A 56,339-nucleotide genomic window follows, 5' to 3' on the forward strand; every position below is an offset into this window, starting at 1 on the left:
GCAGCGATGCGCAGGCGCAACGCGACGCGCTCGCCGGGGCGACCGCAACGCAGGTCCGGCTGCAAGGCGAGGAGCGCGCGGCGCTCCAGCGGCTCGACGATCTCGCGAAACAACAGGCGCGGCTCGCCGACGACCGCAACCACGAAGGCGAGCTTGCACGCGAAGCCCACGCCGCCCTCTCCGCGCTCGATGCCGAAACGAAATCGCTCGCGCAGGACATCGCCGGACACGACGCCGGCAAGACCGCGCTCGCAGAGGCCAACCTCGCGGCACAGGCTCTGCTCCGCGATGCCGAGGTTGCGTTGGCGCAAGCGCGCGCCAAGGCCGCGAGCGAAGCCGCCGACCGGCGCATCGCCGTGTCCGCGCGCGACAGCGCCGAAGCGGCCGTGCGCCGTGTCGCAAATGACAAGGCCCGCGTAGACGCCGAGATCGCCGCGCTCGGCGACAGCGCCGCGCTCACCGCCAAACATGCCGAAAGCGTAAAAACCGCCGAAGCCGCCGAAGCGGCGATCGCCGCCGCCGAAACCGCATTGCACGAAGCCGAGGCGGATCGCGAAGCGACGGCTGCGGACCTCGCCGGCATAGAAGCAGGCCTTGCCGAAGCCCGCGCCGCGCTCGCCGCGCTCGAGGGCGAGGCAACGACGCTCGAACGCGCACTGGCTGCAGCGCGCAGCGACGAAGATCGTGTCCTCGACCAGCTCCGCGTCGCCCCGGGTTACGAGGCCGCACTCGCAGCCGCGCTCGGTGACGACCTCGACGCCGGCACCGACCAGGACGCGGCACGCAGCTGGGGCGGCGCCGCTGTTGTGGCGAAGGGCGATCCCGCGTTGCCCGCCGGCGCCACACCGCTTGCCGAATATGTGAAGGCGCCCGTCGCGCTTGCCCGTCGTCTGGGACAGGTCGCGGTCGTGACGACCGATGCCGGCCAGCCGCTCGCGGTCGGTCAGCGCCTTGTCACCACCGATGGCGTGATGCGCCGCTGGGACGGCTTCGTCACGCGCGGCGACGGCGCGACCGCGACCGAACGGCTACAACGGCAAAACCGTCTCGACGAACTCGCGGCGCAGCGCCCACAGGTCGAACTTGGGGTGCAGGAACTGCGCGACCGCCGCGATGTCGCCGCCGCCAAGGCGTCGGAGCTGACCCAGGCTGCGGCAGGCGCGCGCAAAGCCCTTGGCGAAGCCGATGAAAGCCGCCGAACCGCGCTGCGTGCCGCCGATCAGGCGCAAGCCGCGCTCGATCGCCACCGCGACGCCGCAGCGCTGTTCGATCGCCGACTTGCCGAGATCGCCGAAGCAGCAAAGGAAGCCGCCGACACGCTCGCGGTGCAGGAAGCGGCGCTCGCGGCCCTGCCCGACGACAGTATCGCCCGCGCCGCACTCGACGCCGGGGAACAGACGGCCGAACGCGCACGCGCCGACGCCAATGCCGCGCGCGATGCCCTTGCCGCGCATGAGCGCACGCTCGCGTCGCTCAGCGAACGGCAGGCGGTGGTGAGCGCCGAGATCAAGAGTTGGAAGGCCCGCGCGGGCGAGGCGGCACGCCGCGTGACCGAGATGGACAAGCGCGCCGAGGCGCTGGCGGCCGAAGCCGCCAAGCTGGCCGACGTCCCCGCCAAGCTCGCCGAACAGCGCATCGCCGCCGAGGCCGAGCAGGCGGCGCTCCGCGAAAAGGTCGCCGCCGCCGAGGCGCAGGAACGCGCGGCCGAAGCCGCGCTACGCGAAGCCGAGACCGCCCTCAATGCGATCCGCGAGCGCGTCGCCGCCGCGCGCGAAACCCGTGCGGGCGCCGTGGCCCGATCAGAAAATGCCGAGCTTCGCCGCATCGAGATGGGCCGCCTGTCGGGCGAACGTTTCGAATGCCCACCGCCGCTGCTGCCGCAAAAGGCGGGATTCGAATCTGGCAGTGTTGGCGACGCGAATGCCGAATCGGCACAGCACGACCGGCTGGTTTCGGATCGCGAGCGGCTAGGTCCGGTCAACCTCGTCGCCGCCGACGAGCTGGTCGAACTCGACACCGAGCGCGAGAAGAACGCCGCCGAGATCGAGGAACTGACGCAGGCCGTGAACCGTCTGCGCGGATCGATCGGCAGCCTCAACCGCGAGGGCCGCGCCCGACTGCTCGCCGCGTTCGAGGCAGTCAACGGGCATTTCCAGCGGCTGTTCACGACCCTGTTCAACGGCGGGCAGGCGCACCTTGAGCTCGTCGATTCGGACGATCCGCTCGAGGCCGGCCTTGAAATCATGGCGCAGCCGCCGGGCAAGCGCCTTGGCACGCTGACATTGCTCTCGGGCGGCGAGCAGGCGCTTACCGCGGTTGCTCTCATCTTCGGGCTTTTCCTCACCAACCCCGCGCCGATCTGTGTCCTCGACGAGGTCGACGCGCCGCTCGACGACGCGAATATCGAGCGCTTCTGCGACCTGCTCGACCGGATGAGCCGCGAAACCAACACGCGTTATCTGATCGTCACCCACAATGCGGTGACGATGGCGCGCATGCACCGCCTGTTCGGGGTGACGATGATCGAACGTGGTGTGTCGCGGCTCGTCTCGGTCGACCTCGGCGGCGCCGAGGAACTGCTCGCCGCGGAGTAACCCTAGGGCGCCATTCCCACCACGAGCATCGCCGCAAAGACCAGCAGGCCCGCAAAACGGTTGGCGCGAAACTTCGCCAGCGCGTCCTCACCGTTCGCCGGGTCGAGCGTAACGACCTGGCCCGTCAGATGCAGCGCGGCGGGCACCAGCGCGATCAGCACCAGCGGATCGGGGCGCACCGCCCACAACGCACCGCCCCAGCAGGCGAGCGCCAGCGCGTAGCATATCGAAACGCCCCCCTTCACATGGCGCCCCATCGCCCGCGCGCTCGATTTTACGCCGATCAGCATATCGTCCTCGATGTCCTGAAGCGCATAGATGGTGTCGTACCCGATCACCCAGGCGATGCAGCCCGCATAGAGCAATGGCAGCGCAAGGCCGTCCGGCCCGCCGACCGCGACCCACGCGACGAGCGCGCCCCAACTGAACACCAGCCCCAGCCACGCCTGCGGCCACCAGGTGATCCGTTTCATAAAGGGATAGCCGGCGACGAGAATCAGGCTGCCGAGCGCGACGATCTGCGCCGGGCGTGGCAGTTGGAGCAGCACGAGCAAGCCGATGAGCGACAGGAACAATGTCCACAGCAAAGCATTGCGTACCGACACCGCGCCGCTCGCGACCGGCCGCGATGCCGTGCGGGCCACGCGGGCATCGAGGTCGCGATCGACGATGTCATTATAGACGCAGCCCGCGCCGCGCATCGCAATGGCGCCGATCAGCAGCCACAGGAACAGCGGCCAATGGCTAACCGCGCCGCCGCCCAGGGCAAGCGCCCAGGCGCAAGGCCAATAGAGCAGCCACCAACCGATCGGGCGGTCGAACCGAGCGAGCAACGCATAAGGGCGCGCCGCGGACGGCAGCAAGGCGAGGAAGCCGCGTAGCTGGCTATCAGGAGGATGGGTGGCAGTCATCGATGCGCGGGCGATAGCAGTCGCCGCGTCCAGGATAAATGCCCGATCGCTAAGAAGCGTCGACCGACGCCGGTCAGGTGCAGCTAGCCTTTGTGCCCGGTGACTTGACGCCCGACAGGTCGCGTGCCTCGCGAATGTTGAAAGCGGCGGCCGACCGGATCGTGCGCGGCCCTAGCCATTTTCCATACAGCAGCGGATCATATTGATAGATGACCTCGACGAACATCACGGCGGTACCCGACGCCGCCGTGACCTCGCGATCCTTCGGCCCCATGCCCTTGAAGCTGGTTCCCGTCGCGCCCGTTCCTTCGGGGCCATAGGCGGAAGGAACCTTCATATTGCCGTAGCAGCGCTGCCAGTGAATCCACTGCCCGTCATCCTTGTTCCGCTCGAGGCTCGAGAGGATGATCCGGCCGCGGCCGTTGAGGTCGAGTCCCTTGGCCTGTTTTTCGGCACCGACGAACACTTCGTTGATATCCACCTCGCGGACTTGCGGCTGCGCAAGGTTGCTGCCAGCCGCAATACGCGAGGCATTATCGGCAGTATTCAGCCCAATCTGGCTGACGCGCGTATTGATCAGCGCGAGATTCGCCATCTCCAGCCCGCCGAAACCCAGAAGCACCAGGAGCGGGATGCAGAAGGCCATCTCGATAAGCACGGTCGCACGAGCGTTCCGTACAAGGCGCCGCGCGACGACGCGAAAGCGTCGGAGGAAAGAAATGTTCATCCGCAAGTCTCCGGAACGACCTGGGCGCCATTGGCGAACGGCTGGTTGCGAAGCACGGTCGTCGACGTCAGGGTCGTACTCTGGGGTTGGCCCAACATTCGCCAGACAGGCAGGATCCGGTCGAACTTCATGCTCGCCGTATAGAGAACGACGTCGTCGGCGCCGCCGTTGCCCGCCTTGCCGCCATCCTCCCAGCAATCCGGCACGCCGTCGCGGTCATAGTCGACCGAACGCGGCGGCTTCATGCTGCTGAAGTCGTCATAGGCGCGGCGGTTGAAGCTGACCTGGGCGCCCTTGAATACTTTCTGCACCTGCAGCCGCACGCGCTTGTCGAGGTTCGACTGATCGATGGCATAGGTTTCGATCGTCGCGTCGCGCCCGGCCTTGGCGACCGCGCCCTGCAACACCTGCTGAGCGTACATCTGCCAGCAATAGTCGAAGATGCCCATCAGAAGCAGCAGGAAGACCGGCGCGGTAAGCGCGAATTCGACCAACGCTACGCCGCGCTGATGGCGGCGAAGACGGCGAAGCAGGTTGGAAAGGCGGCTCATTTCGACAGCCTCAGCTTGGAGATCTGGCGGGCGATCGCCTGGAATTGGCTGTTGAGCTGCGCGGCGTTGGCAGCTTCAAAGGCCTGTCCCGACGACGCGCAACTGTTGAGGTTGGCGTTGCTGCCGACGCCGAACGAGACCACCCAGACGGTAATGCCCCGCTCGCGCGCCGCGCGGCAAAGCTGGACGAAACGATTGTTATGACGCTTCGTCAGCTCGGCATCATCCGTTGCCCCGATGCGCTGCGCCGTCCATTCATAACCCTGGAAGGAAAAGTTCCCCATATTGGGCGCCATGTCACCGTCAGTCATAAAGACGATATGCCGACTGACCGGCCGATCCCTGTACGGGCCATTCTCGTCAGCGAGAATGCCGGTCGGCGAAATGAGGCGAGCCCCCCAGACCATGCCGGCATCGTGATAGGTTCCGCCAAGCGGCTGCAGCGCGTTGATATAGTTGCTGAAGCTGGTCTTGTCGGTCTTGGTCATGGTCGTGAGCTTCATCGCGGCCGCGGGGCAGACGCCCCAGCCGTTCGACCAATATTTGGAATAGCGCTGCCAACTGCCGTTGGTCGTGCTGTCGCTGCTCACATCACTGCTGTTGACGACAATACCGTTGGTCGACGACGGCTTGCTGCCGGGCCCGCTTGCGCGCGGAAAGGCGTGTTCGGGGACCAGGATTTGCCATTGCGTCTTGGGGTCGGACGTCGGAGCCGAGTCGATGTCCATGTCAAACGCGTCACTGGGAGCAGTTTCATTCGATGCGAATGGCACTGTGTGGCGTTCCCTCACGCACCCGCCCCATGTCACCGAATAGTTGGTGCCGCTATCGCCCGTATCCAAGACGATCGGGTTACCCAATTTCGCGGGCCCGACAGGAATGGTGCGGTTTTCATAGGTATATTTATTGTCGAACACCAAGGTTGGCGTTTCGGTCACCGTCGTCGTGTGCGTCCGCGTGAAGGTCGCTGTGCTGCGCTGAAGTTCGCAATAGGCAGCGACCTTCCCATTCTTGGGAATCCAGCGGTAGCGGTGAGTATAATAGCGATAGACCTGGCTATTATCGTATGTCGTGATTCGATTGCCGTCACTATTTACATATTGCCCGGTCTGATTCAGCGAAGGCTGCCCCGACGCGGTCGGCGTCGTATCCGCCGGCGGAGTTTGATTACCGCACTGCGTCTGGTTGTAGCTGGTGCTGTTGACCGCGGTCCAGGTGCCAAATGTCGTTGTGCCGTTGGTAAAATTGGTATCGTCCACCGTCTGTGGGTTCGAATAGACAGGTTTCAACTTCGGCGACCGCGAAGGAATCTGGCTTTCGTCGGCCAGCCATGCGGGATTCTTCGCCAACAGAATCCGCCCGACGTTCGCCGTCGAACTATAAGGAACCACACCGAAGCGAAGTCGTCCATCGCCAACGTCGGCATTGGTCAGCGTATCGAAAAAGGCGATCGCCGATTTCCGCAACGCCACGATCTTGGTGTCGGTATCGGACGAGGTGGCCTTGTCCTTCATCGACCCCGTCACGTCGAGAACCATCATGACATCGACGTTGGAGATTTCCAGCTTCGCGGTGCAGGCGACGGCCAGGTTGAACTGGGTCTTGCCGAAAATATACATCATCGCAGTCGGCAGGATCGCGCTGGCGGTACCGTTGACGTCGGATTTCTCGGCCACGGAAACAAAGGCAACGTTGCGGCTGCCATAGATGCCCGTGGGGAAGTTGAAGCTGAACATCTTGGTCGCTTCGGCCTTATCGGCGTCGTCATAAAGGCCCGCCGCCATCGCTCGCCGCCCGGCCAGCACGCCGGCGTCGCACGCCTGCTGCAGTCGAAGCTGCGTCATATAGGCGCGGCCGATATCGATGGCCGATCCCACGATGCCGATTACCGGCACGATCGCGGCCGCGGTCAGCATCATCGCGTTGCCGCGTTGATCGCCCAAAAGTTTCGAGGTGGCCGTCCTTAGACAGCCGAAAAAGGTCCCTCGCATGGTCAAAACCCCTCAATCCAGAGGCGCCACCCACCCAGATGCGCGACTGGTAATCTCGCACCTAGAGGGGAACTGCTTACCAAAACGCTAATCGGGGATCGGCAAACCGACCTGGATTCGGGCTTTTGACCCGGATCGGGACAAAGCCGATCGCCTCACGGCAAAGGATGCACAAAATATCGCCTTCTGTTATCGGCCGCACATGCCCGCGACTCCAGCCTGGCCGCCCGCCAGCACCCCCCGCCTGTTCGTCGATCTGCCGCTGGGAGAGGGTGCCGCCCCCGTCATCGACGGCCCAGCAGCGCATTATCTGCTCAACGTCATGCGGATGAAGGTGGGCGATCCGATCCTGCTTTTCGACAATGTCAGCGGCGAATGGCTCGCGATCGTCGCCGATGCGGCGAAACGGGCGCTCACGCTGCGTATCGAACGACAGACGAAGGCGATCGAGCAGGTCCCCGATCTGTGGCTGTGCTTTGCGCCGGTGAAGAAGGCGCGGCTCGACTGGATCATCGAAAAGGCGACCGAGCTTGGCATCGGCCGTCTGCAGCCGGTGATTACCGAACGCACGATCGTCGAACGCGTCAAGCGCGAGCGGCTCGAGGCGCAGATCGTCGAAGCCTGCGAGCAATGCGGGCGCACCGCGCTGCCGATGCTGGCCGAACCCGTCAAACTGCCCCAGTTGCTGAAGGAATGGCCCGCGGACCGTGCGCTTCTATTCGCCGATGAGGCCGGCGGGGTTCCGCTGGCAAAGGTCGAAGCGCCCGCGCCCTCCGCGATCCTGACCGGGCCCGAGGGCGGCTTCACCGATAAGGAGCGCGCCATGCTGACGGCTCACGCAGCCGTGCGCCGCATCGCGCTCGGCCCCCGCATCCTGCGGGCCGAAACCGCAGCCATCGCGGCAATCGGCGTGTGGATGGCGCAACATGGCGACTGGTCAGGGGACTAGCCGGGCCGGATATTCTGTCCCGTCACCGAACAGAATCGCCGCCAAGTCACCGATTTTAACCGGATATTAGCTATGCACGGGGCATAGCGGCGCCATGCAACGGCGGGACCAGAGCCGATACCGCTGGCGTGGGGGCCAGTGTTTGCAGTCTGTGCGAGTATGTCTCATGCTCGTTTGGCTGGCGTTGACGCTTGCCAGCAATCCCGCCGCCGCACAGACCACCACAAGCTACAGCAACACGACGACCGGCACGATCAGCGAAACCGCGACGACGTGCACCAGCCCGATGGTGCGAAATTTCACGGTCGCCGCGAATGCGCAGGTCACCGACGTGAACATCGGCGTCCAGTTCACGCACACCTACCGAGGAGATGTCCGCGCGACTTTGGTGTCGCCAGCCGGCACGGTGGTCAATTTGATCACCAATGTCGGCACGTCGGCAGACAATCTGAACGTCCTGTTCGACGACAGCGCGGCGGCGAGCATCTCGACGCACACGACGAACGACAACACGGCCGCGGCGCCGCCCTACCAACGCACATTCCGTCCCGAAGGCTCGCTCGCCAGTTTCAACGGACAGGGTTCGGCAGGAACCTGGCAGCTCACAATCTGCGACTCGCTCAATGGTGACAACGGCAATTTTACGCGCACCGACCTGACGCTCGTGACCGTGCCGATCGCACCGTCCGCCGATCTGTCGCTGACCAAGTCGGTGAGCAATGCATCGCCCGCGTCGGGAACCAGCATCAACTATATATTGAGCGTGACAAACGCGAGCGGCTCGGCGCTTACCGCGACCGGCGTGACGGTACAGGATGTATTGCCTGCGGGATTCGCTTTCACCGGCGCTTCGGGTTTCGGCAGCTATAGCAGTACGACAGGCGTGTGGGCAGTCGGCAGCATCCCGCCCGGGACGACGCGGACGCTGACGATCACCGGCACCGTCACCGCCACCGCGGGAGCAAGCGTGACCAATAGCGCCGAGGTCAGCGCGTCGTCGGCCTTCGATTTCGATTCGACGCCCGGCAACGGCGCTGCCGGTGAGGATGATTATGACAGCGCGACCTTTACCGTGTCGGGCACCCGCGTCGCGGGAACGCCACCGACGCTTGTCTGCCCGGTGGGGACGACGGTACACGACTGGGACGGCGTCAGCTGGGCGGCGGGGACGACCAGCGGCAATTACGCGCTGACCGCAATCGGCACGATGAATGTGGGCATCGCCATCAGCGGCGGAAGCTTCCTGAACAACGCGACCTATGGCGGCCAGTCGCCGACGCGCCAGAATGTCGTCACCGGGGGGTTCAGCCCGGCGCAGTTTTCGATCTTTGAAATTGCCGATTTCACCAGCCAGGCCGGCGCCATCACCTCTACGATCACGCTGCCGACTGCGGTTCCCGGCGCACAGTTTCGCGTGTTCGACATCGACTATGCGGCGGGACAATTCGCCGACCGTCTGACCGTCACGGGCAGCTTCAACGGGGCATCGGTGATGCCGACCTTGACCAACGGAATCAGCAATTATGTCATCGGCAACAGCGCCTATGGCGACGTCACCTCAGCCGATAACAGCGCCAACGGCAATGTCGTCGTGACCTTTTCCGCGCCCGTCGATACCATCACGATCACCTATGGCAGCCACAGCCTCGCTCCGGCCGATCCCGGACAACAGGGCGCCGCGATCCATGACATCACTTTCTGCCGCCCGACCACCAATTTGACGATCGCCAAGACCAGCAGCGTCGTCAGCGACCCGACCAATGGCACGACCGATCCAAAGGCGATCCCGGGCGCGACGATGCGCTATTGCATCCTCGTCACCAACAATGGCAGCGGCACCGCGACCGGTATCAACGTTGGCGACCCTCTGCCTGCGACCACGACCTTCATCCCGGGCTCGCTGCGCAGCGGCACAAGCTGCGCGGGCGCCACGACGGTCGAAGACGATAACGCGAGCGGCGCCGACGAGAGCGACCCCTTCGGAGCATCGATCGCCGGCACCACCGTGGCCGCGACCACGCCGACGCTGGCGCCAACGGGCACCATGGCGGTTACGTTCGACGTGACCGTCAACTGATGCACGGTCGCCAAGGCTCTCTCGCTCGACTTTGTGCGATCGCCATCGCCGCCGCGCTGACGATCGCGCCGCCGGCCGCGGCGCAGCGCGTGATCGTGAACCCGTCCTTCGAAGCGAACGACCCGCAGGGGCCCGGCGCGGCGAACTACGAAATCTATTCGAACGGGTCCGTCACTGGCTGGGATTCGGCGTCGGGAGAGATCGAACTCTGGGACAGCAACTTCCAGGGCGTCCCCGCCTATGACGGGTCGGTCTTTGCCGAGATGAACGCGAATGTTCCCGGCGCGCTCTATCAGAATATCTGCATGGTCAATGGCGAGTCGATCGGTTGGACCTTTGCCCATCGCGCGCGCTCGGGCGGCCCGGCGACCCAGACCGCGCGCTTCCAGATCGCCAGCAGCACCGGCACGCAAATCCAGTTGCTGGCGACCCAGTCGTCGACGATCAACAATGTGTGGAACGTCAACACGGGGTCGACCACCTACAGCGGCGCATCGGGGGTACAACGCGTCCAGTTCATCACCACCGACGCGGGCAGCTACGGCAACTTCCTCGATGACATCCGCATCACGCTCAACCCCTTCGTCGAACTGTCGACCGCGGCATCGTCAGGGGTCGAATCGATCCCCTCGGCGAACCTCCCCGGCCTGATCGTCAGTGGCACGCTGTTCAGCGCGCGCACGGTCAATGTCAGCATCACAGGGGGCACCGCGACGCGCGGCACCGACTATACGACGCCAGGCGGCGGCGCGAATTTCACCGTCACCATTCCCGCGGGCACCTATCAGAACGTCACCGTCCCGCTCGGCATCCAGATTATCGACGAAACCGCGACCGAGGGTAGCGAGACCATCCAGATCGCGCTGAATACCGGAACCGGCTACACCGTATCGAGCACGTCGAGCTGCGGCGGCGCAGCGCGGACCGCCAGCACCTATACGATCACCGACAATGACTCGCCCGTCGTCCTTGCCAAGAACTGGACGAACGGGATCGCGGGCGACGCGGTCGGCCTGTCGATTGCGGGCGGCCTGCTACCGACCGCTGGCAATTCGACCGTCGGCGGCACCACGACCAACGCAACCGCCATCGCGACCCCGGGCAGCACGCTGACGCTGACCGAAGCCTATACGACCGGCGCGGCCGCCAACTACAACAGCAGCCTCGAATGCCGGCGCAACAGCGACAATGCCATCGTCGCGACATCGGGCAGCGGTCTCAGCCGCACTGTCGTCATGCCATCGGGCACCTCGCTCACGTGTAGCTGGACGAACAGCCGCAAGTCGGCGACGCTCGTCGTTCGCAAGACCTGGGCGAACGCGCAAATCGCCAACGCCGTCACCGTCGCGACGAGCGGGTTGATCAACAACGCTAGCCTCTCGTCGGTCGCGAACAGCGCGAACGAGACCGATACCAATGCCGCGGTCACCGTGTACGCGGCCGAGAGCGCCACCCTCAGCGAAACCTTTACCGTGGGCAATGGCGCCAATTATGCGCAGGCGCTCGCCTGCACCGGCAATGCAACCGCGCTCGCCGGCAATGTGCTGGTGGTGAACGCCGCCGACACGGCCATCATCTGCACTTTCACAAATACGTATATCGTGCCGCTTTCGATCGCAAAGACCTCACTCGCCTACAGCGATCCGGTGAACGGCCTGACCAACGCCAAATTGATCCCCGGCGGCTTTGCCAATTACAGCCTGACCGTCACCGCACCGTCGGGTACGGCGCCGACGGCGGGCAGCGTGATCGTCACCGATGTGATTCCCTCGGATCTCAGCCTGTTCGTCGGCACTTATGCGCCGGGACCAGGCCCGATCCTGTTCGCGGCGGGCAGCAGCGGGCTCACCTATGGCTTCACCAGCCTGTCGAACAATGCCGATGATCTTGAATTTTCGAACAATGGCGGCGCCAGCTGGACTTATGCGCCTGCCGCCGATGCCAACGGCGTCGATGACAGCATCACCCATGTCCGCATCCGTCCCAAGGGCGCGATGGCGCCGGGATCGAGCTTCACGATCAACCTCCGCGCCCGTGTGAAATAGGGCGCAGGCAACAGCCGATTGCATTCTGTACCGAACCGTATAATGGCGCGATATGAGCACGCGCACCGCCTCGGACAGCAACGATCCCATCGTCGAAAATCGCGACCAGCTCGCGGTCCCCATGATCAAGGGCGAAAAGCCCAAGGACCGCTGGCGCATCGGCACCGAGCACGAGAAATTCGTCTATCGCACCGCCGATCATCGTGCACCCTCCTATGACGAACCCGGCGGCATCCACGACCTGTTGATGGCACTCACCCGCTTCGGCTGGGAACCGGTGATCGAGGGCGGCAAGGTTATTGCGCTCGCGGGCAGCGACGGCACCGTCAGCCTCGAACCCGCGGGTCAATTGGAACTGTCGGGCGCGCCGCTCGAAAATCTGCACCAGACCTGCGCCGAAACCGGCCGCCATCTGAAACAGGTGAAAGAGGTCGGCGCCGAACTCGGCCTCGGCTTCCTCGGGCTCGGCATGTGGCCCGACAAGACGCGCGCCGAACTGCCGATCATGCCCAAGGGCCGTTACAAGATCATGCTTGACCATATGCCGCGCGTCGGCACGATGGGCCTCGACATGATGCTGCGCACCTGCACCATCCAGACCAACCTCGACTATTCGTCCGAGGCCGACATGGTGCAGAAATTCCGCGTGTCGCTGGCGCTCCAGCCGCTCGCGACCGCGCTCTTCGCCAGCTCGCCCTTCACGGAAGGGCGGCCCAATGGCTATATGTCGTACCGCAGCCACATCTGGACCGACACCGATCCCGCGCGCACCGGCATGCTGCCGTTCGTGTTCGAGGATGGGTTCGGCTACGAGCGCTATGTCGACTATATGCTCGACGTGCCGATGTATTTCGTCTTCCGCGACGGCAAATATATCGACGCCGCGGGGCAGAGCTTCCGCGATTTCCTGAAGGGCGATCTGCCCGCGTTGCCGGGCGAAAAGCCGCGCCTCTCCGACTGGAACGACCATCTGTCGACCGCCTTTCCCGAAGTGCGGCTCAAAAGCTTTCTCGAAATGCGCGGCGCCGATGGCGGTCCGTGGAACCGCATCTGCGCGCTTCCGGCACTGTGGGTCGGTCTGCTCTATGATCAGAGCGCGCTCGATGCCGCCTGGGATCTGGTCAAGGGCTGGAGCATTGAGGAGCAGCAGACGCTGCGCGATGCCGTGCCGAGCGAAGGGCTCGACGCGCCGGCGCCGGGCGGCGGCACCGTAGGGCAACTCGCCCACCGCGTTCTCGACATCGCGGCGGCGGGCCTCGCCGCACGCGGCGAGGTCAATTCGATGGGCGACAATGAGGTTGGCTTCCTCGAACCGCTGCGCCGCATCGCCAAGAGCGGCAAGTCGCCTGCGCATGACCTGCTCGATCGCTATGAGGGCCCGTGGAACCAGGATTTGTCGAAGATCTACGACGAATTGAGCTTCTAAGAGACAACAGCGCCGCAAAAGTGCAGCAAATGCGCAACACTGCTGACACGAACGTCAGCGGTGCGCGCTTCCGCGATTGATTGCCGGCGCACGGAAAGCCAAAGAGCCTTTGGTTTTTCCACTCTCCCACCGTCAACTCTGTTTCAGGAAGCTCGCCATGCGCCACTTTCCTTCCACTATCGCTATAAGCATTGCTCTCGCCACGTCGGCGTGGGCGGCCCCCGCCGCTGCGCAGGACGCAGCTCCCGTCGCTGAAGACAGCGGCCTTGGCGACATCGTCGTCACCGCGCAGCGCCGCGAGGAAAGCCTGCAGGATGTGCCGGTGGCCGTCTCGGTGCTGTCGGGCAATACGCTCGATGCGATCACTTCGACCGGTTCGGACGTCCGCGTCCTCGCGGGCCGCGTCCCCAGCCTGAATATCGAAAGCTCGTTCGGCCGCACCTTCCCGCGCTTTTATATCCGCGGCCTCGGCAACACCGATTTCGACCTCAACGCGTCGCAGCCGGTCAGCGTCGTCTATGACGATGTCGTGCTCGAAAACCCGATCCTCAAGGGTTTCCCGATCTTCGACCTCGACCGCGTCGAAGTCCTCCGCGGGCCGCAGGGCACGCTGTTCGGCCGCAACACCCCCGCGGGCATCGTCAAGTTCGACACCGTCAAGCCCGGCAAGACCGGCGGCTATGCGCGCGCCAGCTATGGCCGCTATGGCACCACGCAGGTCGAAGTCGCGGCGGGCGCCGCCGACGACAACGGCTTTTCGGTGCGCCTGTCGACGCTGTTCCAGCATCGTGACAATTGGGTCGACAATGTCGCGACGACCAAGAGCAAGGATCTTGGCGGTTATGACGACATCGCCGCGCGCCTTCAGCTCCAATATGAAAACGGTCCCTTCACCGGCCGCGTGACCGGTCAGGTCCGCATCTATGACGGATCGGCGATCATTTTCCGCGCCAACACGCAGCTTCCGGGCAGCAACAAGCTCGTCGGTCTTGGCGGAGCGGGCACCGAATTCAAGCGCGACGAAGTCTATCAGGACGGGCTGAATTTCCAGAAGCTCAACACCTATAATGCCGGGCTGAACCTTGAATATGATTTCGGGCCGGTGACCGCCTATTCGATCACCTCCTACTGGAACGGCAATTTCCGCAGCCGCGGCGATATCGACGGCGGTTTTGGCGCGGTGTTCCTGCCCGTGTCGGGTCCGGGGCTTATTCCGTTCCAGGCGCAGAGCCAGGACAATGTGCCGAGCCTCGACCAGTTCACACAGGAAATCCGCATTGCCTCGAACAACAACGGCGGACTCGGTTACCAGTTCGGCGCCTTCTATTTCGACGAAAAGCTCGACATTTCGAGCTTCGAGTTCGGCGGCCCGACCGACGCCACCCCGTCGGCGATCGCGATCCAGCGGCAGGACAGCGAAGCCTATGGCCTCTTCGGCTCGGTCAACTACGAGTTCGACAATGGCTTCAAGCTGCAGGCCGGCGCGCGTTATAATCACGACACGCGCGATTTCGTCGCGTCGCGTCCGGTCGAAACGCGCCCCGACTTCGTCGTCAACCCGAACACCCCGGTCCCGCCGCAGGCCGCGCGCGTCAAGGGCAAGCTGCTGACGTGGGACGCCAGTGCGACCTATGAAGCGTCGGACGCCGTCACCCTCTACGCCCGCGTCGCGCGCGGCTATCGCGCACCGTCGGTGCAGGGCCGCCTGACCTTCTCGCGCGTCATCTCGACCGCCGATCAAGAAGAGACGATGTCGTATGAAGCGGGGATCAAGACCAACTTCCTCGACAACCGCGTCCGCTTCAACCTGACCGGCTATTATTTCGACACCAAGGACCTGCAACTCACCGCGGTCGGCGGCACGTCGAACGTCGCGAGCTTGCTCAACGTCGACGCCAAGGGGCATGGCATCGAAGCCGAACTCCAGGCGGCTCCAGCGAAGGGCCTGACCTTCTCGATCGGCGGCGCGTGGAACATCGCCGAGATCGACGATGCCAACGCCTTCGTCGCGGGTTGCGGCTCGGCGACGCCGTGCACCGTGCTCGATCCGCCGCGCGCAGGCAGCCCGGGCATCTTCTCGATCGACGGCAACCAGTTGCCGCAGTCGCCGAAGTTCACGCTCAACTGGACTGCGGGCTATGAAATCCCCGTCGGCGACGGCGCCATCTATGCCTTCACCGACTGGTATTATCGCTCGAAAGTGCAGTTCTTCCTCTATCGCTCGGTCGAATTCTCGGACGACAAGCTGCTCGAGGGTGGCGTGCGCGTCGGCTACAAGACCGATCGCTTCGACATCGCGGGCTTCGTGCGCAACATCACCAACGATGAATCGCCGACCGGCGGCATCGATTTCAACAACCTGACGAGCTACGTCAACGAACCCCGCATTTACGGGCTCGAGGCAAGCTTCAAATTCTGACCCTGACGCCCCTCCCCGTCGCGCCGCGATGGGGAGGGAGCCGGTATGGGGTTGGTAAGCGGACGTTACTTGATCTTCCTTCGTCATCCCGGACTTGATCCGGGATCCCGCTTGTCGAAATCATCTATACAGTTCGCGGAGCAGCGGGACCCCGGATCAAGTCCGGGGTGACGAGAAGAGGGACCGCAACCGCCGGTCGCCAGCTACCGCTTCAGATGAAATAGAACCGGCACGGCGGTAAAGTGCTTTCCTACAATATCGCCCTATGATTGACCCTGTGCGGTTATCAGCCGCAGGGCCATGTCATGGCGATCGAGGACCGCCGCGGCGGGATCGCGCTAAGCCACCGGCCCGACGCGCTCGTCGGGCTCCAGCCGGATCAGCGGGCGTGCCCGCCCCGTCAGCTTCGCAAAGAAGCGCGGGACGAGCGCATGTTCCTGCGCCCAGTTCCAATATCGCGCATAAGCGGGATCGGCGAGGAGATGCTTCTCTTCGGTCTTCGCGCGCCAGTAATAGACGCCGCTGACCAGCCCGAGCAGAATGACGTTGCGCGCGCCCTCGACCCAGCCGCCGGCGGTGACGAGGAAGGGCAGCGAGCCGACCCACCAGCTAAGATTCTTCGAAATATAGGCCGGGTGGCGCGTGAAGGCATAAGGGCCATGCGTGATGACGCCGCGGTGCGTCAGGTTCGAAAAGCGGATGCCGAACGCCATCGTCGCCCAGCTGTAGATCGCGGTGAGCAGCACAAGCGCGATGCCCCAGACGATCAGCAGATTTTCATGCCCCGCCAGCCAATACCCCCAGTCGGAGCCATTGACCTGATAGTCGAGCGGGCCGCCGTTCATCAGGATGAAGGGCGGATAGCAGACGAGCGCCGCGACCCACGCCATGCCATAGGGGTTGGCGGTGCGGATATGCGCGTCGAGCGGTTTCAGCGTCAGTATATAGCCGACGGTCGCGATATGGACGTCGACCAGATAGAGGAAATTGATCGCCCAAAGGCCGGTCATATAGGGGTTGGCGAGCACCTCGCTCATCGGAACCGTGACCAGCGCGGAAAAATTCCCGGGCACGATCGATAGCATGAAGGCAGTGAAAAACCCCTTCACCGCCCAAGCTCGCAGATGATGACCGATCGCGCGGCCGTCGACGGGCTTGCCCGGCGCGATCAGCCAGCGCCCGAATTGCCAGCAGCCGTCACGCGGTTCGACCATCCGGCGGTCGAGCCACAGCATATAGGGCACCGACACAAGCAGCAGCCATGGCGCAACCGTCTCGAGCAGGTTCATCGAAAAGGCGTAATTGCCCTCCCAATAATAGCGCATCGTTGCATAGATCAGCGCGATCAGCCCCCAGGTCGCCCACATTCCGGCAAGCTTGGTCAGGCTGATGTCGAGTGTCTCGCGCCACGGGCGGCGCTGGCTCCAGTCGATCCCGGTCGACGGATTGCGGTGCACCTTGTCGACAAACACCGACCACAAAACCATCGGCAGGCCGCAGGCGAGCACGCTCGCGATCGCCGAGTTGGGGCCGTTCATCGCGCCGCGATTTCCCCAGTCGATGCCAAGGAAAGCCGCGATGTCCGGGGCGAAGCGCGCGATAAGCAAATAGCTAACCAGACCGGCGAGTCCGACGATGCCCACGCCCGCGCTGACCGCAGAACGCGGACGGGCGGTTACGCGCGCGTCGGCGCCGATTGCCGATTCGCAGGGCTCGGAAGAAGCTGATTTCGCCATGATATTCACCCGCTTAGCGCTACCCGAAAATGGTAAGCAAGCCGTCAATATCATTTACCGATTCGCGCGCGTTTTCCTGCCAAAATGGCGGCGTTCCGACAGTTTGACACCGTTCACCGCGCGATGGTTTCGACTCGGCCCGAGTCGCCCTCCAAAGATTCGCACCACGGTAAAGGGCCTGATAAAGGGCGCATCAATCGGGGCGGAGGGCTCCAATAAAACACAAGATGGGGTCGCCACTTGTCATCGAAAACAACGGGTCTGCGCGAATTGCGCCAGCGGTTTTCTGCGCTGTTTCAGGACCATGAAATCTTTGTTCGCACGCACGGTCACGTTCGATTCCTGCGCGTCAGCGCGGTCTGGCAAAAGCGCGTCGCGCTGATCGCCGGCGCGGTGCTGCTGGCATGGGCGGCGGTCACGCTTGCCGTCCTGATCAACCAGTTGCTCAAGTCCGACGAACGCGCTGCTGTTGCCGCGCAGCAGGCCGAAGCGAGCGCCGCCGAAGCCCGCATCGCCAAATATCGCGACAATGTCGCCGAAACGGCCGCCGATCTCGAAGACCGGCAGGAACAGCTCGAGGAATGGTCGAAAGTCCATTTCGGTGTCGAGCCTGCCGCAGTGACGCCCGAAGCCCATGGTGAAGGCGCTGCGCCGGCTGCCGAGCAGGCGCCGCTGAAGACCTCCCGGCTTGAAACTGGCGCCGTGATCGACCCGAACCTGCCGCCCGAAGCGCAAATTCTCGCCCGCCTCGAAGCGCGGCAAGAGGATTTCGCCAACCGTCTGTTGACTGCCGTCAACGAACGCGCCGCGAAGGCCGAGGGCGCCGTCGCCAAGCTTGGCATGAACCCCGCCGCTTTGATCCGCAACGCCGCGGCCGGACGCGGTGGTCCGTTCATCCCCTATCGCGGCCGCACCGGCCGCGCGAGTTCGCTCGGCAAATCCTTCGCCGCGCTCGAAAGCGCACTGTTCCGTATGGAAGTGCTCGAACGTACGCTCGTCGCGATCCCGTCGGGTCAGCCCGCGAACGTGCTGATGCTCTCGTCGAGCTTCGGTTATCGCAGCGATCCGTTCACCGGTGCTGGCGCGATGCACTCGGGGCTCGATTTCCCCGGACCGATGGGCACGCCGATCCTGGCCGCCGCGCCTGGCCGCGTCGTCTATGTCGGACAGAAGTCGGGCTACGGCAATGTCGTCGAGGTCGATCACGGCCAGGGCATCCTGACCCGCTACGCCCACTTGTCGGGCTTTACGTCCAAGGTCGGCGCGCAGGTCGCCGCCGGCGAGCAGATCGCCAAAATGGGCTCGACCGGCCGTTCGACCGGCAGCCACCTGCATTTCGAAGTCCGTTTGAACGGCGTCGCGGTCAACCCGCGCCGCTTCCTGGAGGCCAAAGCCGATGTTCTCGAAGTCAAAGACGACGCCCGACAGCGAGTCGGTTCCGTCGCTGCCGTCCGTGGTGCCCGCTAAAATGGCTACGGGCGCCCGCCACACGACCTTTTCGATCCTCGGGTCGGACGTCGTCGTCACCGGCAATGTTTCGGCCAGCGTCGACCTGCATGTCGACGGCAAGATCGACGGCGACCTCAAATGCGCCAATCTCGTCCAGGGCGAGGCGAGCGAGATCAAGGGATCGGTCGTGGCCGAAACCGCGAAGATCGCGGGCCTGCTCGACGGCGCGATCGAGGCGAAGACGCTGATCGTCCACGCGACCGCGCGGATCACCGGCGACGTGACCTATGAGAGCATCACGATCGAAAACGGCGGCAAGGTCGAAGGCAAGCTGAGCCATCGCCGCCACGGCGCCGCTGCGGCGAAAGCTCCGCCGCCGCTCGAAGTCGTCTCAAACTAAGCTCCGGCTTCGGCCGATTTTTGATCTCGGGCCGCGTTTGCGCGGCCCCTTCAATTCGATCTCGCGACCTCGCGGCCGACCGCTCGTTCGGGCATGTCATAATGCCGCTGGACGACCACCTTGTTGCGCCCACCGCGCTTGGCATCATAGAGCGCTTCGTCGGCGAGCCGGTATAGCTGCTGGAAATCACATGCCGGCCGGACCTCGGCAACCCCGACGCTGGCGGTTACCAGCCGGTCGCCGACCGTCTCGCTATGATCGCACGCCGCGATCCCGCGCCGAATACTCTCGGCGAAACGGCCGAGAATGATGCCTTCCATCCCGATCGTCAGCAGGCCGAATTCCTCGCCGCCCAGCCGAGCGACGGTACACATCGCCCCTTCCCAGCGCTCGATCCGCCGCGCGATGCCGCACAGCACGACATCGCCTGCGTCATGGCCGTAGATGTCATTGATCGACTTGAAGCGATCGATGTCGACCAGCAACAGGGCGGCGGGCAGATTGTCCGCCCGCGCGCGTTCGAGCAGCGGCGTCACGCTCTCGACGAAGCCGCGGCGGTTGGGCAGTCCGGTGAGCGGGTCGCGGCGCGCGAGTTGTTGCGCCTGCGCCTCGGCGCTGCGCGCATGGTCGCGTTCGATGCGGAGATGCCCAAGCCGGCGCGTCGCCGCAGCGGCCAGCCACAGCGCTTGCCAAGTCGCGGCGGCAAGGACCAGCAGCTTCGATCCGCCACCCCAGAACCCGTCTTCGACGTCGACGACGTGGATGATCGCGAGCACCGCCATCGGCAGCCCCCACGCCGCGAGAAAGTCGCGCGCCTCGACCGAACCGCGCCGCCATGCCCAGCCGACATAGATCGTCACCGCCAGAAGGTCGGCGATAATCACGAGTCCCAGGATATCGGCGAGCGAACCCAGGCTCTCGCCGCGGATCATCGCCAGCGGAATCCCCGCCAGCCCGACACCCAAACCGCAGATGAGCGCCGCGGTCCGGAGCGCTTTCGGCGCACTGCCGCGATCGACCGAGGTCGCCGCGCTGATCGTCGCGAGCGCAATGGCGAGGCAGGAAAGAAAGGTGCAGATCTGCGTCGTCACCGTCCCGGCCAAGCCCGGCACCAGCGCCAGATGGATTTGCGACCAGAGCGTACCCCAGAGCAGCATCGTCCCTGCCCAGGCCGCCTGCCATGCCAGATATTGCCGGCGCACGGCAAAGGCGAGCGAGAGGCTGTAAATGCAGCTCACAAGCAGCAGCGTCAGCGCGGCGCCGACCGCGGCCGCCATGCCCGCCGACTGCATCCCCGCCTCGGCCTTCGATACGGTCCGCGCGTGGAGGAATTGATGGCCCGACAGGCGGTCGAAGCGCATGGTCACCGCGGTCAACGCAGCGCCGCGTTCGGGCGCTTCGAACAATATCTGCCCGCCCGCACGCCAATAGGAGCCATAGTCGCCCGCCCGCACTTGCTGCCAGCGCGTCGCGCCGTCGGCGTAGGAAAAGGCTACGGCGAGCCGGTCGAAGCGCGACTGGTGGACCATCAGCGCGACATCGCCGCGCCGCGCGCCGCCGCCTTCGAGCGGAGCGCGAAGCCACAGGCTTTCCTGCTGATATCCCGTGGGCGCTCCGCTGCACGAAAAGCGAAGCGCGGCGAGCCCGCGGTCGGGCGTGGCGAGTTCGCTTTGCGCGTGACAAAGGTCGCGGTCGACGTCGAGTATCGCGGCGGCTGCCGGCGGACCCCACAACGCAAGCGCGAGCAGGACGAAACCCAGCCCGAGCCGGCCGCACATGTGCGCCAGAAGATTGCCCCCTGCGATCATCCCTACCCCATCGCATCAATATGTTCGAAAATCTTTACCACCATGGCGAGATTCGCGCGAGCCTAGGCGCGGCCCACGCGCATCCTGACCGCGATCCGGTCGCCGACGCCGACCTGCTCCGACCTCTGGACCGCGACCTTGACGGGTAACAGATAGCCTCCATCGCGCGGGAAGAGCGACGTCGCGAACAGCGTGTCGCCGATCGTCGCCACAACGGGCACGACACCCCAGCCATAGCTTTCGGTCATCGCCGCGTAGCGGAGGGCGCCGACATGTTCGTCGGGCACCGGCGCGAAGAGGAAGGGTGCCGGCCCGTGCCATTCGATGATGACGGTTTCAAAGACGATTTCTTCCATCAGTTCCTCGGTGCCTGCCGGCGATAGCTGAGCGCCTCGGCGATATGGATGCGCCCGATATCCTGACTGCCCGCCAGATCAGCGATGGTGCGCGCCACGCGCAGGATTCGCGTATAGCCGCGCGCCGACAGCCGCATCGCTTCGGCCGCCTGTGCGAGCAGCTTGCGCCCTGCCTCGTCAGGGGTCGCAACCGCTTCGAGCAGTTCGCCGTCGATCTCGGCGTTAGTCCGCGCCTTGTGCTCCGCATAGCGTGCGGTCTGCACCGCTCGCGCCGCCGCGACGCGAGCCGCGACTTCGGCGCTGCCCTCGGCGGGCGGCGGCAGGACCAGGTCGGCGGCGCTCACCGCCTGCACTTCGACGTGCAGGTCGATGCGATCGAGCAGGGGGCCCGACAGCTTTGCCTGATAATCGGCGGCGCAGCGCGGTGCGCGGCTGCACGCAAGCGCCGGGTCGCCCAGATGACCGCACCGGCAGGGGTTCATCGCCGCCACTAACTGAACGCGCGCGGGAAAGGTCACATGCGCGTTCGCGCGCGCAACGCTGACCTCGCCCGTTTCGAGCGGTTGGCGCAGCGAATCGAGGACGCCGCGCTGGAATTCCGGCAGTTCGTCGAGGAACAGCACACCCAGGTGCGCGAGGCTGACCTCACCCGGCCGCACGCGCAGCCCGCCGCCGATGAGCGCGGGCATCGATGCCGAATGATGGGGGCTACGAAACGGCCGCGCGCGGATCAGGCCACCGCCTTCAAGCCCGCCGGCAACCGACGCAATCATGGACACTTCGAGTGCCTCGGCGGGCGAGAGGTCGGGAAGGATGCCCGGCATGCACGCCGCCATCAGCGACTTGCCCGCGCCCGGCGGTCCCGACATCATCAGATTATGCGCGCCCGCCGCGGCGATCTCGAGCGCGCGCTTTGCGGTCTCCTGCCCCTTTACCTGACGGAGGTCAGCCGCGCGCGCCGGAATCTCCACCTCTCCAGGCACCGGCGGTGCTAGCAGGGCATTACCCCTGAAATGGTTGAGCAGCGACAGGAGGTCGGGCGCGCCAAGCACCTCGACATTGCCCGCCCACGCCGCTTCGGGGCCCTGGACCGCGGGGCAGATCAGCCCGCGCTCGGCGCTGCCGGCGTGGATCGCGGCTAGCAAGACGCCGGGCGACGCCGCGACGCGTCCATCGAGCCCGAGTTCGCCGACGACCACATAGGAAGCCAGCGTTTCCGCATCGATCACCCCCATCGCACCGAGCAAGGCCAATGCGATCGGAAGGTCGTAGTGGGAACCTTCCTTGGGCAGGTCGGCGGGTGACAGGTTGACCGTGATGACCTTGGGCGGGAGCGAGAGGCCGATCGCGGCGATGGCGGCGCGGACGCGTTCGCGGCTTTCGCCCACCGCCTTGTCGGGAAGGCCGACGACGACGAATCGCGGAACGCCGGGCGTGACCTGGCACTGCACCTCAACCCCGCGGGCTTCGATGCCGAGATACGCGACAGTGGAAACGACTGCGACCATCTTTCCCCCGGAACCGCACCGTTGTGCCCCCTTTGTTCCATCCCCTCTTTAGGCGAAGTGACGGGAAGGTCGAGTCTTTTTCGGAAGTTGGCGAAAAGCCTGCCCCCGCGAAGGCGGGGGTGCCGCGGAGCGTAACCCCGATTGCATATTTGACAACATACCAACTAGTCGGTATGTCGATTCGCATGACGACGAATCAGCCCCCCTCGATCCCCGCAGCCGCCGCCCGCGATGTCCCCCCGGCGGGCGGCGGTACTGCGGGAGTGCGCGCCCCGCGGGGCAGCGCGCGGGCGCGGCTGATCGCGGCGGCGCATGCCACCGTACGCAAGCAGGGCTATTCGGCGACGACGGTCGACCAGATCTGCGCCGCCGCGGGCGTGACCAAGGGCGCCTTTTTCCATCACTTCGCTTCGAAGGAAGAACTGGCGATCGCGGCGGCAGAGGGCTGGACCGAGCGTGCGCGACCGATGTTCGAACTGGCGCCGCATGTGAAGCTGGACGATCCGCTCGACCGCCTGCTCGGCCATATCGATTTCCGCCTGTCGATGCTCGACGGACCGACTGAGGATTATACCTGCTTCGTCGGCACGATGGTGCAGGAAGCCTATGCGACCAACGACCGCATCCGCGCCGCGTGCGAAGCGAGCATCAACGCCTATTGCCAGGCGCTCGCCCCCGACATTCAGGCCGCGATGGATGTTTACGGGGTGCCCGAGGATATCACCGCACTTGGCCTTGCCCAACATGTCCAGTCGGTGCTGCAGGGCGCCTTCGTCCTGGCGAAAACGACGAACGATCCGGCGATTGCGCGCGGCACCGTCACCCATTTGAAGCGTTATGTGCGGATGCTGTTCGGCAGCGGAGGCGCGTCATGACGCGGCGCGTAATTGCCGCCGCGCGCCGCGCGCGCTGACTTCAATAATCACCACCCCCAAGGAGAGAGTAGATGCCCCAGATGATTTTCGTGAACCTGCCGGTCACCGACCTTGAAAAGTCGAAGGCCTTTTACGAGGCGGTCGGCGCGGCGAACAACCCCGCCTTCACCGACGACACCGCGGCCTGCATGGTGGTCGAGGAAGGATCGATCCACGTCATGCTGCTGACGCATGAAAAATGGGCGACCTTCACGTCGAAGACGATCCCCGACGCACACAGCACCGCGCAGGTCCTGATCTGCGTTTCAGCCGACAGCCGCGAAGCCGTCGACGGACAGGTCGACAAGGCAGTCAAGGCGGGCGGCAAGGCCGACCCGACCCCGACACAGGATTATGGCTTCATGTACGGCCGCAGCTTCGAAGATCCCGACGGCCATATCTGGGAAGTGATGTGGATGGACCCCACCGCGATCCCCGCCGGCGAACCCGCCGAAGCCAACGCATAAAATGAAAAAGGGAGGAGGAAGAGGATGACAGACCAACAAACCGGCAAGGGTCAGTTGATCGCAGGCTATGTCTTGAGTGGCCTGGTGATCCTCTTCCTTCTCTTCGATGCGGGGCTCAAGCTGGTCTCACCCGAAACCGCAATCAAATATAGCCCGCCCGATCTCGGATGGCCGCTCGACGTCCCGACGATGACGATGCTCGGCATACTGCTACTGATCCCGACCCTGCTCTATATCTGGCCGCGCACCGCGATCCTCGGTGCGATCTTGATAACCGGCTATCTCGGCGGCGCGATCGGCACGCATGTGCGCATCAACAGCCCGCTGTTCAGCCACAGCCTGTTCGGCGTTTACCTGGGCATCATGCTGTGGGGCGGCCTGTGGCTGCGCGACCCGCGCCTCCGCGCGCTGATCCCGCTGCGGACAGGAGCAAGCGCATGAGCTTTCAGGCCTATCTCGACAATGTCGAAGCCAAGACCGGCAAATCGGCCGACGAACTGAAAAGCTTCGCGATCGACAAGGGCCTGGCCGACGAAAGCGGCCTCGCCCCCGGCGTCAAGGCAACCGCGATCGTCGACTGGCTGAAAAGCGACTTCGACCTGGGCCACGGCCACGCGATGTCGATCGTCGCCTATATCAAAGGGAAGAGGAGCTGATCATGTCCGCCCGAACCGAGGCCATGCCCGAAATCACTGCCTACCGATCGGTGCCGGATTTCGCTTACGGCCGTATCAAGGACGTCCGCGTCCGCTGGGCGCTCGACGAAATCGGCCAACCCTATCGCACGCGGCTGATCGGCGGCATTTTCGAGGACAAGGCGCCGGCCTATCTTTCCGATCAGCCGTTCGGGCAAGTTCCGGTTTACAAGGAAGGCGACCTGACCCTGTTCGAAACGGGGTCGATCCTGATCCACATCGGCGAAGCCGACGAGCGTCTGTTGCCACGCGACGCGAAAGGGCGCGGGCGCGCCATCAGCTGGATGATCGCCGCGCTCAACAGCGTCGAACCGATGATCCAGACCCTGGTCGTGCTGACCGTCAAGGGACAGGGCACCGACTGGCTCGCCGGTGCGATCGAAGCGGCGAAGCCCTTTGCCGAGCAGCGGCTGTCCCGATTGTCGCAGGCGCTGGGCGACCGCGACTGGCTGGAAGATCATTTTTCGATCGGCGACATCGTGATGGTCGATGTGCTCCGCAACGCAAATCCGGAATTGCTGGCGCCGCATCCCAATCTGACCGCCTATGTCGCGCGCGGAAAAGCCCGCCCGGCCTTTCAGAGCGCGATGGCGGCGCATCTGGCCGACTGCGCAGTCGGCGAACCCCTACCCGCCTGAACCCCACAAACGAGGAGAGATCGCCATGCCTGTGAACCCCGACAGCAAGATCGAAGTCACTGCCTTTGACTGGGTCCCCGATTTCGCGCGCGGTTATGTCCGCGACCTCCGCCCGCGCTGGGCCTGCGAGGAAATCGGACTCGACTATGCCGAACATCTGATCAGCGCGATCAACCGCCCCGCCGACCATTTCCTGTTCCAGCCGTGGGGCCAGGTCCCGGTGCTCAACGATGGCGGTATCCGCCTGTTCGAGAGCGGCGCGATCCTGCTTCACCTCGCCGAAAAGGACGCGCGGCTGATGCCCCGCGACCCGCAGGCGCGCGCCAACACACTCGCCTGGCTGTTCGCGGCCTATAACAGCGTCGAGCCGATGCTGTTCGAGCTTGGCAATGTCGACATTTTCTCGACCGAAGAGGAATGGGCGAAGCTGCGCCGTCCGAGCCTGATCGAATTCATTCAGGGTCGGCTCGGCCGCTTGAACGACGCGATCGGCGACAAACACTATCTGACAGGCGAATTCACCGTCGCCGACATCGCGATGGCAACGGTGCTGCGCGAAGCCGTCGAGGCGGGCTTGATCGCCGAGCAACCGCGATTGCAGGCCTATCTCGATCGCTGCCTCGCCCGCCCCGCCTTTCAACGCGCGATGGACGCGCAGCTGGCCGCCTTCAGCGAAGAAGCGGGACCGCCCGCCGCCTGAAACCCTCCCACCCCCCAAGGAGAGACAAGATGACCTATGTAGAAGGATTTGTGGTCGCGGTGCCGACCGCCAACAAGGAAGCCTATCGCAAGCACGCCGCCGACGCCGCGCCGCTGTTCAAGGAATTCGGCGTCGCGCGCATGGTCGAATGCTGGGGCGACGACGTGCCCGACGGCAAGGTCAACGATTTCAAGGGCGCCGTGCAGGCGAAGCCCGACGAAACCGTCGTGTTCAGCTGGTTCGAATATCCCGACAGGGCGACGCGCGACGCCGCAAACCAAAAGATGATGAGCGACCCGCGTATGGAAGCGATGGGCGGCGAGATGCCGTTCGACGCGAAGCGGATGATCATCGGCGGCTTCGACTCGATCGTCGACGATCGGGCCGCAGGCTCGACCTCCTATGTCGACGGCTATGTCGTCCCCGTGCCCGACGGCAACAAGGAAGCCTATCGCGCGCTGGCGCAAAAGGCGTCCGAAGTGTTCCGCGACTATGGCGCGACGCGCGTCGTCGAGGCGTGGGGCGACGATGTTCCCGACGGCAAGGTCACCGATTATGCCCGCGCCGCGCACAAGAAGGACGGCGAGACCGTCGTCTATAGCTGGGTCGAGTGGCCCAACAAGGAAGCGCGCACGACGGGTTGGGAAAAGATGATGACCGACGAGCGGATGAAGCATGATCCGGAGAATAATCCGTTCGACGGTGCGCGCATGATCTACGGCGGTTTCGCACCGATCGTCGAGGCCTGACTTTGCTCCTCCTTGTCGCGAAGCGATGGGGAGGTGGCAGCCCGCATGGCTGACGGAGGGGCGATGGCGCGACGTCGCCGCCCCTCCACCATCCTTCGGATGGTCCCCCTCCCCATCGCTTCGCGGCAGGGAGGATCGCTGGGAAGAGAACCGATGGCCGATACACAAACACCCGAACATCGCACCGCGTCCTGCCAATGCGGCGCAGTGACGCTCGAACTCACCGGCAAGCCGATCGTCGCGGCGACCTGTTATTGCCAGAGCTGTCAGACGGCGGGACGCGCCTTCGCGGCGCTTCCCGGCGCGCCGGCGGTGGTCGGCGCCGACGGGGGCACACCCTATCTGCTCGTCCGCAAGGATCGCCTCGCCTGGCTGTCGGGGTCGGACAAATTGGACGAACACCGGCTGACCCCCGAATCGCCGACGCGGCGGTTCGTCGCGCGGTGCTGCAACGCGCCGATCGCGCTCGAATTTACCAAGGGGCATTGGCTGAGCGTCTATTCCGGCCGCATCCCCGAAGGCGAGCGTCCGGCGGCCGAGATGCGGACGATCGTCGGCGACCGGCCCGCAGGCGTCGAGTTGCCCGACGACATCCCCAATTACAAATCGCCTTCGGGCAAGTTCATGTGGCGCTTGCTCACCGCATGGATCGCGATGGGCTTTCGCGCCCCGCCGATCGAAGCGACGAAGGGATATGCGCGATGAGCAAAAGCCTCGAACGCGTCGAAATGCTCAATTTCACGAGCCCCGGCCATGTCGTGCGCGTCGAGAAGGCGAAATATGACGCGATGAAGGACGCGCTGCTCGCGGCCGTGCCCAGCGCTCAGCCCGGCCTCACCGTCGCCGAGGTCAAGGCGCGCGTGCTGCCTTTGCTGCCCGAGGATTTGTTTCCCGGCGGCGCGAAAGCGGGCTGGTGGCTGAAGGGCGTTCAGCTCGATCTCGAGGCGCGCGGGCTGATCGCGCGCGAAAATGTAAAGCCGCTGCGGCTGCACCGGCTATAAGCCCGACCAGAAGGAAGCAGGCCATGGAACATCTGTCCTTCCCGAACGAAAGCCCCGCCTATCGCGCCGCGCGCGCCGCGCTGCTCGACGACGAAATCGCATTGCGCCGTCAGATCGAGGCGGTCGCCGCCAAGCGCCGCGCGCTGCCGCCGGGCGGCGAGGTGCCCGAGGATTATGAATTCGAGCGGATCGGCGCATATCAGCGTCCCGAGCGCATCAAGCTGTCCGAGCTGTTCGAGAGTAAGCCAAGCATCATCATGCAAAGCTTCATGTTCGGGGCCGAGCGCGACAAGCCGTGCAACGGCTGCACCCATATGCTCGACGCGATCGACGGCAGCGCACGCCATATCGGGCAGCGCGCGCCCTTCTATGTCGTCGCCAAGTCGCCGATCGCGCGGCTGGAGGCGTGGGCGAAGGACCGGCGCTGGCCGCACCTGACCTTTCTGTCCGACGTCGACGGACGTTATTCAGCGGATTATTTCGGCGACACGTCGAAACTGTCCGACGCCAAGCGCACCGAGCATGGCATGAAGCCGGGCGAGAATTGGGACGAGACGATCTTCAACGTCTTCCGCAAGGACGGCAACGCGATCCGCCACGTCTGGGCGAGCGAGATGGCCTATGCACCCGAAGACCCCGGCCAGCACCACCGCGCGGGCGACCTTGTCGATCCGCTCTGGGGCCTGCTCGACATGACGCCCGAGGGGCGCGGCGACTGGTTCCCCAGCCTGACTTACTGACAGAAAAATCGAGGAGAGAGACGATGAGCGAGCCGAGCAACTTCATCTGGTACGAGCTGATGACTCCCGATCCTGCGGGTGCGGCGCGCTTCTATGGCGCGGTGGTCGGCTGGACGATCGCCGACACCGGCGAACAGACCGCGGGCGGCGTCGATTACCGCATGATCGGGCGCAGCGATGGCGGCAATGCCGGCGGCGTGCTGGCTCTTAATGCCGACATGATTGCGGGCGGCGCCCGCCCGATCTGGATCGGCTATCTCCACGTTGCCGATGTCGATGCCGCGGTTGCGGCGATCAAGGCCGACGGCGGCAGCGTGCATATGCCGGCGATGGACATTCCGGTCGGGCGTATCGCAATGGTCGCCGACCCGCAGGGCGCAGTCTTCTATGTCATGGACCCCAAGCCGCCCGAGGGAATGGAAGGCATGGAGAGGGACGTCTTTTCGGTGACCGAGGCACAGCATGTGCGCTGGAACGAGCTGGCGACGAGCGATTCCGACGCCGCGATCGCTTTCTATAAAGAGCATTTCGGCTGGGGGCAGGAAGGCGAGATGCCGATGGGCGAGCTTGGCGCGTACCGCTTCATCCAGCGCGGCGAGGTCGGGCTGGGCGCGGTGATGCCGTTGATGGAAGGTTATCCGGTCCCGGTGTGGAATTTCTATATCGGCGTCGACGATATCGACCGCGCGCATGCCGCCGTGACCGCGAACGGCGGCACGATCACCAACGAACCGATGGAAATCCCCGGCGGCGAATATGCGATGAACGCCATCGATCCGCAGGGTGCGCCGGTCGGCTTCGTCGGGCCGCGCAAATAATCGAAGGAGAGCGACGATGGACAATCAGGGCCCGACCACCGGCCTCACCCCGCATATCGCGATCGCCGACAAGCGCGCGAGTGAGGCCATCGACTTTTACATCAAGGCGTTCGGCGCGACTGAAAATGTGCGCGTGCCCGCCGACGACGGCGTGCGGTTGATGCACGCGCATCTGACGATCAACGGCGCGTCGCTGATGATGCACGACGAATTTCCCGAATATGTCAGCGAACCGTCGGGCAAGCCCGATGGCGTGACACTGCACCTGCAGGTCGACGATGCCGACGCGTGGTTCGAACGCGCGGTTGCCGCGGGCGCAAGCGTCGTGATGCCACTCGACAATATGTTCTGGGGGGACCGCTATGCCCAGATAAAGGATCCGTTCGGCCATCAATGGTCGATCGGCGGGCCCATCAAAGGAGAGTGAAAATGACGAACCAACCGACGAGCCAACCCGTGAGCCTCTGCCTCTGGTACGACAAGGATGCCGAGGAAGCGGCGAATTTCTATGCCGCGACCTTCCCGAACAGCAGCGTGGGCGCCGTTCACAAAGCACCCGGCGATTTTCCCGGCGGCAAAAAGGGCGACGCGCTGACGGTCGACTTTACCGTGCTGGGCATAGCGTGCGTCGGGCTCAACGGCGGCCCGATCTTTCCGCACAGCGAGGCCTTTTCCTTCCAGGTCCATACCGACACGCAGGAGGAAACCGACCGTTATTGGAACGCGATCGTCGGCAACGGCGGCAAGGAAAGTGCGTGCGGCTGGTGCAAGGACAAATGGGGCCTGAACTGGCAGATCACCCCGCGCGTGCTGACCGACGCGACGATGGGCGGCGATCCCGAGGTCGCCAAGCGCGCGTTCGACGCGATGATGACGATGCAGAAGATCGATATCGCGAAGATCGAGGCCGCGGTGCGGGGTGAAGCCGTTGGCGCGGCGTAACCCGGCGCTCTTCGCATGGGTGCTCTGCGGCACGCTCGACATCGTCTATGCGTCGGTGTCGAGCCTGTTGCAGGGCGGTACCGTCTCTTCGATGCTCCATGCGGTGGCGAGCGGGCCGTTCGGCGACGCCGCGCGCGGCTGGGGCATCGGCGGCGATATCGCGGGCCTCGCGACCCATTATACGATCATGGGCGCGATGGTCGCGACATGGTTTTTCGTTGCGCGGCGCTGGAGCGCGCTGACGGCGTGGCCCTGGTGGCTGACCGGAACGCTTTACGGGCTGCTGCTCTATGTCATCATGAACGGGATCGTGCTGCCGCTGCGCTTCGGCTTGCCCTTCCCGCCGACCGACCTTGCGAAGGGCGCGATCGCGCTTTTCCCGCACATCTTCTTCGTCGGCTGGCCGCTCGCCTGGCTGACGCGCAAGGATAGCAATTGATGCTGATCTATTATGGCCACCCCTTTTCGTCCTACACATGGAAGGTGCTGATCGCGCTCTACGAAAAGGGCATCGAATTCGACTATCGCTCGGTCGATCCGGCGTTCCCCGACCATATGCCCGAATTGCGGGCGCATTGGCCGGTCGGACAGTTCCCGCTGCTCGTCCACGACGGCGTGCCCTGGTTCGAATCGTCGATCATCATCGAATATCTCGACCATCTGGTGCCCGAACCGCGCCTGATCCCGCAGGATTTTGACGCGGCGCTAAAGGTCCGGCTGTTCGACCGCATCTTCGATCATCATGTGATGAACCGGATGCAGGAGGTGGTGAACGACGCGTTGCGCGGGCCCGAAAATCATCTGCCGATCATCGTCGAACAAACGCATGCGCGGCTCGATACCATCTATGCCTGGCTCGACAAGGAGCTGGCGGGCGGCGGCTGGGCGACGCCCTATGGATTCACGCTCGCCGATTGCGCCGCGGCGCCGTCGCTTTTCTATGCCGACTGGGTCTATCAAATCCCGGAGAAGTACGAGAATTTGCGCGCCTATCGCGCTCGCCTGCTCGCGCATCCGACCGTTTCGCGGTGCGTCGAGGAGGCGCGGCCATACCGTCCCTACTTCCCGCTTGGCGCGCCCGACCGCGATTGATCCAGGCCGTCCCATATCGGGGTTAACGGCGCGCTGACGTTGCCTGTTCGCCATTTGATAGGCGCGCACGCGCGAAGGCGGACGCATGGTTTCGCCGTCCGCCTCCATGCACGCCTTCGTCCGTACGCTCATCATCGCCGCACTCGCGGCGGTGCTGGCGTTCGCGCCGGCGCATGCGCAGCAGGTCATGACGATCACCACGACGACGGTGACCTGGACCTATGACGATGCAGGCGAAGACGACGGCGCTGAATTTATCGACGAGGACGCCGCACTCCTGGGCGACGAGGCGCTCGCCGAAGACGCCGATTTCGCCTCCACGCGCCGCTATGCGCCTGCCGCCACGCTCGCGACGCTCGGCCATGCGAAAGCGGCCTATGGCCCCTTTTCGGTGATCGACAGCACGACCGTGCGCATGGCCGGCGACGTCACCTCCGCCACGCCGCGCCAGTTCGCGGCGATGCTGGCGGCATACCCCGGGCTCAAGCGGCTCGAGATGGTCGATTGCCCCGGCAGCCTGGATGAAGAAGCAAACCTGATCCTGGCGCGCGCAGTCCGCCGGCAGGGCATGGAAACGGTCGTTCCCGCGGGCGGCTCGATCCGCTCGGGCGCGGTGGAACTCTGGCTCGCCGGTGTCACCCGCCGTGCCGCGCCCGACGCGGAATTCGGCGTCCATAGCTGGGCGGACGAATATGGCCGCGAGGCGAACGACTATCCGGCGAACGATCCGGTCCATGCCGAATATCTCGGCTACTACCGCGAAATGGGTATGGATGCCGCCAAGGCCCGCGCTTTTTACACGCTCACCAACAGCACATCGTTCGACGATGTCCGCTATCTGACGCGCGACGACATGGCACGCTTCGTCACGCTCAACTGACTGTCGCGACCGCTGCGCTCGAGAAGGCGCTTTCGACCGGTTGCAGACCTCCCCATCATCGTCACCCCGGACTTGATCCGGGGTCCCGCTTGAGGTCGAAGCCATTGGGCGCGTCAAAAAGCGGGATCCCGGGTCAAGCCCGGGATGACGGACGTGGGGGACGGGATGTCCGCTTCCCACCCCAAAACAGACATCACCTCCAAATAGGTCTTTCCTACATTATCCGGCTGTGCAAGCCTTCATCCGGCTCTTTCATTCGGTGAACAAAAAGGCGGTCGCTGCCTGGCTTGGGGTGCGACCATGATCGGACGTGCCGCGCACATCCAGCGCTCCGCGACTGGCAAATCGGCGCGCTCATAGGGCTGAACTTTCCTGAACTTTGGAATATTGCGCAGCCCTTGCGCCGACCCGATCCCGGATTCAGCGGGCGATGTCCAAAGAGGGTAACGACAGCTCTCCACCCAAAAACCGCTGCTCGCGATCATCAATCCTCGCGCGCCAAGCTGCTTTATCCTTGTAACACGCCGCCGCCTCCCCCACATCGCCCCCATGGCGAAGCGGAGCCTTTATCAGCGATTGCGATCGACCGCGCAGGTCCGGCTGGCGCTGTTCATCCTCGGCGTGGTGATGATGGCGATCGCCCCGATCGTCGGCATCTTGCCGGGCCCCGGCTTCATCATTCTTTTCCCGCTCGGGCTGATGCTGTGCCTGCAGAACAGCGCGTGGGCGAAGCGCATCTATGTCCGCTTCAAATGGCGCCACCCGCGCTATGCGGCATGGACCGACCGCGTGATGCGCCGCGCAAGCGCAGCGCGAAAGCGCGAGCGGGCAGCACTGGAAACGATCAAAAAGGCCGCATTCCACGGCAAGGCACCGGAAAACCGCCGCGATGGGAATTGACTTTGCGCCGACTCTCGCTTATCCGCGCCCCCATCAGTGGCCGCCCACGTTTGGCGGCCCTTTTCTGTTAGAGCCTTTAGAGAGAATTTGGGGATACCGCGATGAAGCGTACCTATCAACCGAGCCGCCTCGTTCGCAAGCGTCGCCACGGTTTCCGCGCCCGCAAGGCGACTGTCGGCGGCCGCAAGGTTCTCGCCAACCGCCGCGCCCAGGGCCGCAAGAAGCTGTCGGCCTGATCGCTGACGCTTCTGCGCCAGCCCGTCTGGTGCGAACGCTTTCAAAACGTAGTGAATTTTTGGCCGCCAACCGCGGCCTTCGCTTTCCCATGCCCGGCTTTGTCCTGCTCGTCCGCCAGCGCGGCGACGGCGACGATTCGCTGGGCATCGGCTATACCGTCAGCAAGAAGGTCGGCAACGCCGTCACCCGCAACCGGATGAAGCGCCGGCTGCGTGAACTGTGCCGCGCCGCGCTGCCCGAATCGGGGATCGTCGGCGCCGACCATGTGCTGATCGGCCGGCCGGGCGGCAACGACATCGTCTTTGCCGAGCTTGGCGAGCATCTCGATTCGGCGCTGAAGCGCGCAGCGAAGAAGCTGGCAGCAAAGCCGTCATGAGCGTCGCCCTTCCCCTTTCTCGTCACCCCGGACTTGATCCGGGGTCCCGCTTTTCAACGTCGCTGAGCGGGACCCCGGATCAAGTCCGGGGTGACGAAGAGGAAAAAGCATCAATCGCGCGTGAAGTTGCGCAGTTTTTCGGGCTTTTTGCATGATTGCAAAATTGCTCATCCTGATCGCCCGCGGGTGGCAAATCGGCCCCTCGCGCATCCTTCCGCCCACCTGCCGTTACTCGCCGTCATGCAGCAGCTACGCGATCACCGCGCTCCAGCGTCATGGTGCGATCAAGGGTGGCTGGCTGGCGACAAAGCGGCTATTGCGCTGCCATCCTTGGGGCGGTCACGGCTACGACCCCGTGCCTTAGGCGCGGCACTTCCCGACATTTGATACGAAGAGAGACCAACGAGCGTGGACGACAAGCGTAACATGATCACGGCCATCCTGCTGTCGGTGGCAATCCTGATCGGCTGGAATTTCGTCTCCGAGAAATTCTTTCCCACGCCCGACAAGCCCGATGTGACCAGGACGGTCGCGGGTCCGGATGGCGCAGCGCCCGCGGCAACGCCGGGCCAGCCCGCCGCGCTGCCCGCCCCCGGCGTGCCCGCCACCGCGCCGCAGGCGATCCGCCCGGTCGAGGCCGTGCTGGGCGAAGGCAACCGCATTCCGATCGACACTCCGGCGATCAAGGGGTCGATCAACCTCGTCGGCGCGCGCGTCGACGACATCACGCTCAGCAAATATCGTCAGACGATCAAGAAGGATTCGCCCGCCGTCCGCCTGTTCGCGCCCGCCGGCACCAAAGCCGCCTATTTCGCGAGCATCGGCTGGTCGGCGCAGGGCATCGTGGTTCCCGGCGCCAGCACGGTCTGGACCGCGAGCGGCACCAAGCTGACCCCATCGACCCCCGTGACCCTGAGCTGGTCGAACACGACCGGCCAGACCTTCCGTATCGAATACAGCATCGACGATGATTATCTGATCACCGCGAAACAGACGATCGCCAACACGGGCGCCACGCCCGTCGCAGTGCGCAGCGGCACCTATATCGACCGCACCGGCAAACCGACCGACCCGCACGAGCAGGATAGCTGGACGATCCATGTCGGGCCGACCGGCTATCTCGACGGCAAATCGAACTTCACCAATTATGACGAGGTCGAAGAGGCCTCGAACGGTACCGTCTCCTACACGGCGGCCGGCTGGCTCGGTTTCACCGACAAATATTGGCTCGCCGCGGTCGTCCCCGCCAAGGGCGAAAAAGTCTCGGCCGCGTTCAACGCCCTGCCGGGCGGTGCCTATCGCGCCGCTTTCGCCCGCGACCTCGTCGAAGTGGCGCCGGGCAAGCAGGTCACGACCACCAGCCGCGTCTTCGCGGGCGCCAAGGAAGTCAGCACGCTCTCGCACTATCAGGACGACCAGGGCATCACGCGCCTGTCGAACGCGATCGATTGGGGCTGGTTCGAATTTTTCGAGGTGCCGATCTTCAAGCTGCTCGACTGGCTGTTCAAGCAGGTCGGCAATTTCGGCGTCGCGATCATGGTGCTGACCTTGATCATCCGCGCGCTGATGTTCCCGATCGCGCAGCGCCAGTTCGGATCGATGGCGCAGATGCGTCTTGTGCAGCCGAAGATGAAGGCGCTGCAGGAACGTTATAAGGACGACAAGCCGAAGCAGCAGCAGGAGCTGATGAAGCTCTATAAGGACGAGAAGATCAATCCGCTCGCCGGCTGTCTGCCGATCGTCATCCAGATCCCGATCTTCTATGCACTGTACAAGGTGCTGATGCTGACGATCGAAATGCGGCACCAGCCGTTCATCCTGTGGATCAAGGATCTGTCGGCGCCCGACCCGCTGCACATCCTCAACCTGTTCGGCCTGCTACCCTTCACCCCGCCGTCGATCCTGTCGATCGGCATCCTCGCGGTGATCCTGGGCATCACGATGTTCCTGCAGTTCCGCCTGAACCCGCAGGCGACCGACCCCGTGCAGCAGCAGGTATTCAAGATCATGCCGTGGCTGTTCATGTTCATCATGGCGCCGTTCGCGGCCGGCCTGCTGCTCTACTGGATCACCAACAACCTGCTGTCGATCGCGCAGCAGCAGTGGATGTATCGCAAGTTCCCGCAGCTCAAGGCGGCACCGGCGAAGTGAGCGACAACGAAGACATCGATCCGGGGGCCGACCCCGAACGGGCGGAGCGCGCACGCAAGCTGTTTTCGGGACCGATCACGTTCCTGAAATCGGCGCCCGCGCTCCAGCACCTGCCAAGCCCAAGCGTGCCCGAGATCGCGTTCGCGGGCCGCTCGAACGTCGGCAAATCGTCGCTGCTCAACGCGCTGACGAACCGCAACGGGCTCGCGCGCACGTCGGTGACGCCGGGGCGGACGCAGGAACTCAACTATTTCGATGTCGGCCAGGATCCGCTGATCTTCCGGCTCGTCGACATGCCCGGCTATGGCTTTGCCAAGGCGCCGAAGGATGTCGTCAAGAAATGGCGCTTCCTGATCAACGATTACCTCCGCGGCCGCGCGGTGCTGAAACGCACCCTGGTGCTGATCGACAGCCGCCACGGGATCAAGGATGTCGACCGCGACGTGCTCGAAATGCTCGACACCGCGGCGGTCAGCTATCGCATCGTGCTGACCAAGGCCGACAAGATCAAAGCGACTGAGCTGGAAGCGGTGCAGGCCGCGACCGAAGCCGAAGCACGCAAGCATCCCGCCGCGCATCCGCAGGTGATCGCGACGAGCAGCGAAAAGGGCATGGGCATCGCCGAACTTCGCACCGCGGTGCTGGAGGCGGTCGAGAGTTGACCTTTTCCTCCCTCCCCTTGAGGGTGGGGCCAAGGAGACCCTATGAAACTGTTTCTCGGTAACAAGGCGTATTCGAGTTGGAGCCTGCGCGGCTGGCTGGCGGTCAAGCATAGCGGCCTGCCGTTCGAGGAAGTCACCGTCCCGCTTTACGACGAAGATTGGTCGAACCGCCGCGAGGGCGACGAGTTCGCGCCGTCGGGCGGCAAGGTGCCGATCCTTTGGGACGGCGACGATATCGTCGTGTGGGACAGCCTGGCGATCATCGATTATCTCAACGAAAAGACCGGCGGGACCAAAGGATTCTGGCCCGAAGATATGGCAGCGCGCGCGATGGCGCGGTCGATGGCGGCGGAAATGCATTCGAGCTTTGCCGCTCTTCGCCGCAACCACAGCATGAATATCCGCCGCATCTACCCACCGGCCGAGCTGCTTCCCGAAGTGCAGGCCGATGTCGTCCGCATCTTCCAGATCTGGGCCGAGGCACGCGCGCGGTTCGGCGGCGAAGGCGATTTCCTCTTTGGCAGCTGGTCGGCCGCCGACATCATGTTCGCGCCCGTCGTGACGCGCTTCATCACTTACTCGATCCCGCTGCCGCGTTTCGCCGCCGCTTATGCACAGGCGGTCATCAGCCATCCATGCATGCAGGAATGGATCGGCGGCGCGCAGGCCGAGGATTGGATCATCGAGAAGTTCGAGGGGCCGGTCGAGGGATAAGGGCAATATTTGCCTGACCAGCCGGTTTCGACCGATAGCGGACCCTACATCATCATCACCCCGGACTTGATCCGGGGTCCCGCTTGCTGCCGGGGCCAGCGGTTGCGTCAAAGAAGCGGGATCCCGGGTCAAGCCCGGGATGACGATGATGGGGGCCAACGCCGCTCCCCACCCCGTAGCTAGCCTTCCCCGTCAACGGATCACGGAATCCGCGTCGTTGGATAGGGCGTGCCGTCCTTGTGGAAATAGCCGTCGGGCGTGAAGAGCATATCGATGTCCGAATAGCCGCCGCCGGTATCGTATTTCTTGCCGCCGCCGAGCGCGACGAAGATGCAATCGACATCCGATTCGTTGACGAGATGGTGGCCGTTCGTGCTGCCCTTCGGCCACACCGCGATATCGCCGGGTCGCATCGGCCAGCGCCCGCTATCCTCGATCAACACCGCTTCGCCCGCGATCATCACCAGCATCTCGTCCTCGCCGTCGTGCCAATGACGCTGCGACGACCAGGCGCCGGGCCTCAGCACGACATGGCTCGCGGCGAAATCGCTGAGCCCCGTGACGGGGGCGAGGCGGCGGTACCAGCGCCCCTGCACGGGTGCGTCATAGGGCGCGGGATAGCCGGTGGCATTGGTTTGCGGGATCGCATCAAGATCGAGCTTGGGCATGGCAGTCCTCGTGGAGTTTGTTCCTCCTTTGTTTCGCACAAAGGCGCCTTGATGCAAAGCCTCGACTTGCTGCCGCGCAAGGGGGTAAGGGAGCGGCATGAGCATCACCGTCGATCCCGTAGAACTGGCAAAGGCGTTGATCGCCGCGCCGAGCATCACCCCGGCCATGGGCGCCGTGTTCGACGTGCTGGAAGCGGCGCTAACGCCGCTCGGCTTTGCCGTCGAGCGATTCATCGACGGGATCGAACCCGATGGCCCCGTTGAAAATTTGCTCGCCGTGCGCACGGGCAAGGGGCCGAGGCATTTCGGCTTTGCCGGGCATCTCGATGTGGTGCCGCCGGGCGTCGGCTGGACCGGCGATGCCTTTGCCCCCGAGGTACGCGGCGACCTGCTTTATGGGCGCGGGGCAGTCGACATGAAAGGTTCGATCGCGGCCTTTGTCGCCGCCGCGTCAGCCACGCCCACTGAGGCCGGCACGATCAGCCTGATCATCACCGGCGACGAGGAGGGGCCCGCGATCTTTGGGACGCGCGCGCTGATGGAGCATATGGATGCGCGCGGGGTGAAGCCCGACATGATCGTCGTCGGCGAGCCGACATCGGTGAACCGGCTCGGCGACATGGTGAAGATCGGGCGGCGCGGATCGGTCAATATCTGGATCGACGTGCCGGGGACGCAGGGGCATGTCGCCTACCCGCACCTTGCCGACAATCCGATCCCGAAACTGGTGCGGATCATGGCGGCGATCGATGCGGTGGCGCTCGACGAGGGCAATGATTGGTTTCAGCCGTCGAACATCGAGTTCACCGATATCGAGGTCGGCAATGGCGCGACCAACGTCATCCCCGCCTCAGCGCGGGCGCGGCTGTCGATCCGCTTCAACGACCAGCACAGGGGCGCCGACCTTGTCGCGCTTATCGAGCGCCTCGCGCACGACGTCGAACCAAATGCGAAAATACTGGGAAAGATTTCGGGCGAAGCCTTCCTCACCCCGCCGGGCGATCTGTCAGGGCTGGTCGCCGAGGCGATCCACGCCGAAACCGACCTGACCCCCGAAATGTCGACCACCGGCGGCACATCGGACGCACGCTTTCTTCACGCGCTCTGCCCGGTGGTCGAATTCGGGCTGACCAATGCGACGATGCACAAGCTGGACGAGGCCGTGGCGGTCGACGATCTGCACACGCTGACCGCCATCTATCGCGGCATATTGGTGCGCGCCTTCGTCTAATCCTCGCGGCTACGGCGCAGGATCACATAGACCGCCCCCGCGCCGCCGTGGCTGACATGCGCGGGACGGAGCGCGACGATCTGGTCGGCGTAGGGCGAATAGGCGAGCCAGTCGGGCAGCGAAGCGCGGATCGCGCCGCGCGGGCGCGGATCGCCATGCATCTGGGGCAGACGGTCGGCACCGGGGCGGAGGCGCCCCGCCACCACAAGCAACACGCGCGCGCCGCGCATCAGCCCGCGCCCGATCGCTTCATCGAGCAAAACCTGCGCAGAAGCGAGCGTGTGACCGTGAAGGTCGATGCTGAGATCGGGGCGAACAAGTCCCTTGCGCAGGCGGCGGTCCCAATGGCCGTCGAGCGTTGCAGCCTGATGAGTGCGGCGCGGGGGCGGAAGTTTCGTCGCGGGTCGCGGTGCGGCAGCGGGAGCCGCAATGTTGCGCGGCGTCGGCTTTGGCGGACTGACGGTCGGCGGCGCGGTGGGCGCGAGCGGCGCTTTCGCCTGGGGCAGCGGCTTTACGGTCGCTGCGACCTTTTTCCACAGCGCCGTTTCCTCGGGGGCGAGGCGCCGGGGCATGTCAGGGCGCCGGGATCAGCCGCGCGATGCTGGCGCGCGGGAGCAGCAGCAGCGCCGAACCGCGTCCCGACATGCCGCCCGCAATCGCGCGCGCCGCGTCGCCCGCGCCCCAGAAGCTGTCGAAGCGGTTGGCGCCCTTGATCGCGCCGCCGGTGTCCTGCGCTATCCAGAGCCCGTTCGGTTCAGCGCGGTCGAGCGAAAGAAAGACCGGAGCACCGAGCGGCACATATTGGGGATCAGCAGCGACGCTCGCGCGGCCGGTGACGGGAACCCCGAGCGCGCCGAGCGGGCCGGGGCCCGTGAGTTCACGGAAAAAGACCCAACTGGGATTCTCGTTCATCACCGCAGCGCCGCGCACGGGGTCGGCGCGAAGATAATCAAGGATGCCCTGCATCGACGCCTGCCCGCGCTGCAATTCGCCGCGATCGAGCAGCAGCTTGCCGATACCGACATAGCCGCGACCGTTTTGCGTGTCGTAGCCGATGCGCATGATGCCGCCGTCGGGGAGGCGCAGGCGACCCGAACCCTGTACCTGCAGGAAGAAGAATTCGGCGGCGTCGGCGGCATAAGCGATTTCGAGCCCGCGCCCGTCGAGCGCGCCGCTTTCGATCGCCGCGCGGTCGTAATAGCGGGTGAAATTGCCGCCATCGACGCGGCCACGGATCTTGCGGCCCTTCAGATCGTCGGCGAACTGGCCAAGGTCGACTTCGACCAGGTCGGCGGGGCGGCGATAGATGGGGACGTCATAACCCGGCTGCTTCGTGCGCGAGCCAGCGATTTCGGGTTCGTAATAGCCGGTGACAAAGGTCGTGCCGGTGCCGACCTGCACGGTGCCGAAATAACGGGCAAAGAAGGCCGCCGCATCGCTGTCCTTCCAGCTTTTCGCCGCGTTGCAGCTTTCGGTCCAGTCGGTGCCCTGCGTCAGGCCGCTCGTGTCGGTGCGGCGCTGGACCGACGGACAACTGATGCGGAACGCCGCGAGCGCGGCGGCGGCCTGCTGGGCGGTAACGCCAAGCGTCGAGAAATCGGGACCCGCGACAACGCCGCTGGCGGCAGCCGTCGTCGCGTCGGCCGGAACGGCGGCCGCGGCGAGCGGCGCGCGCGGCGTCGCGGGAATCGGCTGCGCAGCTGCACCGGTGCCCTCTGACGGGCGCGGCGTATAGGGCCGCGGCGTGCCTGCTGGCCGCGTCGGTGCAGGAGTAGTGGTTGCAGGGCGGCCACTATCCGCCGCGGGAATGACTGACGCGCAGCCCGAAAGCAGCGGCAGGGCAGCGAGCAGCGCGAATCCGAAAGTCCGCGCGCGCGGCGCCCCCACCGTCAGGATCATGGGGTCAGGCCGATTCGGCTTCGTCGAGCACCCAATTGGGGTCGTTGCTGCCGATCTGGCGGCGGAAGGTCCAGAGGTCGTCGGTCTGCGACGCGTCGCTCATCGACCCGGCGATCAGCTTGCCTTCGGCGTCGCGGGTGACCGCGCTGATATCCGCATGGTAACGAACCGTGACGCGCGCCTCGCTACGATTCAGCTCGACCGCGGTGATCTTGGCCGAATCGATTCCCATCAGGCGATTGTCGAGCGTTTCCCCGCGGCCCTCGCGCGCGGCGATGGCGTCGGAAAAGGCTTCGTAGCTGTCGTCGTCGCAAAGATCACGAAGCGTATCGCGATCGCCCTTCCAATAGGCCTCGAGAATCATGCGGTAGGCGGCCTCGGCCCCCTCCATGAAGCGGCCGGCGTCGAAATTGCGGTCGGTCGCGAGAAGCTGGCGAAGGCCGGCCTCCGCAGCGGGTTCGTAAACGAGGCCCGACGTATCGGCGGGGGCGGCAACGCCAGCCTGCGATCCGTCCTTCTCGTCAAGCCGGACCGGCGATGCGGCGGCGCGTTCGCGCGGCAACACGGGCTCCTGCTCATGCCCCGTGCGCTTGCCGAGCACCGAGTAGAGCCGCATGCCGAGGAAGGCGGCAATCATGGCGAGCAGGACGATAGCAAAAGAGGTCACGGGCAAAAGTCCAATGCGGGCAATGGAAACATAATGGTCGATACATAGGCGATACGCGCCCCGGTTTCAAATGACCATGGCCGCTACGGCGCGGCGGGTCAACGATTCGACCTTAACTATAGCACCGCACAGGGCGCCCATTGTGCTCGCTGCCGGGCGCTGCTAAGCGCCGCGACAACCGTCCGCCGCGGTTCCGACACGGGTGCGCGGATGCGGATATTGTTTCCATCTTTTCAGTGAAAGCTTCATCATCATGGCTGACGAGACCAGCGCCGACCTCAACAACCCCGCCCTGCAGCCGAACGGCGAAGACACGAGCCCGGCGATCGGCCTGATTTCGCAATATGTGAAGGACCTGTCGTTCGAAAATCCGAACGCACCGGCCGTCTATCAATGGCAGGACGCCCCGCAGGTCGATGTGCAGTTCAATATCGCCGCCGATAGCGTGGGCGAGAATCTGTACGAAGTGCTGCTGAAGATCGACGTCACGTCGAAAACCGATCAGGGCACGAGCTTCGTCATCGACCTGAAATACGCCGGTCTGTTCGGCGTGCGCAACGTCCCCGACGACCAGCTTCAGCCCTTCTTCCTGGCCGAAGCGCCGCGCATCCTCTTCCCCTTCGCCCGCCGCGTCGTCGCCGATGCCGTCCAGGACGGCGGCTTCCCGTCGCTGCTGCTCGAACCGATCGATTTCCACGGCCTGTTCGCGCAGCAGATTCAGGCCGCGCAGGCCGAAGCGGCCGGCGAAGTCACGGTCGGCCAGGCCTGAGCACCTTAACGGGGGCGGGCTGAGGACTTGAGCAGCCTCGTCAAAAACGTGGGGACGATCGGCGGCCTGACGATGGTCAGCCGCATTTTCGGCTTCGCGCGTGACATGCTGCTCGCCCGCGTCCTCGGCGCGGGCCTCGCCGCCGACGCCTTCCAGCTCGCCTTCACTCTCCCCAACACCTTTCGCCGCCTGTTCGCGGAGGGCGCCTTCTCGGTCGCCTTTGTCCCGACATACAGCCGCGTGCTGCATGGGGAGGACGGCGAAAAGGCGGCGGCGAAGTTCGCCGACGATGTGCTCTCGGTCTTCCTCTGGATATTGCTCGCCTTCTCGGCGGTGATGATGTTTGCGATGCCGGGCATCGTCTGGCTACTCGCGCGCGATTTCCAACAGGTGCCGGGCAAGTTCGAATTCGCGGTCTTCCTGAGCCGCGTGACCTTTCCCTATCTTGCGCTGGTCAGCCTTGTCGCGATGTTGTCGGGCCTGCTCAATGCTCGCTCGCGCTTTGCGCCGGGCGCCTTTGCGCCGGTGTTGCTCAATATCGTGCTGATCGGCGGCATTATCACCGGCTGGTGGCTGCGCGGACCGGGGGGCGACGACCGGATCGTTGCAGAGGCGCTATGCGTCGCGGTGAGTCTCGCGGGCGTCGTCCAGCTTGCCTATATGTGGTGGGCGGTGCGCCGCGCCGGGCTGAAGCTCCACTGGCACCTGCCCAAATTCACGCCCGAGGTGAGAAAGCTCGGCATGCTGATCCTGCCCGCGACCTTCGGCGCCGGCATTTATCAGGTCAGCCAGTTCGTCGACACCTTCTTCGCGACCTCGCTGGCGCAGGGCTCGCTCACGCTGCTGAAACTCGCCGACCGGCTCAACCAGCTACCGCTCGGCATCGTCGGCATCGCGCTGGGCACCGCGATCCTGCCGATGCTGTCGCGCCATATCCACAGCGGCGACGCCGACGAGGCGCAGCGGCTCCAAGGCAATGCGTTCGAGATCGCGACCTTGCTCACCCTGCCCGCCGCCGCCGCGCTCGCGATCTGCGCCCCTGCCTTCGTCACCGCCTTTTTCGTCGGCGGCCGGTTCACCGATGCCGATGGCGCGATCATGGCGCAAATCGTGGCAGCTCTCGTCGCGGGTCTTCCCGCCTATGTCATCGTCAAGATTTTGAACCCGGGCTTTTTCGCGCGCGAGGATATGCGCACTCCGGTGTGGACCGCACTCGCGGCGCTGATCGTCAATATCGCGATCAATCTTTATGTCGTCGAACATTATGGCATCGTCGGACTCGCGGGCGCAACCGCGGCGTCGGCGTCGCTCAACTGCATCCTGCTCTATACCATGCTCCACCGCCGCGGCTGGTTCCATTTCACGGCGAAGCTTGCCGGGCGGATTGCGCGCCAACTGATCGCGGTCGCAGCGATGTCGGCGCTGCTCTGGTGGATGATGCCGATGATGGCGCCCTATTATGGCGGCGACGTGTTCGAACGCATCTGGTCGCTCGCCGCGCTCTGCGCAGCCGGCGGCGCGGCCTTCTTCGCGGTCGCCTTCCTCGTTGGCGCGCTTGACAAGGATCTGGTTCGCATGCTCACGCGGCGGCGCGCCAAACCGGCGGTTGAACAGGAGTAAGACATGCGGACGCTATCGGGCATCCAGCCCACCGGAAATTTGCATCTCGGCAATTATCTGGGCGCGATCCGCAACTGGGTGCGCATGCAGGACGAGATGCCGGGCGAGAAGCTCTATTTCCTCGCCGACCTGCACGCGATCACCGTCTATAACGACCCCGCCGAGCTGACCGCGAACACGCGGGAGATGGCGGCCGCGTTGATGGCGGCGGGGATCGACCCCGAAAAGGCGATCCTGTTCAATCAGGCGCGCGTCCCCGCGCACGCCGAACTCGCCTGGTTGCTATTCTGCACCGCGCGCATCGGCTGGCTGAACCGCATGACGCAGTTCAAGGAAAAGTCGGGCAAGAACCGCGAGGGCGCAAGCGTAGGCCTCTTTGCCTATCCGGTGCTGCAGGCGGCCGACGTGCTGCTTTACCAGACGACGCACGTCCCCGTTGGCGACGACCAGAAACAGCATCTTGAACTCGCGCGCGACATTGCGACCAAGTTCAACCTCGATACGGCGACCGAAACCTTCACGTTGCCGGAGCCGACGATCCCGGCTGCCGCAGCACGGATCATGAGCCTTCGCAACGGCTCCGCCAAAATGTCGAAATCGGACCCGAGCGACGCGAGCCGCATCAACCTGGTCGACGACGCCGACACGATCATGGCGAAGATCCGCAAGGCGAAGACCGACGCCGAGCCGCTGCCGTCGGAAGCGTCGGGGCTGGAAGGGCGGCCCGAGGCGAAGAATCTCGTCTCCATCTATGCCGCGATGGCCGACGAGAGCATCGACCAGGTGCTCGCACGCTTTGCCGGACAGGGATTCGGCGCGTTCAAGCCCGCGCTCGGCGAGGTGCTGGTCGAAACGCTGCGCCCGATCGCGACGCGGCTGACCGAGCTCAAGGCCGATCCCGCCGCGATCGACGCCGCGCTGGAGGCCGGTGCGGCGCGCGCATCGGCGCTTGCACGGCCCACGCTCGACGCGGCCTATGCCGCGCTGGGGCTCTGCCGTTAAACCGTCGTCCTGGTACGAAAAATCTTGTTAAGCGCTTCCGCCCCCCCATATTGAGGGGGTGGAACAGCCCTGCGACGAACCGAGTTCAACCAAGGTTAAGTCGCATCGGTATAGTCTATGGTATGAAAGCGCGGGTTATGCGCGCCCGAATCACGGAGCCAGGACGATGAGCAAGATGAATTTCCGGCGATTGAGCCTTGCCGCCATGACCGGCGCGGCGCTGGCGCTGGCCGGCTGCGCGACCCCTTTCAAGGCCGATGTCGCGCGTTTCCAGACGCAGCTTCCCGCACCGCAGGGCCAGAGCTTCGTCGTCGAGGCGAGCGACCCCTCGCTGCAAGGCGGTATCGAATTCGGCCAATATGCGAATCTCGTCGCAGGCGAGCTGACGCGTTACGGCTATCGCCCCGCGGCGAACGGCGAACGCGCCGACCTGGTCGTCCGCATGGATTATGGCGTCGACAAGGGCCGCGAACGCGTCGTGTCGAGCCCCGGCTTCGGCGACCCCTGGTACGGCAGCTATGGCGGCTTTTACGGCCGCGGATTCTATCGTCCCGTGATCGTCAGCGGACGCGGCGGACGCCGTTACGTCTATGGCTATCGCGATCCGTTCCTGTGGGGCGGTTTCGGACCCGGCTGGGGCGGCTATAACGACGTGTCGAGCTATACCGTCTACACCAGCGGCCTGAACCTCCAGATCAACCGCGCCGCCGACGGCTCGCGCCTGTTCGAGGGCCATGCAGAGGCGCAGTCGCGCGACAATAATCTGCAGGCACTGGTCCCGAACCTGGTCGAAGCGATGTTCACCGGCTTCCCCGGCAATTCGGGCGAGCGGGTGCGGATCACGGTGGCACCGCCCGAAAAGGGCTGAACGGCTACAATCCGAAAAACAAAAGGCTCGCCGTCCGAAAGGAAGGCGGGCCTTTTTGTGTACGGGGGAGAGCGATGTCGGATATCTCTCCGTTCGTCATTCCGCGCTGGGCCCGAGATCCGCTTTCGACGCACTCGTTGGCTTCGGCATCAAGCGGGACCCCGGATCAAGTCCGGGGTGACGATGAAGGATAGGCCGGCCGCCGTTCGACTAGAGACTGCCAGCAGAAGGCGCGTTGCCGCCGCCGGGCTCCGACGATTGTTATTCCGGGGCCATAATCGAATCGCAGAGCATCCGCCCAAGACACGGGGCCCTGGGCGCGTTTGCCAACCAATATCGGAAGTTTGGATGCCCCGTGAGGATTCGAACCTCAATAGACGGAATCAGAATCCGTAGTCTTACCATTAGACGACGGGGCATCAGAGGCGCGCGCAATATGATTGCGGGGACCGGCTGTCAAGGCCGGAGCGGCGGGTCGTACAAGCCCGCTTGCCCTGCCGCAATTCGCCGCTAGCATCCCCCCATAACAAAACAGGGGGGCCGCGCGCCCGCGCGGAGGCCCGAAGGAGTGGGTTGATGCGTCATGTCGCGATCGTCGGGTCGGGTCCCGCGGGCTATTATACCGCCGAAACATTGCAGAAGGCGGGCGATATCGCGGTCGACGTCATCGACCGGCTGCCCGTCCCCTATGGGTTGATTCGCACCGGGGTCGCCCCCGACCATCAATCGATCAAGGCGGTGTCGCGCCGTTACGAAGGCGTCGCCCTCACCGACAATGTCCGCTTCGTCGGTCATGTGTCGGTCGGGACCGACGTGACGATCGACGAACTTGTCGGGCTCTATGACGCGGTCGTGCTGGCGACGGGGGCGCCGAACGACCGGCCGCTCGACATTCCGGGCGCCGACCTGCCTGGGGTGATCGGCAGCGCGGCCTTTGTCGGCTGGTATAACGGCCATCCCGATTTCGCCGACCTGAACCCGCCGCTCGACGCCCCCGGCGTTGCGGTGATCGGCAACGGGAATGTCGCGCTCGACGTGGCGCGCATCCTCGCCAAGACGCCGGCGGAATTCGCGGGCAGCGACATCGTTGCGCACGCCCGCGACGCGCTGGCGGCAAGCGCGGTACGCCACATCCAGATTCTCGGCCGCCGCGGCCCGCATCAGATCGCGATGACGCCGAAGGAACTGGGCGAACTGAGCCATCTCGAACGCGCGAGCCCACGCGTCGACCCCGCAGACCTGCCGCCCGAGGGCGACGATGCATTGCTCGAACCCGGCATGCGCAAGTCGGTAACGCATCTGCGCAGCTTCTCCGCCAACCCGGTCGCCAAGCCGGTGACGATCGATTTCGACTTTTTCGCCATGCCGATTGCCATCGAGGGAGACGGCCGGGTGCAACGCTTGATCGTCGAGCGCACGACGCTCGACGCCGACCTCAGGAGCCACGGCACGGGCGAAACCTACGCGCTCGATGCCGGGCTGGTCGTAAGCTGCATCGGCTATCAGACCCCGCCGATCCCCGGCGTCCCCTATGAACATGGCCGCGGCCGCTTCGCGAGCGACGAGGGGCGCGTCCTGCCCGGCCTCTACGCCGTCGGCTGGGCACGGCGCGGGCCGTCGGGAACCATCGGCACGAACAAGCCCGACGGCGCGCGCATTGCCGAAATGCTGCTGGAGGACATCGGGCGCGGGGCGGGCAAGGCGGGACGCCCCGGACTCGACGCGCTGCTCGCGAGCCGCAACATCGTGCCCGTCACCTTCCGCGACTGGCGCCGTATCGAGGCGGCCGAGGTCGCCGCCGCGCTCGACGGCCGGCCGCGCGAGAAATTCACCAGCATCGAGGCGATGCTCCAAGCCATCGGGCGGTGAAGGCCCGCATCCGCACCGCGCTGCGCTGGTTGCTCGTGCTTGCCTATGGCTATGCGGGTTATCGCCATCTGGCCACCCCGGCGCCCTTTCTGGCGATCACGCCGCCGTGGGTGCCAGCACCCGAAGCCGTCGTCGCAGCGACAGGCATCGCCGAGATCGCAGGCGCGATCGGGTTGATGATCCCCGCGACGCGCAAGGCCGCGGGCTGGGGCCTTGCGCTCTATGCACTCTGCGTGTGGCCGGCGAACTTCCACCACGCGTTTGCCAATGTCGCGATCGGCGGTGAAACCTTGGGCTGGTGGTATCACGGCCCGCGCCTCGCCGCGCAGCCGCTGATCATCTGGTGGGCGCTGTGGGCGGGCGGCGCGACCGACTGGCCGTTTCGCCGCCGCCCCTAGCCCTTATTTCGCGACTGGCGTCTCGATCGGCGGCTGGCCCTTCTGGCTTGCAGCATAGGCCTCGACCGCCTTCAGCACGCGCAGCATATTGCCGCTCGAAATCTTCTCCAGCTCTGCCTGCGTATAACCGCGCCGTGCGAGTTCGGCGAACAACCGCGGATAGCCCGTGACATCCTCCAGCCCCACTGGCGTAGCGTCCATCCCGTCATAATCGCCACCGATCCCGATATGATCGACGCCGATCGTCGCCTTGATGTGGTCGATATGGTCCGCCGCAATCCCGATCGGCGTCTGCGGCGCCGGGTTCGCCGCGTCCCACGCTTTCAGCGCGGGGGCGACAGCATCGGGATTGCCGACGTACAGCGCTTCGAGCCGCGCCTTTTCCGCCGTCCGCGTCAGACCATGCGCGCGCAGCTTCGGGTCGAGAAAGGCGGCATAGAGCACGACCATCACAACGCCGCCATTCGCCTTCACCGCGGGCAGCACGCTGTCGGGCACGTTGCGCGGATGGTCGTTGACCGCGCGAACGCCCGAATGGCTGAACATGACCGGCGCGTGCGACACCTCGAGCGCGTCCTTCATCGTCGCTTCGCTTACGTGGCTCAAATCGACGATCATGCCGATGCGGTTCATTTCGCGAACGACCTGCTTGCCGAAATCGGTAAGCCCGTCATGTTGCGGGGCGTCGGTAGCGCTGTCGGCCCATGGGGTGGTCTTGCTGTGGGTCAGCGTCATGTAACGCGCGCCCATGCCATAGAGCTGGCGCAGCACGGCAAGCGACGATCCGATCGACTGGCCGCCCTCCATCCCCAGCATGCCGGCGACCTTGCCCGCCTTCATTTGGCTTTCGAGTTCGGCCGAGGTCGACGCGAAGCCAAGGTCGTTCGGGTAGCGGGCGATCAGCCGCTTCGCGACGTCGATCTGCTCGATCGTCTGCTGTACTGCCTGCTGCTCATTCGTGTTCGACGGCACATAGACCGACCAGAATTGCGCCCCGACATGCCCCTTGCGCAGGCGCTGGATATCGGTGTGCATCACAGTTCCGTCGGCCTTGGGCTTGGTGGTGTCGCGAAAATCGAAGTCGTTGATCACATTGCCGACCTGCCCGCGGAGTTCCCACGGCACGTCATTATGCCCGTCGAACACCGGCGCCTTCTTGAGCGCGGCTTCGGCAACAGCTTCGGGCGACTTCTGTGCCACGGCTGGGGTGGAAATGAGGGCGAAAGCGGCGAAGCCGGCGAGCAGGTGCGACATGTTCATGGCGCGCGACCTTAAGTGCTTGTTGCCGCAGCGCAAGCCTCACTTGACGTTCCCGTCAACGCCGCGCAGCATCGCCCCATGACAGCATTCGACGACTGGCGCGCACGATCGCCATATTATGATGAAACGCATGAAGCGCTGGCGCAAAGCGTCCGCCGCTTCGTCACGCGCGAGATCGCGCCGCACATCGACCGTTGGGAGGCTGAGGGCGAATTGCCGCGCGAGTTGCACAAAAAGGCGGCCGAGGCGGGCATCCTGGGCCTGCGCTACCCCGAACAATATGGCGGGCACTCTGAGGGCTTCGACAATTTCCACGGCCTCGTGCTGACCGAGGAACTTGCCGCGGTCGGCGCGGGGGGCCTCGGCGCCTCGCTGATGACGCACGGCATCGGCCTGCCCCCGATCCTCGCACTCGGCTCCGAAGAGTTGAAGCAGCGCGTCGCGCCGCCCGTCCTCGCGGGCGAGAAGATCATCGCGCTCGGCATCACCGAAGCGGGCGGAGGCAGCGATGTCGCGAACCTAAAGACCACGGCGGCAAGGGACGGCGATGCCTACGTCGTCAACGGCGGCAAGATGTTCATCACCAGCGGTATGCGCGCCGACTGGCTGACCTGTGCCGTGCGCACCGGCGGGCCGGGCGCGGCGGGCATCTCGCTGCTGCTGATCGACATGGACGCGCCCGGCGTCGAACGGACAAGGCTCGACAAGATGGGCTGGCGCTGTAGCGACACCGCCGCGATCCATTTCAGCGATGTCCGCGTCCCCGCCGAAAATCTGATCGGCCCAGAAAATGGCGGCTTCATCGGGATCATGCGCAATTTCAACAGCGAACGGCTCGGCATGGCGATGGGCTGCTGCGCCTATGCCCGCGTTGCGATGGCCGAAGCGGCCGAATGGGCGCAGAACCGCGAGACCTTCGGCAAGCCGCTCGTCGGCCACCAATCGATCCGCATCAAGCTCGCCGACATGGAACGTCAGATCGAGGCAACCCAGGCATGGGTCGACCTCTGCGCCTGGCAGGTCAAGACCGGCAAGGACCGCCCCGCTGACTTCGCGATGCTGAAGGTGCAGGCCACGCGAATGCTGGAGGCGGTCGCGCGCGAGGCGGCGCAGGTTCTCGGCGGCGCGAGCTACATCACCGGCAGCAAGGTCGAACGCATCTACCGCGAAGTCCGCGTCAATGCCATTGGCGGCGGCAGCGAGGAAATCATGCTCGACCTCGCGGGGCGGCAGTTGTTTGGAGGGAAGAAGTGAACGAAATCACCCGAAGCTGGCCCGCTGAGGCCGAAACGCTCCTCGACGATCTCGTCGATCTTCGCCGCGCGATTCATCGTGAGCCTGAGCTGGGACTTCAGAACCCGAAGACGCTCGCGAAGATAAAGGCGGCGCTCGCCGGCTTGCCGCTCGAGTTTCGCGAGGGGCCGTCGACAACCGGGCTGATCGCGGTTCTGCGTGGGCCCGCGAACGGGCGCACGGTGCTGCTGCGCGGCGACATGGATGCGCTGCCTTTGCTGGAGGACACCGGGCTCGACTTCACATCGGAGATCGCCGGTGCAATGCATGCGTGCGGGCATGACACGCATGTCGCGATGCTCGTCGGTGCGGCAAAGCTGCTGTGCGCCGCGCGCGACCGGCTGCCCGGCACCGTGGTGTTCATGTTCCAACCGGGCGAGGAAGGCCATCACGGTGCGCGATTCATGCTCGACGACGGGATCATCGACCCGTTGCCCGACGCGGCCTTTGCGCTCCACATCATGCCGAACGCGCCGCACGGCATTTTCGCCGGGCGCGCGGGGCCCTTGCTCGCCTCGTCCGACGTCCTCTCGATCACCGTCAAGGGTGCGGGCGGCCACGCCTCGATGCCGCAGGACGCGATCGACCCGATCCCGGTCGCCTGCTCGATCGTCACCGCGATCCAGACGATGGTCACGCGCCGCATCTCGGTGTTCGACCCCGCGGTCGTCACCATCGCCAAGATCAGCGCCGGCACGACGAACAATATCATCCCCGAAACCGCCGAAATGCTTGGCACGATCCGCACACTGTCGCCCGAACGCCGCGCGATGGTCGCGCGCGAGTTGAAGCGCCTCGCCCCAGCAATCGCCGAGGCGCATGGCTGCACGGCCGAGGTGACCATCGAGGAAGGCTTCCCAGTCGCCATCTGCGATGCGCGCGCGGTCGCCTTCGGCCAATCGGTGGTCGAGGAGACCTTCGGCGAGCAAGCCTGGCTGACGATGGACAATCCCGTGATGGGCGCCGAGGATTTCTCCTACGTCCTCGAAAAAGTGCCCGGCGCGATGTTCTGGCTCGGTGCGAGCGAGGCAGGCAGCGACTGGCGCCAATGCTGCGGGCTCCACAGCAACCATATGGTGCTCGACGAGAGCGTGATGGCACGCGGCGCCGCGCTGCACGCGGCGCTTGCCGAACGGTTCCTCAACGAAGGATTCAACGCATGATCAACATCGTCGGCGCGATCATCTCGGGCCTGGTCATCGGCGCGCTCGCGCGCTTCTTTTATCCGGGTGCCGTACACATGGGCTGGATCGCGACGATCCTGCTCGGCATCGGCGGCTCGCTCCTCGCCGGCCTCGCCACCTCGCGCGGCCGCGGCGACTTCCACCGCGCCGGATGTCTCGCGTCGGTGATCGGGGCGATTGTGCTGATCCTTGCTGGGCGCCTGCTCGGCGTCGGCGGCTGACGCTTATTCGATCATCGCCTCGACCGTTTCGTGCGGGTAGAGCATGAATTCGCGATAGAGCCGGTAATGCGCCGTGTCTTCGAGTTGTACAGGCTCGATCCCGAGCGGGCTGATCTGCCATAGATCCGCATCGGGTAGCGCCATCAGGATCGGCGAGTGCGTCGCCATGATGACCTGGCTGTTGTTCGCGCGCTGGATGCGTCGGAGCAGCTTGAGGAATTCGAACTGACGCGAGGGTGAGAGCGCCGATTCGGGTTCGTCGAAAATATAGATACCCTGCTGATCGGCGCGTTCCTCGAAAAAATGGAGAAAGCCTTCGCCGTGCGACCAGGACAGATAATCGGGCCGCCCGGCGTTCGAGTCAAAGGCGGCCTGATCGACGTAGCGCGCCAGCGTGAAGAAGGTTTCGGCGCGAAAAAAGAAGCCTCTGCCGACCTTGGGCAGCCACGCTGCGCGCAGGGCATCGACCAATAGGCCGCCGTCGCTGCCCGAGATGTCCGACCGCTCGACCGCCATATGGCCATAACCGCCCCCGCCCTCGCTGAAACCGGCGATCACCGCGATGGCTTCGAGCAACGTCGATTTGCCCGATCCGTTTTCGCCGACCAATATCGTGACGGGTTTCTCGAACCGGATTTCGAATGCCGGGTCGCCGAACAGCGGGATGTTGAAGGGATATTGATCTCGATCGATCGCGGGCGTGTCCGCATCCGGGGCGGGTTCGCGCATCCACACGCGCCGCAGGTAGGGCGGCGGAAGCTTCGTCCGCGACCCTTTAGCCACCGATCACGGCACCAGCACCGTATCGACCGCTTCGGGCAGCAGATCCGGATAGTCGAGCGTGTAATGCAGCCCGCGGCTTTCCTTGCGGTGGAGCGCGCTGCGCACGATCAGTTCGGCGCATTGCAGCAGGTTGCGCAGCTCGATCAGGTCGGTCGTGACGCGGAAGTGGCCGTAATAATCCTCGACCTCGTGCGTCATCATGTCGATGCGGTGGCGGGCACGTTCGAGGCGTTTGGTAGTGCGCACGATGCCGACATAATTCCACATGAAGCGGCGGATTTCGGTCCAATTCTGCTTGATGACGACCTCTTCGTCGGAATCGGTCACGCGGCTGGCATCCCACGGACGGATCGCGGGCGGCGTGTCGAGCTGGTCCCAGCATTGAATGATATGCTTCGCCGCCGCCTCGCCGAAGACGAAGCATTCCAGCAGCGAGTTCGACGCGAGACGATTGGCACCGTGCAGTCCGCTCTCGGTGCATTCGCCCGCCGCATAGAGCCCGGGCAGGTCGGTGCGGCCGTCGAGGTCGATCAGCACGCCGCCGCACGTATAATGCTGCGCGGGCACCACCGGGATCGGCTGCTTTGTCATGTCGATGCCCAGCGTCAGCAGCTTTTCATAGATGTTCGGGAAATGCCCCGCGACGAAATCGGGATCGAGATGACTGATGTCAAGGTGGACATAGTCGAGCCCCGAGCGCTTGATCTGGTCGTCGTTAGCGCGCGCGACGACGTCGCGCGGGGCGAGTTCGGCGCGTGCGTCATAGTCGGGCATATAGCGGTGACCGGTAACGGGGTGCTTCAATATGCCCCCCTCGCCGCGGACGGCCTCGGTAATCAGGAAATTCTTGACGTCGAGATTGTAGAGGCAGGTCGGGTGGAACTGCATCATCTCCATGTTCGAGACGCGGCAGCCCGCGCGCCAGGCCATCGCGATGCCGTCACCGGTCGCGCCTCTGGGCGCGGTCGAGAACTGGTACACGCGCCCGGCGCCGCCGCTGGCGAGGATCGTCGCGCGGCCGACATGCGCGTGAACCTTGCCGCTCTTTTCATCGAGCGCATAGACGCCCCACACACGGCCTGATCCCGAGTAACGTTCCTCATGCCGCCCGGTGATGAGGTCGATGCACGCCTGTCCTGGTAGCAAAGTGATGTTCGGATGCGCTTCAGCCGTCTTGAGCAGAGCGGCCTGCACCGCCCAGCCGGTCGCGTCGTCGACATGGACGATACGGCGGTGCGAATGACCGCCCTCGCGCGTCAGGTGCAGCGCTTCGGCGTCCTTGTTGAACGGCACCCCCATCTCGACAAGCCGTTCGATCGCGTGCGGTGCATTCTCGACGACAAACTCGACCGTCTCTCGCCGGTTGAGGCCGCCGCCCGCGATCATCGTATCCTCGATATGATTTTCGAACGTATCGCCGGCGTCGAGCACAGCGGCGATCCCGCCCTGCGCCCACGCGGTCGACCCGCCGGTGAGTTCGCCTTTCGCCAGCACAAGCACGCGGCAATGGTCGGCGAGCGCGATCGCAGCGGTCAGACCTGCCGCCCCCGATCCCACGATGATGACGTCGTATTCACTCATGGCGCCTCTGTTGCACAGCAAGGCGCCGCATGACAGGGGGATCGAAGACACCGGCCAAGGGAATTTGTCGACGTGCTCAAATCTGAACTTGCCCGGCGCGCCCTGCTGGCCGGGATTGCGGGGCTTCCGCTCGCGGCCTGTGCGCATCGCATCGACACGGGCGCTGCGGGCCGGCTTGGTGTCGCGACGTTCAACATATGGCACGATGCCGGCGGCCAGTGGCCGAAACGGCTATCGCTGCTGACGGCTGCGCTGCGCGGCGCCGACGCCGATATCATCGCGCTCGAGGAGGTGCTTGAGGATACAGCCAAGGGCCTGCCCAACCAGGCGGCAACGATCGCGCGCGATCTCGGCTATGCGGAAGTCCATTTCGTCTCGCCCGATCCCGAAAGCGCGCCAAGGCGTTTCGGCAATGCCATCCTGACGCGGCTTCCGGTGATCGAGGTCGCGCGGCGCAAGCTCGAGCCCCTATCCGATTATCGCACCGCGATCCGCGTGCGGGTGCGGACCGGCGGCGGGCCGGTCGATGTCGTCGCAACGCATCTCGCCTGGCAGCCCGAGGCGGCCGCCGTCCGGGCCGAACAGGTCGCCGACCTCCTCGCCTGGCTGCCGCAGGACGGCACCCCGCTCGTCGTGATGGGCGACTTCAACGCGCCGCTGGACGATCCCGGCCTTGCAGCGCTGGGTCCACCACGCTTCGCCTCCGCGCTCGCGCCGGGCGCGGCGCCTACCACGCTGAACCCGGCCCGAGGCCATGCGCCGCGCGTGATCGATCATATCTTCGCTGAATCAGCGCATTTCGTCATCGCCGCCGCGAAAATCATCGGTAGCGAGGCCGTGGACGGCGAATATCCGTCGGACCATTTCGGAGTTGCGGCGCAACTGACGCACCGCTGAGGCTCAGGCTGCGCTGCGCGTCAGGTTAAGGAACACATCCTCCAGGTCGGCCTCGCGCGTCGACACGTCGACGATGCCATGCCCCATCGCATTGACCGCGGCTAGAACCTCTCCCGCGTTCATCCGGTCCTTGTTGTAGCTGATCGCAAGGCCGCGTGTCCCATCGCGCTCGACCTTCTCGAACGCCGGATGCGTCGGCAGCACCGTGACATCGGCATCGAGCGTCACGACGACGATTTTTTCGCGCGCCATATCGACCAGCTCGCGCGTCGGCTTGTTCGCGATCAGCTTGCCATGGTTGATGATCGCGATCCGATCGCAAAGCTCCTCGGCTTCCTCCAGATAGTGCGTCGTGAGCACGACAGTAACGCCGCGGTCGTTGAGGCTCTGCACATATTCCCAAAGCTGTTGCCGAAGCTCGATATCGACCCCCGCGGTCGGTTCGTCGAGGACAATGATCGGCGGCGAATGCACCATCGCCTTGGCGACGAGCAGACGGCGCTTCA

58 protein-coding genes, 1 tRNA gene and 1 pseudogene (2 of these 60 running past the window's edge) are annotated in these 56,339 nt (G+C 64.9%); 43 read left to right on the forward strand and 17 right to left on the reverse strand.

Translation table 11 applies throughout. The features are described 5' to 3' along the window. On the forward strand, positions 1-2,594 hold the 3' portion of the coding sequence (smc, locus tag SC1_RS18075) for a chromosome segregation protein SMC (RefSeq protein WP_062185695.1). The gene continues 853 nt to the left of window position 1, outside the view; the window shows 2,594 of its 3,447 coding nt (coding positions 854-3,447); its start codon lies off the left edge, out of view; its stop codon occupies positions 2,592-2,594. Between the two features lie 2 nt (positions 2,595-2,596). Here smc and ubiA read toward each other — a convergent pair whose 3' ends face one another. From ubiA to SC1_RS18095, 4 genes are all read right to left on the reverse strand, one after another. After that, positions 2,597-3,505, reverse strand: coding sequence for a 4-hydroxybenzoate octaprenyltransferase (gene ubiA, locus SC1_RS18080; RefSeq protein ID WP_062185697.1), 909 nt, complete (start codon positions 3,503-3,505; stop codon positions 2,597-2,599). Between the two features lie 73 nt (positions 3,506-3,578). Beyond that, complete coding sequence (locus SC1_RS18085; RefSeq protein ID WP_062185699.1) at positions 3,579-4,232, reverse strand: hypothetical protein; 654 nt, start codon at positions 4,230-4,232, stop codon at positions 3,579-3,581. Continuing rightward, positions 4,229-4,783 carry a TadE/TadG family type IV pilus assembly protein gene (locus tag SC1_RS18090; RefSeq protein ID WP_062185701.1) on the reverse strand — a complete coding sequence of 185 codons (555 nt, stop codon included), beginning with the start codon at positions 4,781-4,783 and terminating at the stop codon, positions 4,229-4,231. The genes SC1_RS18085 and SC1_RS18090 overlap by 4 nt, the downstream gene beginning before the upstream one ends. Beyond that, on the reverse strand, positions 4,780-6,726 hold the full coding sequence (locus SC1_RS18095; RefSeq protein WP_238586772.1) for a pilus assembly protein: 1,947 nt from the start codon (positions 6,724-6,726) through the stop codon (positions 4,780-4,782). Before SC1_RS18095 ends, SC1_RS18090 begins: the two co-directional genes overlap by 4 nt. Positions 6,727-6,976: 250 nt before the next feature. Here SC1_RS18095 and SC1_RS18100 point away from each other — a divergent pair, with 250 nt between their 5' ends. From SC1_RS18100 to SC1_RS18120, 5 genes are all read left to right on the forward strand, one after another. Further along, positions 6,977-7,723 (forward strand): 16S rRNA (uracil(1498)-N(3))-methyltransferase, encoded by a 747-nt coding sequence (locus tag SC1_RS18100; RefSeq protein ID WP_062185705.1) that lies wholly within the window; start codon positions 6,977-6,979, stop codon positions 7,721-7,723. A 166-nt stretch (positions 7,724-7,889) separates the two neighbouring features. Continuing rightward, positions 7,890-9,800 carry a proprotein convertase P-domain-containing protein gene (locus SC1_RS18105; protein WP_062185707.1) on the forward strand — a complete coding sequence of 637 codons (1,911 nt, stop codon included), beginning with the start codon at positions 7,890-7,892 and terminating at the stop codon, positions 9,798-9,800. Next, a complete protein-coding gene (locus tag SC1_RS18110) occupies positions 9,800-11,845 on the forward strand; it encodes a hypothetical protein (RefSeq protein WP_062185709.1) in 2,046 nt (681 codons plus the stop codon). The genes SC1_RS18105 and SC1_RS18110 overlap by 1 nt, the downstream gene beginning before the upstream one ends. A gap of 52 nt (positions 11,846-11,897) precedes the next feature. Continuing rightward, positions 11,898-13,271: a glutamate--cysteine ligase gene (locus SC1_RS18115; RefSeq protein ID WP_062185711.1), complete on the forward strand. Its 1,374-nt coding sequence runs from the start codon at positions 11,898-11,900 to the stop codon at positions 13,269-13,271. A 157-nt stretch (positions 13,272-13,428) separates the two neighbouring features. Further along, the gene (locus tag SC1_RS18120; protein WP_062185713.1) at positions 13,429-15,690 is read left to right on the forward strand and encodes a TonB-dependent receptor; all 2,262 of its coding nucleotides are present in this window, start codon (positions 13,429-13,431) and stop codon (positions 15,688-15,690) included. 338 nt (positions 15,691-16,028) lie between these two features. Here the strand turns inward: SC1_RS18120 and SC1_RS18125 are convergent, their stop codons facing one another. Beyond that, positions 16,029-17,435 carry an isoprenylcysteine carboxylmethyltransferase family protein gene (locus SC1_RS18125; RefSeq protein ID WP_370568756.1) on the reverse strand — a complete coding sequence of 469 codons (1,407 nt, stop codon included), beginning with the start codon at positions 17,433-17,435 and terminating at the stop codon, positions 16,029-16,031. A 231-nt stretch (positions 17,436-17,666) separates the two neighbouring features. On the opposite strand from SC1_RS18125, the gene SC1_RS18130 reads away from it, so the two are divergent. Further along, positions 17,667-18,893 (forward strand): M23 family metallopeptidase, encoded by a 1,227-nt coding sequence (locus tag SC1_RS18130; RefSeq protein WP_062185715.1) that lies wholly within the window; start codon positions 17,667-17,669, stop codon positions 18,891-18,893. A gap of 1 nt (position 18,894) precedes the next feature. After that, a complete protein-coding gene (locus SC1_RS18135) occupies positions 18,895-19,275 on the forward strand; it encodes a polymer-forming cytoskeletal protein (protein WP_152682492.1) in 381 nt (126 codons plus the stop codon). A gap of 50 nt (positions 19,276-19,325) precedes the next feature. Here SC1_RS18135 and SC1_RS18140 read toward each other — a convergent pair whose 3' ends face one another. From SC1_RS18140 to SC1_RS18150, 3 genes are all read right to left on the reverse strand, one after another. Further along, the gene (locus SC1_RS18140; RefSeq protein WP_062185719.1) at positions 19,326-21,083 is read right to left on the reverse strand and encodes a GGDEF domain-containing protein; all 1,758 of its coding nucleotides are present in this window, start codon (positions 21,081-21,083) and stop codon (positions 19,326-19,328) included. A gap of 62 nt (positions 21,084-21,145) precedes the next feature. Then, the gene (locus SC1_RS18145) at positions 21,146-21,439 is read right to left on the reverse strand and encodes a DUF1905 domain-containing protein (protein WP_062185722.1); all 294 of its coding nucleotides are present in this window, start codon (positions 21,437-21,439) and stop codon (positions 21,146-21,148) included. Continuing rightward, complete coding sequence (locus SC1_RS18150) at positions 21,439-22,947, reverse strand: YifB family Mg chelatase-like AAA ATPase (protein ID WP_062185724.1); 1,509 nt, start codon at positions 22,945-22,947, stop codon at positions 21,439-21,441. The genes SC1_RS18145 and SC1_RS18150 overlap by 1 nt, the downstream gene beginning before the upstream one ends. Positions 22,948-23,132: 185 nt before the next feature. On the opposite strand from SC1_RS18150, the gene SC1_RS18155 reads away from it, so the two are divergent. From SC1_RS18155 to SC1_RS18265, 24 genes and pseudogenes are all read left to right on the forward strand, one after another. Next, positions 23,133-23,822, forward strand: a complete 690-nt coding sequence (locus tag SC1_RS18155) for a TetR/AcrR family transcriptional regulator (RefSeq protein WP_083436069.1) — start codon at positions 23,133-23,135, stop codon at positions 23,820-23,822. A 71-nt stretch (positions 23,823-23,893) separates the two neighbouring features. Next, on the forward strand, positions 23,894-24,328 hold the full coding sequence (locus SC1_RS18160; protein WP_062185726.1) for a VOC family protein: 435 nt from the start codon (positions 23,894-23,896) through the stop codon (positions 24,326-24,328). A gap of 24 nt (positions 24,329-24,352) precedes the next feature. Then, complete coding sequence (locus tag SC1_RS18165) at positions 24,353-24,769, forward strand: DoxX family protein (RefSeq protein ID WP_062185728.1); 417 nt, start codon at positions 24,353-24,355, stop codon at positions 24,767-24,769. Next, the gene (locus tag SC1_RS18170; RefSeq protein ID WP_062185730.1) at positions 24,766-24,984 is read left to right on the forward strand and encodes a DUF4287 domain-containing protein; all 219 of its coding nucleotides are present in this window, start codon (positions 24,766-24,768) and stop codon (positions 24,982-24,984) included. The genes SC1_RS18165 and SC1_RS18170 overlap by 4 nt, the downstream gene beginning before the upstream one ends. A 2-nt stretch (positions 24,985-24,986) precedes the next feature. Continuing rightward, positions 24,987-25,661, forward strand: coding sequence for a glutathione S-transferase family protein (locus SC1_RS18175; protein WP_238586773.1), 675 nt, complete (start codon positions 24,987-24,989; stop codon positions 25,659-25,661). A gap of 25 nt (positions 25,662-25,686) precedes the next feature. Next, positions 25,687-26,361: a glutathione S-transferase family protein gene (locus SC1_RS18180; protein WP_062185732.1), complete on the forward strand. Its 675-nt coding sequence runs from the start codon at positions 25,687-25,689 to the stop codon at positions 26,359-26,361. 29 nt (positions 26,362-26,390) lie between these two features. Beyond that, positions 26,391-26,687 (forward strand): annotated as a pseudogene (locus tag SC1_RS22490) (DUF1428 domain-containing protein); the annotation flags it as partial. Positions 26,688-26,705: 18 nt separating this feature from the next. After that, the gene (locus SC1_RS22495) at positions 26,706-27,110 is read left to right on the forward strand and encodes a DUF1428 domain-containing protein (RefSeq protein WP_302851630.1); all 405 of its coding nucleotides are present in this window, start codon (positions 26,706-26,708) and stop codon (positions 27,108-27,110) included. 153 nt (positions 27,111-27,263) lie between these two features. Beyond that, the gene (locus SC1_RS18190; protein WP_062185737.1) at positions 27,264-27,815 is read left to right on the forward strand and encodes a GFA family protein; all 552 of its coding nucleotides are present in this window, start codon (positions 27,264-27,266) and stop codon (positions 27,813-27,815) included. Next, positions 27,812-28,111: a hypothetical protein gene (locus tag SC1_RS18195; RefSeq protein ID WP_062185739.1), complete on the forward strand. Its 300-nt coding sequence runs from the start codon at positions 27,812-27,814 to the stop codon at positions 28,109-28,111. The genes SC1_RS18190 and SC1_RS18195 overlap by 4 nt, the downstream gene beginning before the upstream one ends. 23 nt (positions 28,112-28,134) lie before the next feature. Beyond that, on the forward strand, positions 28,135-28,851 hold the full coding sequence (locus SC1_RS18200; RefSeq protein WP_062185741.1) for a DUF899 family protein: 717 nt from the start codon (positions 28,135-28,137) through the stop codon (positions 28,849-28,851). Positions 28,852-28,874: 23 nt separating this feature from the next. Then, on the forward strand, positions 28,875-29,669 hold the full coding sequence (locus tag SC1_RS18205; protein ID WP_062185743.1) for a VOC family protein: 795 nt from the start codon (positions 28,875-28,877) through the stop codon (positions 29,667-29,669). A 16-nt stretch (positions 29,670-29,685) separates the two neighbouring features. After that, positions 29,686-30,096, forward strand: coding sequence for a glyoxalase/bleomycin resistance/extradiol dioxygenase family protein (locus SC1_RS18210; RefSeq protein ID WP_062185745.1), 411 nt, complete (start codon positions 29,686-29,688; stop codon positions 30,094-30,096). A gap of 2 nt (positions 30,097-30,098) precedes the next feature. After that, positions 30,099-30,611 carry a VOC family protein gene (locus SC1_RS18215; RefSeq protein ID WP_062185747.1) on the forward strand — a complete coding sequence of 171 codons (513 nt, stop codon included), beginning with the start codon at positions 30,099-30,101 and terminating at the stop codon, positions 30,609-30,611. Further along, positions 30,589-31,050 carry a hypothetical protein gene (locus SC1_RS18220; protein ID WP_238586774.1) on the forward strand — a complete coding sequence of 154 codons (462 nt, stop codon included), beginning with the start codon at positions 30,589-30,591 and terminating at the stop codon, positions 31,048-31,050. The genes SC1_RS18215 and SC1_RS18220 overlap by 23 nt, the downstream gene beginning before the upstream one ends. Further along, positions 31,050-31,703: a glutathione S-transferase family protein gene (locus tag SC1_RS18225; protein WP_062185751.1), complete on the forward strand. Its 654-nt coding sequence runs from the start codon at positions 31,050-31,052 to the stop codon at positions 31,701-31,703. Before SC1_RS18220 ends, SC1_RS18225 begins: the two co-directional genes overlap by 1 nt. An 85-nt stretch (positions 31,704-31,788) precedes the next feature. Next, positions 31,789-32,583 carry an alpha/beta hydrolase gene (locus SC1_RS18230; protein WP_062185753.1) on the forward strand — a complete coding sequence of 265 codons (795 nt, stop codon included), beginning with the start codon at positions 31,789-31,791 and terminating at the stop codon, positions 32,581-32,583. Positions 32,584-33,132: 549 nt separating this feature from the next. Further along, entirely contained in the window at positions 33,133-33,483 is a 351-nt protein-coding gene (locus SC1_RS18235; RefSeq protein WP_062185755.1) for a hypothetical protein, read from the forward strand. Positions 33,484-33,584: 101 nt separating this feature from the next. Then, a complete protein-coding gene (rpmH, locus tag SC1_RS18240; RefSeq protein WP_054586364.1) occupies positions 33,585-33,719 on the forward strand; it encodes a 50S ribosomal protein L34 in 135 nt (44 codons plus the stop codon). Positions 33,720-33,748: 29 nt separating this feature from the next. Then, positions 33,749-34,096, forward strand: coding sequence for a ribonuclease P protein component (rnpA, locus tag SC1_RS18245; RefSeq protein ID WP_083435986.1), 348 nt, complete (start codon positions 33,749-33,751; stop codon positions 34,094-34,096). A gap of 151 nt (positions 34,097-34,247) precedes the next feature. Beyond that, the gene (gene yidD, locus SC1_RS18250) at positions 34,248-34,460 is read left to right on the forward strand and encodes a membrane protein insertion efficiency factor YidD (protein WP_062185757.1); all 213 of its coding nucleotides are present in this window, start codon (positions 34,248-34,250) and stop codon (positions 34,458-34,460) included. A 44-nt stretch (positions 34,461-34,504) separates the two neighbouring features. Further along, a complete protein-coding gene (gene yidC / locus SC1_RS18255; protein ID WP_062185760.1) occupies positions 34,505-36,247 on the forward strand; it encodes a membrane protein insertase YidC in 1,743 nt (580 codons plus the stop codon). Then, positions 36,244-36,909, forward strand: a complete 666-nt coding sequence (yihA, locus tag SC1_RS18260) for a ribosome biogenesis GTP-binding protein YihA/YsxC (RefSeq protein ID WP_238586776.1) — start codon at positions 36,244-36,246, stop codon at positions 36,907-36,909. The genes yidC and yihA overlap by 4 nt, the downstream gene beginning before the upstream one ends. Positions 36,910-36,951: 42 nt before the next feature. Then, positions 36,952-37,623 carry a glutathione S-transferase family protein gene (locus SC1_RS18265; RefSeq protein ID WP_062185762.1) on the forward strand — a complete coding sequence of 224 codons (672 nt, stop codon included), beginning with the start codon at positions 36,952-36,954 and terminating at the stop codon, positions 37,621-37,623. A gap of 200 nt (positions 37,624-37,823) precedes the next feature. Here SC1_RS18265 and SC1_RS18270 read toward each other — a convergent pair whose 3' ends face one another. Further along, positions 37,824-38,291 (reverse strand): cupin domain-containing protein, encoded by a 468-nt coding sequence (locus SC1_RS18270; protein WP_062185764.1) that lies wholly within the window; start codon positions 38,289-38,291, stop codon positions 37,824-37,826. A 97-nt stretch (positions 38,292-38,388) separates the two neighbouring features. On the opposite strand from SC1_RS18270, the gene dapE reads away from it, so the two are divergent. Next, a complete protein-coding gene (gene dapE / locus SC1_RS18275; protein WP_062185767.1) occupies positions 38,389-39,522 on the forward strand; it encodes a succinyl-diaminopimelate desuccinylase in 1,134 nt (377 codons plus the stop codon). On the opposite strand, the gene SC1_RS18280 is transcribed toward dapE, so the two are convergent. The 3 genes from SC1_RS18280 to SC1_RS18290 are packed head-to-tail and all read right to left on the reverse strand — an operon-like array spanning position 39,519 to position 42,088. Continuing rightward, entirely contained in the window at positions 39,519-40,094 is a 576-nt protein-coding gene (locus SC1_RS18280) for a Smr/MutS family protein (RefSeq protein ID WP_062185768.1), read from the reverse strand. The genes dapE and SC1_RS18280 overlap by 4 nt on opposite strands. Before the next feature lies 1 nt (position 40,095). After that, a complete protein-coding gene (locus SC1_RS18285) occupies positions 40,096-41,421 on the reverse strand; it encodes a murein transglycosylase A (protein WP_062185770.1) in 1,326 nt (441 codons plus the stop codon). Between the two features lie 4 nt (positions 41,422-41,425). Then, positions 41,426-42,088 (reverse strand): Tim44/TimA family putative adaptor protein, encoded by a 663-nt coding sequence (locus SC1_RS18290; RefSeq protein ID WP_152682493.1) that lies wholly within the window; start codon positions 42,086-42,088, stop codon positions 41,426-41,428. A gap of 253 nt (positions 42,089-42,341) precedes the next feature. Between SC1_RS18290 and secB the strand changes: the two genes are divergently transcribed. From secB to SC1_RS18310, 4 genes are all read left to right on the forward strand, one after another. Then, complete coding sequence (secB, locus tag SC1_RS18295; protein WP_062185773.1) at positions 42,342-42,857, forward strand: protein-export chaperone SecB; 516 nt, start codon at positions 42,342-42,344, stop codon at positions 42,855-42,857. Positions 42,858-42,884: 27 nt separating this feature from the next. After that, complete coding sequence (gene murJ / locus SC1_RS18300) at positions 42,885-44,477, forward strand: murein biosynthesis integral membrane protein MurJ (RefSeq protein WP_083435987.1); 1,593 nt, start codon at positions 42,885-42,887, stop codon at positions 44,475-44,477. Positions 44,478-44,480: 3 nt separating this feature from the next. Then, positions 44,481-45,479, forward strand: a complete 999-nt coding sequence (gene trpS / locus SC1_RS18305) for a tryptophan--tRNA ligase (RefSeq protein WP_062185775.1) — start codon at positions 44,481-44,483, stop codon at positions 45,477-45,479. 166 nt (positions 45,480-45,645) lie between these two features. Continuing rightward, complete coding sequence (locus SC1_RS18310) at positions 45,646-46,347, forward strand: DUF4136 domain-containing protein (protein WP_083435988.1); 702 nt, start codon at positions 45,646-45,648, stop codon at positions 46,345-46,347. Between the two features lie 345 nt (positions 46,348-46,692). Here SC1_RS18310 and SC1_RS18315 read toward each other — a convergent pair. Then, positions 46,693-46,766 (reverse strand) — tRNA-Gln (locus tag SC1_RS18315). A 157-nt stretch (positions 46,767-46,923) separates the two neighbouring features. Here SC1_RS18315 and SC1_RS18320 point away from each other — a divergent pair. Then, positions 46,924-48,216 carry an FAD-dependent oxidoreductase gene (locus SC1_RS18320; RefSeq protein ID WP_062185777.1) on the forward strand — a complete coding sequence of 431 codons (1,293 nt, stop codon included), beginning with the start codon at positions 46,924-46,926 and terminating at the stop codon, positions 48,214-48,216. Continuing rightward, positions 48,213-48,614, forward strand: coding sequence for a DoxX family protein (locus tag SC1_RS18325; protein ID WP_083435989.1), 402 nt, complete (start codon positions 48,213-48,215; stop codon positions 48,612-48,614). The genes SC1_RS18320 and SC1_RS18325 overlap by 4 nt, the downstream gene beginning before the upstream one ends. A gap of 3 nt (positions 48,615-48,617) precedes the next feature. Here SC1_RS18325 and SC1_RS18330 read toward each other — a convergent pair whose 3' ends face one another. Continuing rightward, entirely contained in the window at positions 48,618-49,874 is a 1,257-nt protein-coding gene (locus SC1_RS18330; RefSeq protein ID WP_062185779.1) for a dipeptidase, read from the reverse strand. Positions 49,875-49,952: 78 nt separating this feature from the next. Here SC1_RS18330 and SC1_RS18335 point away from each other — a divergent pair, with 78 nt between their 5' ends. Genes SC1_RS18335 through SC1_RS18345 form a run of 3 tightly spaced genes read left to right on the forward strand, consistent with a single transcriptional unit; the run spans position 49,953 to position 52,572 of the window. Beyond that, complete coding sequence (locus tag SC1_RS18335) at positions 49,953-51,128, forward strand: acyl-CoA dehydrogenase family protein (protein ID WP_062186972.1); 1,176 nt, start codon at positions 49,953-49,955, stop codon at positions 51,126-51,128. Between the two features lie 5 nt (positions 51,129-51,133). Next, positions 51,134-52,330, forward strand: a complete 1,197-nt coding sequence (locus SC1_RS18340; RefSeq protein ID WP_062186970.1) for a M20 family metallopeptidase — start codon at positions 51,134-51,136, stop codon at positions 52,328-52,330. Further along, positions 52,327-52,572 (forward strand): GlsB/YeaQ/YmgE family stress response membrane protein, encoded by a 246-nt coding sequence (locus SC1_RS18345; protein WP_062185781.1) that lies wholly within the window; start codon positions 52,327-52,329, stop codon positions 52,570-52,572. Before SC1_RS18340 ends, SC1_RS18345 begins: the two co-directional genes overlap by 4 nt. Before the next feature lie 3 nt (positions 52,573-52,575). Here SC1_RS18345 and SC1_RS18350 read toward each other — a convergent pair whose 3' ends face one another. Together SC1_RS18350 and nadB are read right to left on the reverse strand one after the other, a co-directional pair. Continuing rightward, a complete protein-coding gene (locus SC1_RS18350; protein WP_062185783.1) occupies positions 52,576-53,301 on the reverse strand; it encodes an AAA family ATPase in 726 nt (241 codons plus the stop codon). A 57-nt stretch (positions 53,302-53,358) separates the two neighbouring features. Beyond that, positions 53,359-54,936, reverse strand: coding sequence for an L-aspartate oxidase (nadB, locus tag SC1_RS18355; protein WP_062185784.1), 1,578 nt, complete (start codon positions 54,934-54,936; stop codon positions 53,359-53,361). A gap of 72 nt (positions 54,937-55,008) precedes the next feature. Between nadB and SC1_RS18360 the strand changes: the two genes are divergently transcribed. Next, positions 55,009-55,833: an endonuclease/exonuclease/phosphatase family protein gene (locus tag SC1_RS18360; protein ID WP_062185786.1), complete on the forward strand. Its 825-nt coding sequence runs from the start codon at positions 55,009-55,011 to the stop codon at positions 55,831-55,833. 3 nt (positions 55,834-55,836) lie between these two features. Here the strand turns inward: SC1_RS18360 and SC1_RS18365 are convergent, their stop codons facing one another. Beyond that, positions 55,837-56,339 carry the 3' portion of an ABC transporter ATP-binding protein gene (locus SC1_RS18365; protein ID WP_062186974.1) on the reverse strand. The gene runs 418 nt beyond the window's last position, so 503 of the gene's 921 nt are visible here — the last part of the coding sequence; its start codon lies beyond the right edge, outside the window; its stop codon occupies positions 55,837-55,839.

It is taken from the genome of Sphingopyxis sp. C-1, assembly GCF_001047015.1.
GTDB lineage: Bacteria > Pseudomonadota > Alphaproteobacteria > Sphingomonadales > Sphingomonadaceae > Sphingopyxis.

Excerpts from the sequence above, each read along its gene's own strand:
- SC1_RS18230 (WP_062185753.1), top strand. The coding sequence starts at position 31,789 with ATGGTTTCGCCGTCCGCCTCCATGCACGCCTTCGTCCGTACGCTCATC.
- SC1_RS18090 (WP_062185701.1), bottom strand. The coding sequence starts at position 4,783 with ATGAGCCGCCTTTCCAACCTGCTTCGCCGTCTTCGCCGCCATCAGCGC.
- SC1_RS18175 (WP_238586773.1), top strand. The coding sequence starts at position 24,987 with ATGTCCGCCCGAACCGAGGCCATGCCCGAAATCACTGCCTACCGATCG.
- SC1_RS18215 (WP_062185747.1), top strand. The coding sequence starts at position 30,099 with ATGACGAACCAACCGACGAGCCAACCCGTGAGCCTCTGCCTCTGGTAC.
- SC1_RS18195 (WP_062185739.1), top strand. The coding sequence starts at position 27,812 with ATGAGCAAAAGCCTCGAACGCGTCGAAATGCTCAATTTCACGAGCCCC.
- SC1_RS18265 (WP_062185762.1), top strand. The coding sequence starts at position 36,952 with ATGAAACTGTTTCTCGGTAACAAGGCGTATTCGAGTTGGAGCCTGCGC.
- SC1_RS18200 (WP_062185741.1), top strand. The coding sequence starts at position 28,135 with ATGGAACATCTGTCCTTCCCGAACGAAAGCCCCGCCTATCGCGCCGCG.
- SC1_RS18140 (WP_062185719.1), bottom strand. The coding sequence starts at position 21,083 with ATGATCGCAGGGGGCAATCTTCTGGCGCACATGTGCGGCCGGCTCGGG.
- SC1_RS18115 (WP_062185711.1), top strand. The coding sequence starts at position 11,898 with ATGAGCACGCGCACCGCCTCGGACAGCAACGATCCCATCGTCGAAAAT.
- SC1_RS18155 (WP_083436069.1), top strand. The coding sequence starts at position 23,133 with ATGACGACGAATCAGCCCCCCTCGATCCCCGCAGCCGCCGCCCGCGAT.
- SC1_RS18100 (WP_062185705.1), top strand. The coding sequence starts at position 6,977 with ATGCCCGCGACTCCAGCCTGGCCGCCCGCCAGCACCCCCCGCCTGTTC.
- SC1_RS18105 (WP_062185707.1), top strand. The coding sequence starts at position 7,890 with ATGCTCGTTTGGCTGGCGTTGACGCTTGCCAGCAATCCCGCCGCCGCA.
- SC1_RS18170 (WP_062185730.1), top strand. The coding sequence starts at position 24,766 with ATGAGCTTTCAGGCCTATCTCGACAATGTCGAAGCCAAGACCGGCAAA.
- secB (WP_062185773.1), top strand. The coding sequence starts at position 42,342 with ATGGCTGACGAGACCAGCGCCGACCTCAACAACCCCGCCCTGCAGCCG.
- SC1_RS18320 (WP_062185777.1), top strand. The coding sequence starts at position 46,924 with ATGCGTCATGTCGCGATCGTCGGGTCGGGTCCCGCGGGCTATTATACC.
- SC1_RS18335 (WP_062186972.1), top strand. The coding sequence starts at position 49,953 with ATGACAGCATTCGACGACTGGCGCGCACGATCGCCATATTATGATGAA.
- SC1_RS18135 (WP_152682492.1), top strand. The coding sequence starts at position 18,895 with ATGGCTACGGGCGCCCGCCACACGACCTTTTCGATCCTCGGGTCGGAC.
- SC1_RS18120 (WP_062185713.1), top strand. The coding sequence starts at position 13,429 with ATGCGCCACTTTCCTTCCACTATCGCTATAAGCATTGCTCTCGCCACG.
- SC1_RS18330 (WP_062185779.1), bottom strand. The coding sequence starts at position 49,874 with ATGAACATGTCGCACCTGCTCGCCGGCTTCGCCGCTTTCGCCCTCATT.
- nadB (WP_062185784.1), bottom strand. The coding sequence starts at position 54,936 with ATGAGTGAATACGACGTCATCATCGTGGGATCGGGGGCGGCAGGTCTG.
- SC1_RS18180 (WP_062185732.1), top strand. The coding sequence starts at position 25,687 with ATGCCTGTGAACCCCGACAGCAAGATCGAAGTCACTGCCTTTGACTGG.
- SC1_RS18280 (WP_062185768.1), bottom strand. The coding sequence starts at position 40,094 with ATGCCCCGGCGCCTCGCCCCCGAGGAAACGGCGCTGTGGAAAAAGGTC.
- SC1_RS18350 (WP_062185783.1), bottom strand. The coding sequence starts at position 53,301 with ATGCGCGAACCCGCCCCGGATGCGGACACGCCCGCGATCGATCGAGAT.
- dapE (WP_062185767.1), top strand. The coding sequence starts at position 38,389 with ATGAGCATCACCGTCGATCCCGTAGAACTGGCAAAGGCGTTGATCGCC.
- SC1_RS18285 (WP_062185770.1), bottom strand. The coding sequence starts at position 41,421 with ATGATCCTGACGGTGGGGGCGCCGCGCGCGCGGACTTTCGGATTCGCG.
- ubiA (WP_062185697.1), bottom strand. The coding sequence starts at position 3,505 with ATGACTGCCACCCATCCTCCTGATAGCCAGCTACGCGGCTTCCTCGCC.
- SC1_RS18210 (WP_062185745.1), top strand. The coding sequence starts at position 29,686 with ATGGACAATCAGGGCCCGACCACCGGCCTCACCCCGCATATCGCGATC.
- SC1_RS18205 (WP_062185743.1), top strand. The coding sequence starts at position 28,875 with ATGAGCGAGCCGAGCAACTTCATCTGGTACGAGCTGATGACTCCCGAT.
- SC1_RS18310 (WP_083435988.1), top strand. The coding sequence starts at position 45,646 with ATGAGCAAGATGAATTTCCGGCGATTGAGCCTTGCCGCCATGACCGGC.
- SC1_RS18345 (WP_062185781.1), top strand. The coding sequence starts at position 52,327 with ATGATCAACATCGTCGGCGCGATCATCTCGGGCCTGGTCATCGGCGCG.
- SC1_RS18160 (WP_062185726.1), top strand. The coding sequence starts at position 23,894 with ATGCCCCAGATGATTTTCGTGAACCTGCCGGTCACCGACCTTGAAAAG.
- SC1_RS18225 (WP_062185751.1), top strand. The coding sequence starts at position 31,050 with ATGCTGATCTATTATGGCCACCCCTTTTCGTCCTACACATGGAAGGTG.
- rpmH (WP_054586364.1), top strand. The coding sequence starts at position 33,585 with ATGAAGCGTACCTATCAACCGAGCCGCCTCGTTCGCAAGCGTCGCCAC.
- SC1_RS18190 (WP_062185737.1), top strand. The coding sequence starts at position 27,264 with ATGGCCGATACACAAACACCCGAACATCGCACCGCGTCCTGCCAATGC.
- SC1_RS18085 (WP_062185699.1), bottom strand. The coding sequence starts at position 4,232 with ATGAACATTTCTTTCCTCCGACGCTTTCGCGTCGTCGCGCGGCGCCTT.
- yidD (WP_062185757.1), top strand. The coding sequence starts at position 34,248 with ATGATTGCAAAATTGCTCATCCTGATCGCCCGCGGGTGGCAAATCGGC.
- SC1_RS18145 (WP_062185722.1), bottom strand. The coding sequence starts at position 21,439 with ATGGAAGAAATCGTCTTTGAAACCGTCATCATCGAATGGCACGGGCCG.
- SC1_RS18110 (WP_062185709.1), top strand. The coding sequence starts at position 9,800 with ATGCACGGTCGCCAAGGCTCTCTCGCTCGACTTTGTGCGATCGCCATC.
- SC1_RS18270 (WP_062185764.1), bottom strand. The coding sequence starts at position 38,291 with ATGCCCAAGCTCGATCTTGATGCGATCCCGCAAACCAATGCCACCGGC.
- trpS (WP_062185775.1), top strand. The coding sequence starts at position 44,481 with ATGCGGACGCTATCGGGCATCCAGCCCACCGGAAATTTGCATCTCGGC.
- SC1_RS18150 (WP_062185724.1), bottom strand. The coding sequence starts at position 22,947 with ATGGTCGCAGTCGTTTCCACTGTCGCGTATCTCGGCATCGAAGCCCGC.
- SC1_RS18235 (WP_062185755.1), top strand. The coding sequence starts at position 33,133 with ATGGCGAAGCGGAGCCTTTATCAGCGATTGCGATCGACCGCGCAGGTC.
- SC1_RS22495 (WP_302851630.1), top strand. The coding sequence starts at position 26,706 with ATGATCATCGGCGGCTTCGACTCGATCGTCGACGATCGGGCCGCAGGC.
- SC1_RS18165 (WP_062185728.1), top strand. The coding sequence starts at position 24,353 with ATGACAGACCAACAAACCGGCAAGGGTCAGTTGATCGCAGGCTATGTC.